Origin of the sequence: Stenotrophomonas sp. TWI809, from assembly GCF_039673205.1 — a bacterium.
Lineage (GTDB): Bacteria > Pseudomonadota > Gammaproteobacteria > Xanthomonadales > Xanthomonadaceae > Stenotrophomonas.
In genome coordinates this window covers 1-57,185 of sequence record NZ_JBDJLE010000023.1, presented here as the reverse complement: position 1 = coordinate 57,185, position 57,185 = coordinate 1, and the positions used below count along the sequence as shown (strand labels likewise).

The following is a 57,185-nucleotide window of genomic DNA, read 5'->3' as shown; positions in this document are numbered from 1 at the left end:
CCGCTGTCGTCGGCGAGGATTATCGCATCATGGCGCGCCCCGCCAGGCCTCGGAGGGCCGCCCCGCGCCCACCGGCCGTATCGCCAGCTGGGTCATCCGCTCCAGCGGAATCGGCCGTTCGATCGCATACCCCTGCAGGCCCTCCACGCCCATCTGCGCCAGCTGATCGGCGACCACCGCCGATTCCACCCATTCGGCCACCACCATCATGTGCAGCTCGCGGCCGACCTCGGTGATCGCGCGCACCGCGGCGCGGTTGACCGGATCCAGGTTCATGTCGCGCACGAACACGCCGTCGATCTTGAGCATGTCCGCCGGCAGTTGCCGCAGGTAGCCGAACGAGGACAGCCCCGAGCCGAAATCGTCCAGCGCCATGCGGCAGCCACGCGCTTTCACCGCATCGATGAAGGCGCGCGCCTGGTCCAGGTTGCTGACCGCCGCGGTCTCGGTGATTTCAAAGCACAGCTTGCGCGCCAGGCCGCGGTTGCGTTCAAGCAGATCGGTGACGAAGGCCAGGAAGCTCGGCTCGGCGATCGACTGCGCGGACACGTTGACGTTGCACAGGCCCAGCTGCTGCACATGGCTCGGGCACACCTGCAGGTGCCGGAACAGCAGCGACAGCACATGCCGGTCCAGTGCCATGCCCATGCCGTATCGCTCCACCGCGCCCATGAACTCGGCCGGCCCCTGCAACGCGCCTTCCGGGCTGCGCATGCGCACCAGCACTTCGTAATGCAGGAACTCCGGATCGCCGACCCGCTCGATACGCTGGGCATACAACAGCATGCGGTTCTCGGCCATCGCGCTGGAAACATGGGCCAACCGCTCCGCTTCGCGCCGCCGCTCATCCAGTGCCATGCGGCTCTCGTTGTAGCAGTGCACCCGGTTGCGACCGGCTTCCTTGGCCGCGTAGCAGGCACTATCGGCGGCGCTCATCAACCAGTTCACATCCGGCGCATCCGGGCTGATCTCAACGACCCCGATGCTGCAGCTCACCCGGGGTGCGCCGTCGCCCTGCTGGATGCTGACCTGGCCAAGCGTGCGCACCACCCGCTGCAGCACCTGCTTGGCTTCATCCTGCCCGGCATTGGCCAGGAACAGGGCGAACTCGTCGCCACCCAGGCGGCCGACCCAGTCGCCATCGCGCACCGCCCCCACCAGGTAATCGGCGAAGCTGCGCAGCAGCTGATCGCCAGCAGCATGGCCGAGCCCGTCGTTGACCAGCTTGAAGTAGTCCAGATCGATGTAGCACAGCGAGTGGGTGCCGCCCGCGGCCCGTACCGCCACCAGCGCCTGTTCGAGCAGCCGCTCGATCTCGCGGCGGTTGATCAGCCCGGTCAGCGGGTCGTGACTGGCGTGGTGCTCCACCTCGCGTGCCAGGGCATGGTTCTGCGAAACATCTTCCACCAGCGCGAACACCGCCGGCGCCCGCGCCCGGGTGTGCACCACGGTACCGCTCCAGCGCCCCCACATCAGGTTGCCGTCGGCACGCAGGAAGCGCAGCTCACCGGGGCGCAGCTGCCGCGGCCAGTCGATCCGGCCGTGCTCGTCCAGGACCAGCTCGCCCTCCACCAGCAGATCGGCCAGCGACAGACTGAGCAGCGCTTCGCGGCGTTGGCCGAGGATATCGGCCATTGCCTGGTTGGCCTCAATGATGCCGCCGCCCTCATCCAGCTTGAGCATGCCCACCGTGGCCTGGTAGAACGCGGCCCGGAACCGGCTCTCCTGTTCGGTCAGGTCATTGCGCACGCGTCGCGCCAGCAGCACGGCGACCAGGGTGATCGCCAGCACCGACAGCCCGCCGACGATGAAGGTCGTCATGCGCACCATCGCCGCGGTGTGCAGCAACGCGCTGGAGAACGCACGCGCCTGGTTCTGCATCCCCACATCCAGCGCCTGCACCCGGCGCAGCAGGGCCTGCTGCGCCGCCGGTGTCAGTGTGCCGGCGGCATGCCCGGCCTGGACCCGGTCGGTGATGGCCACCAGTTGCAGCAGATCGTCATCGGTGTCGCGCCACAGTCGTACCGCATCGCGGAAATACGGCTGATCGCGCAGGTAGCGATACGAGAGGATCAAACGGTTGATGTCGCCACGGGCGTTGCCGCCCTCAATGAAGCCCTGGCGTGCTGCGGCGATGTCCGGGTCGGCCTGCTCGAGGGCACGGCGGGCGGTGAGATCGCCCAGCGGCACCCGCAGCGCCTGCCGGGTTGCGCCCAGGTCAACAGCATCCCCCGAGGCGATGTACCGCGACAGCGCGTGAGTGGCCTGCTGCTGGCCACGCGACCAGTGGCTCTGGCCCATGATCCACGCCGTGGAGGCCGCCTGCAGCTCCTGGATCAACGCGGAAATCCCGACCAGGCCGATGGCCATGCCGGTCAACAACACGAAGCGCAGGGTCAGGCCCCGCATCGAACACGGTATCGCGGTCCTGCCACTCTCCCTGCGACCTCCAGACATCGCCGATCCCCCCGGGACTGCGGATGTGGAAACTCATTCCATTGGAGCATGGTCCAATCCGCAGGCTAGGGCCAGCACTGTTGAGACGGTGCGAAACCGGTCGACCGGGACGCGGAGGCCGGATACGACGACGCCAGCCCGGAGGCTGGCGTCGCGTTGATCACCCTGGGGCGATCAGAAGTTGCGCGGACCGCGCGGCTTGAAGCCGTCACGACGCGGCGGGCGGTCGTTGCCGCCCGGGCCGCTGCGCGGGCCACCCGGACCGCCCGGACCACGCGGCTTGCCACCGAACTTCGGCTTGAAGGCCGGACGCGCCGACGGGGTCAGGTCTTCACCCGGCTCGACCTTGCGCATCTGAAGCTGCTGGCCCGAGACCCACACCTTCTTCAGGTGGGTCAGCAGGTCCTGCGGCATTTCGGCCGGCAGGTCCAGCACCGAGAAGTCGTCGTGGATGTCGATGCGGCCGATGAAACGGCTTTCCAGGCCGGCTTCGTTGGCGATCGCGCCGACGATGTTGCCCGGCTTCACGCCGTGGACGTGGCCCACTTCGATACGGAAGGTTTCCATACCCGGCTCGGCGGCACCGCGCGGGGCGATGTCACGGCGCGGGGCGCGCTCGACGCCGCCTTCGCTGTTGCCGAAGTCGCCTTCCGGACGCGGCGGACGCGGGCCACGGTCGTCTTCACGACGCGGACCCCGCTCGAAGCGCGGCTCGAAACGGGCCGGACGCTCGCCACGGTCGTTGCTGCGCTCGTTGCGCTGATGCGGGGCACGCTCTTCACGGGCACCACGGACCGGCGGGGTCAGCAGGAACGGCGAATCACCCTGCAGCAGCTTGGCCAGCGCCGCGGCGATCTCGATCGCCGGCACGTTCTTCTCGCCTTCCAGGCGCTGCAGCAGGTCGCGGTAGAACTCGGTGCCACCGGCATCGAGCACATCGCTGATGCGGCTCATGAACTTGGTGATGCGGGTGTCGTTGACCGCGTCCACGCTCGGCAGCTGCATCTCTTCGATCGGCTGGCGGGTGGCGCGCTCGATGGCCCGCAGCATGCCCTTTTCGCGCGGGGTGGCGAACAGGATCGCATCACCGGTGCGGCCGGCACGGCCGGTACGGCCGATGCGGTGCACGTAGCTTTCGGTGTCGTACGGGATGTCGTAGTTCAGCACGTGGCTGATGCGCTCCACGTCCAGACCACGGGCGGCCACGTCGGTGGCGACCAGGATGTCCAGCTTGCCTTCCTTCAGCATGCCGATGGTGCGCTCGCGCTGGGCCTGCTGCATGTCGCCGTTGATGGCGGCCGCGGCCAGGCCACGTGCCTGCAGCTTCTCGGCCAGCTCTTCGGTGGCTGCCTTGGTACGCGAGAAGATGATCATCGCGTCGAACGGTTCCACTTCCAGGATGCGGGTCAGCGCGTCCAGCTTGTGCATGCCGCTCACCCACCAGTAACGCTGGCGGATGTTGGCCGAGGTCGTCGTCTTGCTGACGATGGTCACTTCGGCCGGGTTCTTCAGGTAGGTCTGCGCGATGCGGCGGATCTGCGACGGCATGGTGGCCGAGAACAGGGCGACCTGACGGGTCTCCGGCAGCTTCTTCAGCACGGCTTCAACGTCGTCGATGAAGCCCATGCGCAGCATTTCATCGGCTTCGTCCAGCACCAGCGTCTTCAGCTCGGACAGGTCCAGGGTGCCGCGCTCGAGATGATCGATCACGCGGCCCGGGGTGCCGACGATGACGTGCACGCCACGGCGAAGGGCCGACAACTGCTGGCCATAGGGCTGGCCGCCGTACACCGGCAGCACGCGGAAGCCGGGAATGCCGGAGGAATAGGTCTGGAACGCCTCGGCGACCTGGATGGCCAGTTCGCGGGTCGGCGCCAGCACCAGCACCTGCGGCTTGGTCTGGTTGAAATCGAGGTTGGACAGCACCGGCAGCGCGAAGGCGGCGGTCTTGCCGGTACCGGTCTGGGCCTGGCCGAGCACGTCACGGCCTTCCAGCATGGCCGGAATGGTGGCGGCCTGGATCGGCGACGGGGTTTCGTAACCGACAGTGGCGACGGCCTGCATCACAGCGTCGGACAGGCCGAGATCTGCGAACAGCAGCGGCGCGGGGGATTCTTGGGACATGGGAAACTCCGAAACACCGCCGTTTTGGAAGGCAGTGAGATAAAAAAGGGGGATGGTCCGCGCTTTGGGCGCCCTTTCTTATCGCGTGCCCTGGCGCTGCTCGGTCGGAGGAGAATTCACTCACTCAGGGGGCGATGATACCGCATCGTTCCTGAACAACGTATACAGATTCCGGGATGGATCCCGTTGCCCCGCCTGCTGGCGCACAATACGCGCCCTTTCACGGCCCGGTCCCACGTCCGCGCCTCTTCCCAGGATACCCGCTCCATGCAGACCCTCGAATTTGAACTGGACCGCGACTACGTCGAGCTCAAGCAGCTGCTCAAGCTGGCCGACCTGGTCACCAGCGGCGGCGAGGCCAAGACCGTGATCGGCGACGGCCAGGTCCTGGTCGACGGCGAGGTCGAGCTGCGCAAGGCATGCAAGATCCGCGCGGGCCAGCAGGTGCAGTTCGCCGACACCGTCATTCACGTGATCGCCGACAGCGACGCGCCCTGACCCTGTGTGACGACCAACGGTCATCACCTACCGGTGAGGTGGGCCGCGATCAGCTGGCGGAACGGGGCCACCCCGTGCGCCAGCCGCAGTCCGGCCCGGCGCAGCAGCCGCGCCGGCAGACGGTCATCGGTGTACAGCGAAGCGATCGCATTGGTCGCCTCGTAAAGCGGCCGCGAGGCCAGCCGGTGCCCGCGCTCGTAAGCGGCCAGCCCGGCGGGTGCGGCGATGTCGCGTCCCTGCCCGGCGGCCTTGCGCAGGCGCCCGGCCAGGCGATGCTGGCTCTGCAACCCCAGATTGAAGCCATGCGCGGTGACCGGATGCATGCCGACAGCGGCATCGCCGATCAACGCACAGCGATCGCCGGCGAACGCGTTGGCATACACCCCCACGAGGGGATAGGCCACCGGCGTGGCCACCGGCCGCATCGCGCCCAGCCGATGCTCGAAAAAGCCACTGAGGCTGCGGCCGAAATCGGCCTCGTCCTGGGCCATCAAGGCCGCGATCTGCCGCGGCGGCAGCGTGATGACGGCCGAGGCCTGGTCGCCATTGAGCGGCAGCAGGGCCATGGTGCGGCCATAGCCGAACCACTCCCAGGCGGTGTGCTGGTGCGGCACCTCGATCTGCATGCGGCAGACCAGCATCGATTTGCCGAAGTCACGCAGCTGCGCGCCGATCCCCAGCAGGCGGCGGGTGGAGGAGAAGCGGCTGTCGGCAGCCACCACCAGCCGCGCGGCCAGCTGGCGGCCATCGGCCAGGGTCACCACGCTGTGGGCCGGACCCGGGCTCACGGCCGTGACGCTGGCCTGGTCCAGGATCTCCAGACCGGACTGGCCCTGCACGCTCTGCCAGGCGGCGCGGCGGATCAGATGGTTGGGCACCAGCCAACCGAGGTCGTCACCGGTGCGCTGGTCCGCGGCGAAGGTCAGCGCGAACGGCGATCCGCCGTCCATCACCTTGGCATCGCGCAGTGGGGAAATCTCGGCGGGATCCAGCTGCGCCCACAGGCCCAGCGATACCAGGATCTGGCGGGAGGCATGGGTCAGCGCGATTTCGCGGCCGTCGAACGCGGCCTGCGCCAACGCGGCACGCGGCTGCTGTTCGATCAGGGTGACGCTCAGGCCGGTATCGGCCAGCGCGCGCGCGAAGCACAGCCCGGTCGGGCCGGCGCCCACCACCACCACATCCACTGACTGCATGATCCCATCCTGCCGTTACGTGTCCATCGCAGCTTAACGCCGCAGCGCCGGCGCCGTCCTTGATCTGGATCAGGCGCGCCAGCGCGGGTTCACAGCAGCGCCCACAGCAGCATCACGATGCCCAGCAGCGATACCAGCCACACCAGGCTGCGCACATACGGCACGCCGGCGGCGTACAGCGGCAGATAGATCAGTCGTGCCCAGAAGTACAGTTGCACGGCCACGGCCGTCATCCCGTCCTGGCGCTGGGTCAGCACCACCGCCAGCACCGCCGCGGCGAAGAAGGGGAAGGTTTCCATGAAGTTGCTCTGCGCCCGCTGCAGGCGGCCAGCCAGCGGACTCGGCGCCGGCATCGGCTGATCGCGCGCCGACGCATTCCAGCCGATCCCGCGCTCACGGGTGATCAGGGTGGAAGGCGCAAACACGTGCACGAGGCCGAGCAGCATCGACCACACCAGCATCTGGATCTCGATACTCATCTGTGCAGGCTCCGGCAATCAGGGGGTGGCGGCACGCACGCTGTAACCGGCCAGTCGCCAGATGCGGTCTTCATCGAACCGGAAGGAGACCAGTTCACGCACCGGTTGGGCACTGTTGGCAAAGCGCGTGGGGAAGCTGACGTTGATGTACAGGCCCTCCGGGACGGTCGCGCCGGCGGCGTACTTGACCCGGGTGACCACTGGCTGGCCGCGCGAGGCCAGCGCGCCAAGGCGCTGACGATCGGCGGTGAGCTGGCTGACGAAGGCCTGCTCGGTGACCGATTTCTTCGCCACGGCGGAGGCGCCTTTCCAGGCCTCGCCCGCACGGTTGGCATCGATCAGATGGGCGACCTGCAGTGCGGCCGCGCTCATCTCCGCATCCTGCTTCTGTACCTGCGCCTGCTGCGCCGGGCTGAGTGCCGGGCGTGCCGAAGGAGCGGCGGCCGGCGCGGCAGCGGGCGCGGGGCGCGCCGGGGCCGGTGCAGGCGTGGCCGGCGGCGGAGGCGTCTGGGCCAGCGCGGCGAAAGGCAGCAGAGCGGACAACAGCAGCAGCGGAACACGCATCAGGACACCGTTGGCTGGAAGGAACTGCCTGCCAGTCTACGGGATGGACGTGAGTCCTCCGTCAGTTGCGCTCGGCCGCCTCGGGCGGTGCGGGGCGAGCATCGCCGAGGGTCTGCTCCACCGTCTCCGGCCGACCCGGTGCCGTCGTGTCCGGCAGCAGCGTGGAGACATCGATCTCCGACAGCGGGCTCTCGTCCGGGCAGGTCTCATCCGGGAAGCCGAAGCGCTGCTTCAGTGCCTGGCCACAGCTGTTGACGGCCTCCAGTTCACTGCCTTCGCGCTTGCACTCCTGATCGAAAGCGACCAGGAAGGCATCCTTGCGGCGGACAAACGCATCGCCGCATTTGCGCATCTGCTTGATCCGTTCCAGGTCATCCTGCACCGCGTTGGTGCCATCCAGCCCGAACTGACGCAGCTCCTCGGCGGTGAGCAGGCGCAGGCTGCGGTTGGGCACCGTCATCATCAGATCCGCCACGCCCACGGCCACGCCGTTGCGCTGCAGGTAATCCTTGACGTTGTCGTAGACCTCATGGAGTTCGCGGTTGAGCTCGGCGCGCGAGGTGGCCTTGGAGCTGATCCGCATCATCCGGTGGATGCCGACCTTGCCCGATACCAACCGGTTGTCGCCGGCGGCCAGCACGAACACGCAGGCGCTGTGGCAGACCGAGCCTTCGCGCACCCAGATCGTCCAGTTGGATTCGCCGATGCGATCCCCCGCCACGATGGCGGCTTCGACCTGGCCACCACTGGAATCCAGATCGAGGATGCGGCGGGAAATACGCTGGGCATCGGCGACCACGGCCAGCCGCGCGACCAGCTCGGAGAAACCGGGATTGATCTTGCCCACATAGCGCACGCGCAGCAGGCCACGTTCGGCGCACGGCTGCAGGGCGGCATCGATACTGGGCCTGTCCAATGCCTCCAGCGGCGCACCATCGCCCGCGTCGCCGGCATAGTCGGTATCGCAGCTGATCCACGCCTTGCCGTTTTCCAGGGCTGCTTCCGGCCAGCTCAGGTCACCGCGCTTGGGCGCGGGCGGCGGTGGTGGCGGCGCATCGGCGGCGTTGATCGAGACCATGTGGTCGCCATCGGCGGTCTGTGCCCGCACGGCCTTGTCGGCGGCAGTGACATTGCCCGGGTTTTCCAGCTGGCTGCAACCGGCCAGACCCAGGCACAACAACGGCAACCACCACGACTTGAGCAACATGGACAACCCGGAATCCTTGCGAGGGGGAATGCGCGGCAAAACCAGCGCAGATGCACAGTCTAGTGCGCGACCGGCGCGGCGCGGCAACCTGTCCTGAACCGGGCGACCCGGGGCTGGCATTGGCGTCCGAAAATGGCGAGCCAGCGCTGCTCACCGGGCATAGACTGGCCCCCATGGAGACCGCCCTGCCCCTGGACCACGCCGCCTGCGAAAGCGCCCGCCTTGCCCGCGATGCGCGCTTTGACGGGGTGTTCTTCACTGCCGTGCGCAGTACCGGCATCTACTGCCGACCGGTCTGCCCGGCACCGGCGCCGAAGCCGTCCAACGTCACTTACTACCCCACGGCTGCCGCCGCCGCAGCGGCCGGGTTCCGCCCCTGCCTGCGCTGCCGCCCCGAGTTGGCCCCCGAGGCGCAGGACGCACTCAACAATGAAACGCTGCAGCGCGCGCTCGCCCTGATTCACGATGGCTATCTGCAGGACCAGCCGGTGGCCGATCTGGCCACGCATGTCGGCTTGAGCGCCCGCCAGCTGCAGCGCCTGTTCGTGGCCCGGCTCGGTGCGGCGCCGGCGCAGATCCACGCGACCCGCCGGCTGTTGTTGGCCAAGCAACTGCTCACCGAAACTGCATTGCCGGTCACCGATGTCGCGATGGCCTCGGGCTACAACAGCCTGCGCCGTTTCAACGCGGCCTTTGTGGACGGCTGCGGCATGCCCCCGACCGCGATCCGCCGCCAGCGCGGTGCGCTGACCGAGGGCGCGCTGACCCTGCGCCTGGGCTACCGTCCGCCACTGGATGTCACCGCGATGCTCGGTTTCCTGCGCCGCCGTGCGATTCCCGGCATCGAGCAGATCGACACGGACAGCTACCAGCGCGTGATCGGGCCGCCCGAGCGCCCCTCACTGCTGCGCGTGACCGCCGATCCACGGCGCCCGGAGCTGTTGCTGCACCTGGGCCAGATCGATCCGCGTGCGATTCCGGGCATCGTGCGCCGCGTACGCCGCATCTTCGATCTCGATGCCGACCTGCGCATGGTGCACGCCACGCTCGCGCAGGAACCATTGCTGGCGACGGGTATCGCGCAACGCCCCGGGCTGCGCGTACCCGGCGGCTGGGATGGGTTTGAAGTGGCCGTGCGCGCCGTGCTCGGCCAACAGGTCAGCGTGGCGGCCGCCGCCACACTGGCGCGCAGGGTGGTGGATCGCTTCGGCGCCACCCTCGAAGGCATGCCGGCAGGACTGGACCGTCAGTTCCCCTCGCCGGAAGCGCTGGCCCAGGCACCGCTTGAAACCATCGGGCTGCCGCGTACCCGCGCGGCCACCGTGCGTGCGGTTGCGCAGGCGGTGGTCGAGGGCCGGCTCGATTTCCGTGCCGGCCAGTCGCTGGCCGGCTTCGTGGCGCGCTGCGTCGCCTTGCCCGGCATCGGCCCATGGACCGCGCATTACATGGCACTGCGTGCGCTGGCACTGCCCGATGCGTTCCCGGCCGGCGATCTGGTGCTGCAGCAGGTGCTCGGTGGTGATACGCGACTGAGCGAACGCGCCACCGAGGCCCGCTCGCAGCCGTGGCGACCGTGGCGTGCCTACGCCGTTCTGCATCTGTGGCATCTGGCCACACCGTCTTCGGGAGTTACCTCATGACCCTGCTCTACGACACCTTCGACAGCCCGATCGGCGCGCTCACCGTGGCCGGTGACAGCCAGGGCATCCACCACATCCTGTTCGAGAACAACCGTTACGACGCGAAGGGGCGCGAGCACTGGCAGCGCGATGCCCATGCGTTGCGCGGTGCACGTGGGCAACTGCTGGAGTACCTGCGCGGTGAGCGCGTGCGCTTCGATCTCCCGCTTGCCCCTCACGGCACGCCGTTCCAGCTGCGGGTGTGGAAGGCGCTGGCCGATATTCCGTTCGGCCAGACCTGGAGTTACGTGGCACTGGCGCGGCACATCAACCACCCCACCGCCAGCCGCGCGGTCGGTGCCGCCAATGGCCGCAATCCACTGCCGATCGTGCTGCCCTGCCACCGCGTGATCGGCAGCAGTGGTGCGCTCACCGGATTCGGCGGCGGCCTGGAAACCAAGGCTGCCCTGCTGCAACTGGAAGCACGGCGCGATTCGCTGTTCGCGTAACAGGGCATGCGCCGTGGGGTGGCGTATGCCATCGGTTGTCTTCGACGCGTCACCGCCACGCACTATCATGTCGTCATGATTTCCGTCCGCCTTCCACTGGCGCTTGCCGCCGCTCTCTCGCTGGCCGCCTGCGCCACCGCACCGTCTTCCCCGCCTGTCGCGTCTGCGGCGACCGTCGCCCGGAGCGTCCCGGCGCAGCAGCAGAAGCTGCTGCTGATCTCCATCGACGGCCTGCGCGCGGACATGCTCGACCGCGGCATTACCCCGAACATCAGTCGGCTCGTCCACGAGGGCGTGCGGGCGCAATGGATGACGCCCTCCTATCCCGCGCTGACGTTCCCCAACCACTACACGATCGTGACCGGCCTGCGGCCCAACCATCACGGCATCATCCACAACAGCATGCACGAGGATGCACTGGGTAGATTCCAGCTGCACGTGCGCGAATCGGTGGCCGATTCCCGCTGGTGGGGCGGTGAGCCGATCTGGGTGGGTGCGGAAAAGGCTGGCGTGCGCACGGCCGTGTGGTCCTGGCCGGGGAGTGAGGCGGCGATCCAGGGCATCCGCCCCAGCCAGATGCATGGCTACGATGAGACCGTGACCCTGCCCGATCGCGTGGATCAGGTACTGGGCTGGCTGGACCAGCACGGCCCGCAGGCGCCGCGACTGGTGACGCTGTACATGGAGCAGGTCGACAAGGCCGGCCACAATCACGGCCCGGAATCGCACGAGTACGCCGCCGCGGTGGCCCTGGCCGACGGCGCGGTCGGTCGCCTGCTGGACGGTCTGCAGGCACGTGGCCTGGCCGAGGCCACCAACGTGATCCTGGTCTCCGACCACGGGATGGCCGGCGTGCCGGACGGCCAGGTGGTGGCCACCGAAGACATGATCGATTCCGCCATTGCCGAGGACATCTCGGTCGGCCAGTCGATCGGGTTCGCCCCGTTGCCGGGCAAGCAGGCGCAGGCCGAGCAGATCCTGCTGGGCGCGCATGCCCAGTACGACTGCTGGACGCGCCAGACCCTGCCGGCGCGCTGGAAGTACGGCAGCAACCCGCGCATCCCACCGATCGTCTGCCAGATGCACGAAGGCTGGGATGCCCTGACCCGCGAGCGCATCGCCAAACGCGGGCCGGGCGATCGCGGCTCCCACGGGTATGACAATGCGCTGCCGTCCATGCGCGCGGTGTTCGTGGCGCGTGGCCCGGCGTTCAAACAGGGTGAGCGCCTGCCCCCGTTCGACAACGTGGATGTTTACCCGCTGCTGACCCGCCTGCTGGGGATTCCAGCGGCGCCCAACGACGGCGACGCCGAGCGACTGCTGCCTGCCCTGCGCTGAGCGCGCAGCGGTTTCGGCCGGAACGCAGGCAAAAAAAACGCGGCGCAAGCGCCGCGTTTTTCATGACCCGCCTGGCTGGATCAGCCGGCCTTGGCCACCGCTTTCTTGGCAACGGCCTTCTTGGCCGGCGCCTTCGTCACGGTCTTCTTGGCAACCGGCGCAGCTGCGCCCACGGCCGCCTTGCTCACGACGTGCGAACGCGAATTGCCGTAGCTGGCATTGAAGCGCTTGCCCTTGGCGGTCTTGCGGTCACCCTTACCCATGTCGTAACTCCTTAGTCTGAATGCTGCGAAATCTGATTACCCCGTACTGACACGGGTTCGGCGGGGCCGCCCTCTCAGGCGCCCCCGCGCACGATCGGAAAGCCTACCATGCGCGCTCTCAATGAGCACAGCTGGCGTCATGGACGTGGCCGTGGTTCAGGCGCAGATTCACCAGATGGGCCACGCCAACCAGCACGCCGCCCAGGGTCATCACCACCGCATGCGGCACCGCCGAGTGGTGCAGCGGGCCGTACAACAGGCCCGCCCACAACGCGGTCAGGCCCGGGATCAGGAAGCCCAGCGCGCGCAGCGCGCCATGCCGGCGCCAGCCCCAGACCAGGCTGAACAGGCCCAGCAGGGTGACGAAACTCACCAGCGCCAGCTCAACGCCGTCACTCATCCAGACCGACAGGCCCAGCGATGGCGCAGCGGCCAGCAGCACCGGGAGCACAGCGCAATGCACGGCGCACAGCAGCGAGCCGGTGGCACCGAAACGATCCAGCAGATGGCGAACACGAGCGAACAGGGGCATGACTTCCAGCAGGGTCGGCGAAGCGTTATGGAATAATATAACATCAATCCTGACGCGCACCCTTGCCTCCCCCTGACTTCCCTTCCCCCGTCCCGTTACGGGATTCGCGCGCCCCACCATTGATATATTGTAACAATTGACCGAAGGCCCCTGCCCTATGCGCTCCAGCTCCCTCCTGTTCAAACACCACACCCTGTCGCTGGCCCTTGCCGCCGCGATGCTGCCCTCGCTGGCCATGGCCGCCGAGGATGCCGGCAACAACCGCGACCGCCACCTGACCGAGCTCTCCACCGTGAAGGTCACCGCCTCGCCGCTGCAGGGCGATGCCGAATCGTTGGCCCGCCCGGTTGATGTGCTGGCCGGTGAGCGCCTGGACGAGCAGAAGGCCGGCACCCTCGGCGACACCGTGGCCAAGCTGCCCGGCGTGCAGAGCACCTTCTTCGGCCCCGGCGTGGGCCGCCCGATCATCCGTGGGCAGGAAGGTCCGCGCGTGGCGGTGCTGTCCAACGGCATGGGCAACATGGATGCCTCCACCGTCAGCGCCGACCATGCCACCAGCATCGAGCCGTTCCTGGCCGATCAGATCGAGGTCCTGAAGGGCCCGGCCACCCTGCTGTTCGGCAGCGGCGCGATCGGCGGCGCGGTCAACGTGGTCGACGGCCGCATCGCCCGCGAACTGCCGGACCGTCCGCTCAGCGGCCGCGCCGAACTGCGCGGCAATTCGGTCAACGACGAGCGCAGCGGCATGTTCCGCCTGGACGGTGTCAGCGGCAACGTCGTGCTGCATGTGGACGGCCTGGTCCGCAACGGCGATGACTACCGCATTCCCGGCTACGCGGTGATCGATGGCCTGGAAGATCACAGCGGCCACGACCATGAGGAAGGCGACACCGACGAACCACGCCGCGGCCGTCTGGACAACAGTTCGGTCCGCACCCGCGCCGGCGGCGTCGGTGCCACCTGGCTGGGCGATGACGGCTACTTCGGTGTGTCCGCCAGCACCTACCGCACCAACTACGGCATTCCCAACGGCGCGCACGTGCATGCCGACGACGACCATGATCATGACCACGATCACGACCATGGCGATGAGGAAGAAGGTGACGAGCATGACGTCCGCATCGACATGGTGCAGAACCGCTTCGAAGCCAAGGGCGGCATCTACCAGCCGACCTCGTTCCTGAAGAACATCACCCTGCGTACCGCCTACACCGACTACGAGCACACCGAACTCGAAGCCGGCACGCCGGCCACGCGCTTCACCAACCGCGGCATCGAAGGCCGCCTGGAAGCCGTGCAGGAACAGATCGGCGGCTGGGACGGCGCGTTCGGCCTACAGTTCGGCAACAGCGACTTCGGCGCCAAGGGCGAAGAAGCTTTCGTGCCGGATACCGCGACGAAGAACATCGGCCTGTTCGTGCTGCAGGAAAAGCAGTTCGGCGCGTTCAAGCTGGAGCTCGGCGGCCGCCATGACCAGGTCAAGCTGGACCCGACCGGTGATTACCGCGCCCGCACGTTCGACGCCACCAATCTCTCCGCCGCCGGCATCTGGACCCTCAACGACGCCGTCGACCTGCGCTTCGGCATCGACAGCTCCGAGCGCGCCCCGACCAACGAAGAGCTCTACGCCGCCGGCGCGCACATCGCCACCCGCTCGCTGGAAATCGGCGATGCGAACCTGAAGACCGAACGCGGCCAGCGCGTCGAACTGGGCATCCACACCCACAGCGACCGTGTCGACTTCTCCGCCTCCATCTACCAGACCAAGTTCAAGGACTTCATCTACCTGGCCGACACCGGCGTGGTCGAATCGCTGCCGGTCCGCCTGTGGACGCAGCAGGACGCCACCTTCAAGGGGGCTGAAGCCGAAGCGCTGTTCCATCTCTTCGAAGGCAACACTGGCGATTGGGACCTGCGCGTGTTCGGCGACTACGTCAAAGCAGAACTGGATGGCAGCGGCAGCCGCAGCGTCGACATCGCCGTGCCGCACGGTGATCACAACCACAACTACACCGTGGATCTGGCCAACACCGGCTACCTCCCGCGCATCGCCCCGGGCCGTGTCGGCGCGGACCTGCGCTGGGCCAAGGATGGCTGGCGCGCCTCGGTCGGTGCCGTGCGCTACAGCAGCCAGAAGGACGTCGCCCAGAATGAAGAGCCGAGCAACGGCTACACCCTGGTCGATGCCCACTTCGCCTACCGTTGGGACCGTACCGACAGCAACAGCTACGAAGTCTTCCTGGACGGCAGCAACCTGACCAACCGCGAGGTCCGTCCGCACACCTCCCTGCTGCGCGACTACTCCCCGCTGCCGGGCCGCGGCGTGGCATTCGGGATCCGCGCTTACTTCTGATCGATTCACTGGGTGGTTGCTTGACCCGAGGGGGCCGAAAGGCCCCCTTTTTTGGTGCTTGACCAACTACGTGCATATGCACGTATCATCCAGCACCCACCCCGGCGCACGCCCATGGACCCGCTGACCCAGAGCCCCTGTACCTGCTTCCGCCTGCGCCGCGCCGCACGCCGGCTCTCGCAGATCTATGACGCCCACCTCGCCCCCGCCGGACTCAGCCTCAACGCGTACTCCATCCTGCGTCGCGCCCCCACACCGCGCCAGCTGGGCGACCTGGCCGAGGCGCTTGGCATGGACCGCACCACGCTCACCCGCAACCTCAAACCGCTGCTCACCGCCGGCTGGCTTGAACAACGCCGCGGTGATGACGCCCGGCAACGCCTGATCGTCATCACCCCTGCCGGCAAGGCCTGCCTGCGCCGCGCGCGTCCCCTGTGGCAACAGGCGCAACACGACGTGGAAACCACCTTCGGCCCCACCCCGACCGCCCGGCTCAACGCCCTGCTTGACCAACTCGACCACGCCCTGCCCACCGGAGCCGACGCATGAGCACGTCAACCCCTGCGACCCGCGCACCCTCCATGCATTGGGGCCTGCTGGTCGCGGCCTCCGCCATCCTCATGGTCACCATGGGCGTGCGCCAGACCTCCGGCCTCTACGTCGACCCCATCCACCGCGGCACCGGCGTCAGCATCGTCGAAATCAGCTTTGCACTGGCCATCGGCCAGTTCGTCTGGGGCGCGGTGCAACCCGTGTTCGGGGCCATCGCCGACCAGCGCGGCGCATTGCCTGTGCTTATCTTCGGTGCCCTGCTGCTGGCGGCCGGGCTGCTGCTGGCACCGCTGCTGACCAGCCCGCTGGGCATGACCTTCACCCTCGGCCTGCTGATGGCCGCCGGTGCCGGCGCCGGTAGCTTCTCGGTCCTGATCGGCGCCACCGCCCATCGCCTGCCAGCGGAAAAGCGGTCGTTCGCCGCCGGCCTCATCAATGCCGGCGGCTCGCTGGGCCAGTTCGTGTTCGCGCCGCTGGTCCAATGGATCATCGGCACCGCCGGCTGGGCGCGGGCCATGATCACCATGGCGGTGATCACCCTGCTCTCGGTGCCCTTGGCCTGGCCACTGCGACGTCGTGCCGGCGACCATGCGCCTGTCGCGGGTGCCACCGATGACGGCGGTCTGCCCGCACAGCTGCGCATCGCCGCACGTGATCGCAGCTACTGGTACCTGCACCTGGGCTTCTTCACCTGCGGCCTGCACATCGCCTTCCTGGTCACCCATCTCCCCGGCGAGATCGCGCTGTGTGGCCTCTCGCCCACCGTCGCCTCATCCTCCATCGCGCTGATCGGGCTGTTCAACGTCGCCGGCAGCCTGATCGTCGGCGCCCTCGGCCAGCGCTACCGCATGAAGTACCTGCTGTTCTGGATGTACGCCAGCCGCGCCGTGATGATCGGGGTCTACCTCGTTGCGCCGCCCACCCCACTCACCTTCTACGTCTTCTCCGCCGCGCTCGGCTTCACCTGGTTGGCGACCGTTCCGCCCACCGCCGGCCTGGTCGGCAAGCTGTTCGGCCCGCGCTACCTCGGCACCCTGTTCGGCCTGACCCTGCTCTCGCACCAGTTGGGCGGTTTCTTTGGTGCATGGCTCGGCGGCCTGGCGCTGGCGCACACCGGCAACTACCTGTGGATGTGGTACGCCGACATGGGCCTGGCCGTGCTCGCCGCGTTGATCAATCTACCCATCCGCGAAGCCCGCATGGGCGGCTGTCACGGCGTGCCCGCGCCGCGCTGAGCTCACCCGCCCTCGACATTGCCCAGCGCGCGCCAACCCGCGCGTGCCAAAACCGACGCCCCCCCTTCCGCGCCGGACAGTTGTGTCCGATGATGCGCGCATGCCTACCCAACGTGCCGACGCGGCCGCCCGCCGTGCCCAGATCCTCGACGCTGCCGATGCCGTGTTCGGCCAACACGGCGTGACCGCCCCGTTGGACCTGGTGGTCGAGCGTGCCCAGGTCGGCCGGGCCACGCTGTACCGCAACTTCCCTGACCGTGCCGCCCTGGTGGAGGCGCTGCTGCAGCGCACCGTCAACCGCATCGCGCGCCAGGTGCAGACCCTCGGCGACCGCGACGATGCACTGTTCGAAGTGCTGGAAGGGATGGCGAACCGGATCGTCCAATCGCCGGCATTATCGGACTACTGGCGCGCGGTGGATCCGGATCAGATCCCGATCCGGGCCGCGCGCGAAACGATCTTCGAACTGCTGCGCGAACCGATTGCCCGTGCGGTGGCCGCAGGTCTGTGCCGCCCCGATCTGGAAACGACGGACATTTCACTCATCTCAGGCATGCTGGGAGCCGCGCTGCGTGGCAAGACGCGTGACGAACGCGCCCGGCTGGCCACGCGCGCCCTGCAATTGCTGCGTGGCGGATTGCGGGGGCCTGCCGACGGGGAGGGATGATGCCGCAGTACCTCAAGCCGGTTCCGGACTGGGAGGAGCACGAAAAACCGACCCTGCCGGGCTCGGCTTCGATGCCGTGGCATCCGCCGCACCGCCGCCTCGCCTATGCGCTGGTGGCGCTGCTGGTCGGGATCACCGGCGGCCTGGGCAATGCGCTGGTCAGTGCCAACCTGCCGTTCCTGCAGGGCCAGCTCGGGCTCACCCCGGCGCAGGGCAGCTGGCTGGTGGCCGCGTATGCCATGGTCAACGTCACCGCCAACCTGCTCGCCTTCAAGTTCCGCCAGCAATACGGCATCCGCCTGTTCGCCGAGATCGGGCTGGGCCTGTATGCCGCGCTGGCGGTACTGCATCTGTTCGTCGGCACCTTCGAAACCACCGTGCTGATGCGCGCGGCCAGCGGCTTCGCCGGTGCGGCCTGCAGCACCTTGGGCACGCTGTACATGCTGCAATCGCTGCCGCGCAAATACACCGGCAATCTGCTGGTGATCGGCGTGGGCATCTCACAGCTTGCGGTGCCGATCGCGTGGCTGGTCTCGCCCGGCCTGGTGGACACCGGGCAGTGGCACAACCTGTATCTGTTCGAGGCCGGGCTGGCACTGTGCGCGTTCGCCGCCGTGGTGGTGCTCAAGCTCCCGCCGGGTGCACAGATCAAGGCGTTTGAACCGCTCGACTTCCTCACCTTCGCGCTGCTCGCTCCCGCCGTCGGCCTGCTGGTTGTCGTGCTGGCGCAGGGCTACACCCGCTGGTGGCTGGATACGCCGTGGCTGGGCTGGGCACTGGTCGCCTCGATCGCGCTGTCCACCACCGCCTTCATCATCGAGCACTACCGCCGCAACCCGTTGCTGCAGACGCGCTGGCTGGCCAGCCTGCCGGTGATGCACTTCATCATCGGTGCGTTCCTGATCCGCTTCCTGACCACCGAGCAGTCCTATGGCGTGGTCGGCCTGATGCGCACGCTCGGCATGGGCCCGGACCAGATGCGCCCGTTGTTCGCGGTGATCCTGGCCGGCGTGATCACCGGCATGGCCGCCAGCTCGCTCACCTTCGGCCCGAAGCGACTCATTCCGCAGTTGTTGATGGCCATCCTGCTGCTGGGCAGCGCGGCCCTGCTCGACCAGAGCCGTACCAGCCTGGATCGCCCGCACGACTTCTTCGCCAGCCAGTTCCTGGCGTCCGTCGGCGCCGGCATGTTCATGGGGCCGCTGATCATGCTTGGCATCACCCAGGCGTTGAAGCAGGGCGTTGACCACATGATCACCTTCCTGGTCACGCTCTCCATCACCCAGACCCTGGGTGGCCTGGCCGGCTCGGCCGTGCTGGGCACCTACCAGCTGCACCGCGAGCAGGTGTATTCCGGTGCGCTGGTCAGCCAACTGGATCCGGCCGACAACGTGGTTGCCCAGCGCTTGAAACAGCAACAGCAGCTCTACGCCAGGCTGATCACCGACCCGGTGCAGCGCAGCGCGCAGGGCACCGCGCAACTGGCGCAGATCACCCGCCGCGAAGCCAACGTGCGCGCGTTCAATGACGTGTTCGCGCTCAGCGGCCGCGTCGCGCTGGTCTTCCTTGGCTGGTTGCTGGTGCTGGCGGTGCGCACCGCCGTGCTCAAGCAATGGCGCAAACGCCACGCGCCGACACCTCCCCTTTCCGCGCCGACGCCTGGCAGCGTCGCGCCCCGATGAGCCCGCCCATGTCGACCCAACCCCCGCACGACGATACCGCCCCGGAGAACGTCAACCCACCGCCGCCGACCGATGCTGCGCCCGCCCCTGCGCCGCCGCCCGCGGCGGCCCCCTCGGGCGTGCCCAAGTACCTCAAGCCGAGCCTGCGTGCTGTGATCATCATGATCGTGATCGCCCTGATCGGCATCGCGCTGATCCTGCGCGCCTGGTCACTGTGGCCGTTCGAGACGTCCCGGGTGACCACCGACAACGCCTACGTGCGCGGCCAGATCACCGTGCTCGCGCCGCAGGTCAACGGCTATGTGACCGAGGTGCTGGTCAAGGACTTCCAGCACGTCAAACAAGGCGAACCGCTGCTGCGCATCGACGACCGCATCTACCGCGAGAAAGTCGTCCAGGCCGAAGCCGATCTGGACAGCGCCAAGGCCGCGCTGGCCAACTCCGATCAATCCCAGGCACAGAACCGCGCGCAGATCCAGGCCGCGCAGGCCAACCTGTCTGCCGGCCAGGCCGAGCTCTCGCGCTCGCGTACCGAACTCAAGCGCTACGAAGAACTCGCCGACCAGCAACTGGTCGCCCTCAACGACCGTGACAAGTTCCGCACCACCACGCAATCGGCGCAGGCCAGCGTGCTGCAGTCGCAGGCCCAGATCCGCATCGCCGAGGAAACCCTGACCTCCACCCAGGTTGCCCGCAAAGGCCTGGAAGCCCGCGTCGAGACGGCCCAGGCCCAGCTGGAACTGGCGAAGATCGATCTCGCCAACACGGTGATCCAGGCGCCGCGCGACGGTCAGGTCAGCGAAGCCTCGGTGCGCCTGGGCCAATACGTCACCGCCGGCTCGCAGCTGCTGTTCCTGGTGCCCGACGCCTTGTGGGTGGTCGCCAATTTCAAGGAAGGCCAGACCTGGAAGATGCGCATCGGCCAACCGGCCACCTTCTCCGTGGATGCCTTCGATGGCCAGAAGCTGCACGGCCACATCGAACAGATCGCCCCGGCCACCGGCTCGGAGTTCAGTGTCCTGCGTCCGGACAACGCCAGCGGCAACTTCACCAAGGTCGTCCAGCGCCTGCCGATCCGCATTTCCATCGACCCCGATCAGCCGCTGGCACCGCGCCTGCGTCCGGGCATGTCGGTGATCGTCAAAGTGGATACCGCTGCGGAAGGGCGCGAGCCGACCGATGCGACGCCTTGAAACGAAAAAGCCGCGCAGATGCGCGGCTTTTCAACATCAACAGCGTACCGACCAACGGTCGGTACCTACCCCGCACAGCGCGCGCACAGGCCATGCACTTCCAGCGTCTGCGCCTGCGGCTGGAAACCGAGCTCCTTCGCCCGCTTCTCCAGCTGGCTGACAATCTCCTTGTCCTCCAGCTCCACCGCACTGTGGCAACTGTTGCAGATCAGGAACGGCACCGAATGCTGCGCACTGCTCGGATGGTGGCACGCCACGAACGCATTCACCGATTCCAGCTTGTGCACGAAGCCATTGGCCATCAGGAAATCCAGCGCGCGGTACACCGTCGGCGGGGCGTCGGCACCGACGCCCTTGCCGTTGCGCACCCACTCCAGCAATTCGTACGCCTTCACCGGCTTGCCGGCCTCGGCAATCAGGCGCAGCACGTTCGCGCGGATCGGCGTCAGCCGCAGCCCGCGTTCCGAGCACACGCGCTCGACCACCTTCACGAAGTCGGAGGCGTCGTGAACGTGATGGTGCGGAGCGGTACAAGCGGTTTTTGCGGACATGCGCGGTCTCCTGTGGTCAGGCCGTCGGTACTTTAGTGAGTGCGACCTCGATGCGTTTCAAGGCCTCTTCACGCCCGGCCAGGAACACCGTCTGTGAAATGTCCGGGCTGACCTGGGTGCCGGTGATGGCCACGCGCAGCGGCTGGGCCACCTTGCCCATGCCGATCTCAAGCGCCGTCGCCACGTCATGCAGTGCCGCCGAAACGCTCTCCACCGTCCACTCCCCGGCCGCGCCCAACAGCTCGCGGGCCTTGCCCAGCGCCAGTTCCGCGCCCGGCTTGAAGTGCTTGGCCACCGCGGCCTCGTCGTATTCGGTCAGCGGCTGATACCAGACCACCGCCTTCTCGGCCATTTCCTTCAGCGTCTGCACGCGGTCGCGCAGTGCGACCACCACGTCGGCCGGCGCCGGACCGGCGTTCAGATCCAGGCCCAGCTTGTTCAGCTGGTAGACCAGGTGCGGAGCGATGTCGGCCGGTTGTTCGGTCTTCAGGAAGTGCTGGTTGACCCAGCCCAGCTTGGCCATGTCCAGGCGCGCGGCCTTGGAATTGCAGTTGGTCACATCGAACAGATCGATCAGTTCCTGGCGGCTGAACAGCTCCTGGTCGCCATGCGACCAGCCCAGGCGGGCCAGGTAGCTGAGCAGTGCGTCCGGCAGGTAGCCGGCGTCCTTGTACTGCATCACGTCGGCCGCACCGGTGCGCTTGGACAGCTTCGCGCCCTGCTCGTCCAGGATCATCGGCATATGGCCGAACTTCGGCACGGGGGCGCCGATGCCCTCGTACAGATTGATCTGGCGCGGGGTGTTGTTGATGTGGTCGTCGCCGCGGATGACCTCGCTGATGCGCATGTCCCAATCGTCCACCACCACCGCGAAGTTGTAGGTGGGGAAACCATCCGGACGGAAGATCACCATGTCATCGAGTTCGCTGTTGGCGATCTCGATGCGGCCCTTGATCAGGTCGTCGAACACCACCGTGCCCTCGAGCGGATTCTTGAAGCGGATCACGCGGTTCGGGTCGTCCTTGTACGGCAGGCCCAGCTCACGCGCGGCGCCGTTGTAACGCGGCTTTTCCTGCTTGGCCATGGCGGCCTCGCGCATCGCGTCCAGCTCTTCCCTGGTCTCGTAGGCGTAGTAGGCCTTGCCATCGGCGACCAGCTGCTCGGCCACTTCCAGATAGCGGGCCACGCGCTGGGTCTGGTAGATCGGGCCTTCGTCATAGCCCAGGCCCAGCCACTCCATCGCCTCCAGGATCGCGTCGATCGCGCCCTGGGTGCTGCGCTCGCGGTCGGTGTCTTCGATGCGCAGCACGAATTCGCCGCCACGGTGACGGGCCTCCAGCCAGCAGTACAGCGCCGTGCGGGCGCCACCAATGTGCAGGTAGCCGGTGGGACTGGGGGCAAAACGGGTGCGGCAGGTCATGGAGGGCTCAGGGCGGGAAACGGAATCCCGGCAATTTTACCTGTCCGGGCCGGACCCTGCCTAAATCGGAGAATCCCTACTGTCTGCTGCGTGCGAGCGTGGTCTGATGACGGAATCCCCGCTTTCCTCAGGCATGCCATGACAGCGTCGCGCTTTGCCCCTCCCGGACCGCCTCGCCCGCTGGCTGGCGCGATCACCGCCGTAGTGGTGCTCGCCGCGCTGAGCGGCTGTTCGGCACCCGGCACGGGCGGTAACGAGCTGCCCGCGCAGCACCAGGCACGTCCATCGGCCCAGGTGGCCCAGGCTTCGCCCCTCCGGCCAGCTCCGCCGGCCGTGACTACTGCAGCGACCGGCGCGCAACCGGACGGTCTGGTCACCCGACCTCATCCGGCGCCCGGGCATCTGGACGCGGCGCTGGTCTTGAACGAGGCGCTGAGCTCGGATCGGCTCTGGGGACTGCTCAATGATTCCGCCGCGTTTGAGCAGACCATGGCAGCGCTGGACCGGGCCTACGCTGCCGATGCGGATGCGCAGGACGTGCGCAGCAGCTATGAGCACGCGCTGCAGCAACGCTTGGGCACAGAGTCGGATGCACCGAAACTGAGCCGCTTGGAATGCAGCATCTCCCATTGCCTGGGCGAGATCACCGGCACGCTGGAAAATCCGTCCGCACTGTTCGGTGAGCCACGTGATGCCGCGGGCCACCAGTTGCCGGTCAATGCGGCGATGGTGACCAGCATTCTGCCCACAGACGGCGCACCAGACGGCTACCGCCTGGTCTTCTCGCTCGATCTCACGCCCCGCACCGGGCCGTCGCCGGCCCGGTAACCCGCTCCTCAGGGCGTCAGCAACGGCTTGCGCGGCAGCTTTTCATCGCGCATCGCCGCGTTGTAGACGAACGAGGCCACGATGGCGGCGGCCTGCTTCAGGTCCTCCGGCTCGGCGTGGTCCCAGGTGTCCAGGTTGCTGTGGTGGACGTTGGTGAAGTAGTCCAGGCGGTCCTGAATGAACTGGAACCCGGGCAGGCCAACGCGATCGAACGCGATGTGGTCGGTGCTGCCGGTGTTGCGGGTGGCCACGGTGGTCGCGCCCACATCATGGAACGGGGCCAGCCACGCTTCGAAGATCGGCACCGCGGCCAGGTTCTCCTGCGCGTAGATGCCGCGGAAGCGGCCCGAGCCGTTGTCCATGTTGAAGTACGCCGAGAACTTGTCGTAATCGCGCTGGCGCTGCAGGGCGCCGGTGGGTTCACGCATCGAGGCCGGCAGCTTGAGCTGCGCCGGGTCGGTCGGCTCGGGGTAGCGCGCGAAGTGCTTGGACACGTAATCCTGGGAGCCGATCAGGCCCTGCTCCTCGCCACTCCACAGCGCCACGCGGATCGTGCGCTTGGGCTTGGCGCCAACCGCCTTGAGGATGCGCATGGCTTCCATCATCACCGCCACGCCGGCAGCGTTGTCGGCTGCACCGGTGCCGGTGTGCCAGGAATCCATGTGCGCGCCGAGCATCACGATCTCATCGGCCTTGCCGCTGCCGCGGATCTCGGCCAGCGTGTTGTAGCCCGGCTGGTCCTGCGTATCGGTGAAACGGGCCTCGACATTCACGCGCAGCTTGACCGCCTGCTTCTGGTCGACCGCCCGCACCAGCTGGTTGTAGTGCTCGGCCATCATCGCCAGCTCGGGCACGCCGACCGGTTCGCCCGCCTTGCGTGAGCCACCGCCGCCGACGCGGATGATGCCGTTGTCCCAGCCGCTGATGCTGATCGTGGCCAGCACGCCCTGCTCGGCGAAGAAGGCGTTGGTGGCACGGGTCAGTTCCTGCTTCTCCAGGAACTCCTTGGCCTTCCTGGCACGGTCGGCCTTGGCATCGGCGACGTCCTTGGGCACCGCGAACACCTGCAGCTCGGCCAGGCCGGCGTCATCGTGGCGGTGCGAATCGGACTTGGTGGCCCGTTCGTAGTCGCGTGCATCATTGAGCAGCAGGATCTTGCCGGCGATCTTGCCCTTGTACTGATCCAGATCGGCGAGCTTCTTGATCTCGACCTTGATCACCTCGCCCTCGACCGGGCCGTTGGTGCCCGGGGTCCAGGCCTTCGGCAGCGCATACAGCGGCGCCACGCGCGGGCTCAGCAGTTCCACGCTGGCGTTGCTGAACTCCCAGCCGCGGCCGAACGCATCGAAGGCCTCGTCATGGACGTTGACCAGGCCCCACTCGTTGAACTTGCTGCGGGTCCAGGTATTGGCCTCGCCCATCGCGGGCGAATTGGTCAGGCGCGGGCCGATCTGCTCGGTCAGATGGCTGAAGGTCGCCATCACCTGCGACCGGTGGAAGGCTTCCTGGCGGATGCGGCTGACCATGTCCAGGTCCACCGTTTCCTTCGTCTGTGCATCGGCGACGCCACTCAATGCCAATGCCACGCTCAACATGCCCCACTTGAACACGATTACCCCCGCCTCTCGGCCAGACCACGAACAATCCCCGAGTCTATCGGGCGTGGTCCCGGTGCCCCCGGGCCAAGAGTCATGGTCACGCCATCCAGCCGTACCAGAGCTGGCCACGGGCAGGCAGTACCAGCAACCAGCGGCTGCGGTCTTCCGAGGCGCTGGCGTAGACCGCCGCATGCACCGGCCAGTCCGCGGGCAACCCGCGGATGCCGACCTCACGCAACGCCTGTGCACCCTCACGCCACGGCCGATAGTCGCCACACCAGTGCGGCAGCGGCAGGCGTCCGCGCGCCTGCCGTGCCTGTTCCAGAAAGCGTAGCCCGTGCACGGTGATCGCCTCGCAGGTAGCCGGGGCCAAGCCGAAACGCAGCAGCCCCGGCGCTGCCGGCGTACCGGGCAGCGCCCTCAGCGGTGACGGCCATCCCGAGGCCTCGCCCTCCAGCAGCGAAGCCACCTCCAGCCGGGCGGGCAGCGCCCGGCGCACTCGTTCCTGCAGACAGCGGCGCAAGCTCATGTCCGTTCCTCAGCTCAGGCGTGCGCCGAGTTCGTACCAATCGACCCGGCGGGTCACCCACATCACCGCGGCCAGCACGCCGAACAGCAGCAGCGAGCCCATCAGCAGCGCGTTGTTCTCCGAGATCAGCAGCCCGTACAGCGCGCCATACAGGGCACTGAGCATCAGCGCGAAGCCCAGGCCGCGTTTCCAGCTCTTCAATACGCCGGACAGATACACGGTCTGGATGCCGATACAGGCGAGCGCCGAGAGTGCATAGGCCTGCCAGAACGCGATGTGCTCGGAGAGGCTGAGCAGCAGCAGGAAGAAGATCGCCAGCGCCAGGCCGACCATCAGGTACTGCAGCGGGTGGATGCGCAGCTGCTTGATCAGCTCGAACAGGATGAAGCCGACGAAGGTGAGCAGGATGAAGAGGATGCCGTACTTGCTGGCGCGGTCGGCCTGGGTATAGACATCGACCGGATTGACCAGCTCCACGCTTACCGCCTCGGCGTCGATGTCCGGGCGGTTGCGCAGTTGGTGCTGGGCACGCGAGGCCAGCGAGGACACCGCCCACTGGGCGTCGAAGCCCTGCGCGTCGACCTTGCGCTCGTTGGGCAGGAAGCTGCCACCGAACAGCGGGTGCGGCCAGGGCGAGCGCAGCGCGATGCGGCTGTCATCGCCCACCGGCACCACCGACAGCGACCGGGTGCCATCCAGCACCAGCTCCAGCTCGACCTTGCTGCCCTTGAGCACGCCACCCCGTTCATCCGCCAGGCCCGGCAAGCCGACATGCAGGCCCGTGCCGATGCCACTGACGCCGCCGGCATCGGGCAACAGCGTCACGGCGTTGCCATCCACGCGCAGGTTCGGCGAACCGACCAGGCCACGCACATCGGCGATGCCCACGGTCAGGAAGGGCGTGCCATACACGCGGCCGGCTTTCACCGGGTAGTCGTCATCGGCGAACGCGGCGCTGATCGTGGCCTTCCAGCTATAGACCGGGACGCGGAACAGGCCGACGCGGCGCTCGTCCGGCTGCATCACGCCGTCCACCGTGAGCGTGGCCGGCATCTGCAGCCACTGGCCCTGCTCAACCTGCTTTTCCTTCTTTTTGGTGCCGGCCGCATCCACGACCTCGACTTCGCGGGTTTCGGTCCACGGCACCACCCGGATCGGGCCGGTCAGAATCTGCGCGCCGGCGCGGCTCTGCGCGACGCGTTGGTACGCCTCGTCGCGGTAGGCCTCACGCTCGCGGATCACCCCCTTGATCAGGCTCAGCGGAATCAGCAGCAACAGGATCAGCCCGCCGACAATGGCGAACCGCAACAGCATCTTCAGGGATTTCATGACCCGTCCTCGGTTGGGAGGGGGCCAGCTTCCCGCGCGCCGGTGTGCGGGGTTTGTGCCGAGTTTGAAGTCAGTGTGAAGTGCAGCGGCGGTCAGCGCCGCGGCGGGACCGAAGGCAGCCGCGACGGCAGCCACAACACCGCCTGCGCGCCGCCGTCATCGCGGTTGCGCAGGCTGACCCGGCCGCCGTGCAGGCGGGCCACTTCCTGCACGAACGACAGGCCGAGGCCGGAGCTGCGCTGGCCGGTACCCGGGCGCGCCAGGGAATAGAAGCGCTCGAACACGCGGTCGAGCGCGTACTCGGGCACGCCACTGCCGCGGTCGGCCACGGTCAGCGCGATGCCCTCGCCTTCTGCACGCGCACCGAGCGTGATGCTGCTGCCGGCGGGTGAGAACGCCACGGCATTCTCCAGCAGATTGTTGAGCGCCTGGCGCAGCAGATAGCCGTCGCCCTGCACGCTCTCGGCCAGCACCTCCACATGGAGTGCTACGCCCGCCGCCTGCGCACGCACCGCCACCGCATCGGTCGCGGCCTGCAGCAAGGGTGCCAAGGCAAGCCGCTCGTGCTTGTGCAGCCAGCCGTACTGTTCCACCTCGGCCAACGCCAGCAGCTTGTCGATGGTTTCGGTGAGCCGCTGCGCCTGGCCTTCAATGCTGCGTGCAAAATGCGCACGGTCGGCATCCGGCAACGGCTCCTGCAACAGTTCGGCGGCACCGCGGATCGCGGCCAGCGGGCTCTTCATTTCATGCGTCAGCGATTGAACGTACTGCTCGACGTAGGCCTTGCCTTCCAGCTTGCGACGCATGGTTTCCAGCGCCTGGCCCAGATCGCCGATCTCGTCGCGGCGCGGCTTCGGCGGCGGCACCGGCTCACCGGCGCTGACCGCCTTGGCGTAGCGATTGAGCCGGCTCACGCCGTGCATCAGCCACGCGGTCATCAGCAGGCCGATCAGCGCCGAGAGACCGATCAGCCAGGCACCGCGCTTCATGATGGCGCGCTGGCTGGCGGCGATGAACGGATCGATGCTGCGGTTGGGTTGGGCCAGGCTGAGCACACCGATCAAGCGGCGCCCATCGGCCGGATCGAAGATCGGCGCGGCCACGTGCATCACCGAGTGGGTATCGTCGCCCGGGGTTTCCGGGCTGGAACGCGCGCCGTATTCGCCACGCAGGGTGCGATAGACATCGTTCCAGCGCGAGTTGTCGCGCCCCACATCGCGCCCGGTCGAGTCGTACACCACGATGCCCTTGGCATCGGTGATGGTGACCTGGTAATCCAGCGTGCGCTTGGGAAAACGCCACACCATCGCCTTCGGGTCACGCCGCTGCGCACGCGCCAGATCGGCGACAAAGCGGCCGTCGCGGATGTGCCCGGCCTTGAGATCGGCGGCGGCCATTTCAGCCAGCACGTTGGCTGCATCGACCAACGTGGACTCCATCGCCTGGCGCACGCCAGGCTTCACTTCGTTGACGAAAATACGCATCACGAAGAACGCGGCGATACCCACGATCAGGAAGAAGCCTAGGAACAGTTTCAGGCCCAGCCGCATGCCTACACCTCCAGTGCGTAGCCCAGGCCACGGTGGGTGCGGATCGGGTCGGTCTCGGCACCGGCGGCACGCAGCTTGGCACGCAGGGTTTTGACGTGGGTATCGACGGTGCGGTCGGCGCTGTCGGCGTCGCTGTCCCAGCCGCGGTCCATCAGCTGGGCGCGGCTGAGGATCGCGCCGGGGCGCTGCAGCAGGGCCGCCATCAGCGCGTACTCGTAGCGGGTCAGGTCCAGCGGCTGGTCACCGAAACGGATCCGGCTGCCCTCGCGGTCGATCGAGAAGCGTCCAAGCTGCTGCCAGCCGGTGGTGTCGGCCGGGGCTGCGGACCGGCGCAGGCGCGCGCGCACCCGCGCCACCAGCTCGCGCGGCGAGAAGGGCTTGGCCATATAGTCATCCGCCCCCAGCTCCAGGCCGAGCACCCGGTCGAACTCGTCATTGCGGGCGGTCAGGAAGATCACCGGCACCTCGCTGAAGGTGCGCAACGTGCGGCAGACCTCGAAACCGCTCATGTCCGGCAGGCCGACATCCAGCACCACCACATCGAAGGCGTGCTGGCGCAGCTGGGCCAGCGCCTCCCCGCCGAGCAGGCAATGCTGGGCGCCGTAGCCTTCACTGCGCAGTGCATACAGAACGGTATCGGCGATGGCGGTTTCGTCCTCGACCACCAGGACGTTGTGCAGGGGGTGGCTCATGCGCGCAGCATAGCCGCTGGGCCCGCCGCCCCGTACACTGCGCCGATGAATTACCGCCACGCCTTCCATGCCGGCAACCATGCCGATGTGCTCAAGCACATCGTGCAGCTTGCCCTGCTCGACACTTTCAAGCGCAAGGACAGCCCGTTCTTCGTGCTGGACACCCACGGCGGCGCAGGCCGCTACCTGCTGGCCAGCGAGGAAAGCCGCAAGACGCTGGAGGCCGAAGACGGCGTGATGCGCCTGATGGCCCAGCCGCAGCTGCCCGCGGTGGTGGAGCGCTATCTCAAGGCAGTCCAGGCCGACAACCCGGTCGGGGCGATGATCAGCTATCCCGGCTCGCCCCTGCTGACCGCCCAGACCCTGCGCGAGCAGGACCGCATGGCCGTCTGTGAAGTGCAGGATGCCGAAGCCACCGCGCTGAAGGCACTGTTCGCCCATGACAGCCGGGTGGCCGTGTATCACGCCGATGGCTATGCCCAGAACAAGAAGCTGCTGCCGCCCAAGGCCAACGGCGTGAAGATCGGCCGGGGGCTGGTCCTGATCGACCCGCCCTACGAGGGGCAGGACGCCGAGTACCAGGCCATCCTGGCCTCGGTGACCGAGATCCTGGGCCGTTGGCCGCAGGCCAGCTTTGCGATCTGGTTCCCGATCAAGCAGCGCCGCACCATCCTGCATTTCCTGCGCAAGGCCTGTGCGCTGCCGGTGAAATCGGTGCTGACCGCCGAGCTGCTGATCCGCCCGGACGACTCCCCGCTGCGGCTCAATGGCAGCGGCATGCTGCTGCTCAACCCGCCGTGGCAGTTCGACCAGGTCCTGGCCCCGGCCATGCCGGCGCTCAAGCAGCACCTGGGCGAGGCCGGCGCCTCGACCCGCCTGCAGTGGCTCAAGCAGGCCGAATGACCCCCTGAATCCAGGCCGGAACCCCGGCCTGGCCGGCGCCTCCCGTCCGGCGCGGCGTGAGTGATCCGTTCACGGAACGCTGCCCCCGGGATGCGAGAATCCGAAGACCACCAAGGAATCACCGGTATGGCTACCCGTAACCGCATGCCGCCCTGGCACGAGATTTTCAAGGCACCCAGTGGCCACGAGCTGCTGATCCGCCCCATCCGGCCGGAAGACGGCCCGCCGCTGCATGCCGCTTTCAGTCTGTTCGGTCCCGAAGAGATCCGCGACCGCTTCCTGCAGTCGGTAACCGAACTGTCGCCGGAAACGACGCAGCGCCTGACCCATCCCAATCCCAAGAGCGAAATCACCCTGGTCGCGGCCGAGTCGCTGCCCGCCGGTGAAGCCGTGGTGGGTGCGGTCGCGCGTGCCTCGATCATCCCCGGTACCCGCGAGGCCGAGTACGCCATCCTGGTCAGCCGCTTCCTGGTCGGCCAGGGCCTGGGCAGGCAGTTGATGCGCAAGCTGGTCAAGTGGGCGCGCGGCAAGTACCTGGATCGTCTGTACGGTGATGTTGCCGAAGAGAACGAGCCGATGAAGCAGCTGGCCGCCTCGCTGGGCTTCCAGCCGATCCCGCACCCGAACGGTACGCCGGGCCTGGTGCGCATGGTGCTGGAACTCGACAGCTGACGCGGGGGCGTCTTTCCGCGCCCTCATCGGCAGAGCCGGCGGCTGGCCGGCTGCCCGCACATCACGCATCGCCTGGAGCCGGCCAGCGGCCGGCACTACCGGTAACGTGGATCGGCCGTACGCTTGCCGCCGCCGGATGACACGGCCGCCACGCTGCGGTCTGCTAAAATCGACGGTTCATGTCACGCACCTCCTATCCCGTTCCGCCGCTGCCACGTCCTGGACAGCTCCGCGCCTGGTGGCGCGCCCCCGCTTCGGCCACGGCGCTGGCGTGGTACATCGCCCGCGCGGCGCAGTCGCACGACGGGCCGTTGCTGGTGGTCGCGCGCGACAACCATGGCGCGAACCAGATCGAAGCCGATCTGCACACCCTGCTCGGCACTGCCGGCGACGTGCCGATCGTGGCCTTCCCGGATTGGGAAACCCTGCCCTACGACGCCTTCAGCCCGCACCCGGACATCATTTCCCAGCGCCTGGCCGCGCTGCACGCCCTGCCTGCGCTCAAGCGCGGCATCGTGGTGGTGCCGGTGCAGACGCTGCTGCAGCAGTTGGCACCGCTCAAGTACGTCATCGGCGGCAGCTTCGACCTGACGGTCGGCCAGCGCCTGGATCTGGACGCGGAAAAGCGCCGCCTGGAATCGGCCGGCTACCGCAACGTGCCGCAGGTGATGGACCCGGGTGATTTCGCCGTGCGTGGCGGCCTGCTCGATGTCTACCCGATGGGGGCCGAGGCGCCGCTGCGGGTGGAACTGCTCGATGAAGACATCGATTCGATCCGCGCCTTCGATCCGGAGTCGCAGCGCTCGCTGGACAAGGTCGAGGCGGTGCACATGCTGCCCGGCCGTGAAGTACCGCTGGATGATCTCAGCGTCTCGCGGGTGCTCAACACGCTGCGCGAGCGCTTCGATGTGGATACCCGGCGCAGCGCGCTGTACCAGGATCTCAAGGCCGGTATCGCGCCGGCCGGCATCGAGTACTACCTGCCGCTGTTCTTCGACAAGACCGCAACCTTGCTCGATTACCTGCAGCCCAACGTGCTGCCGGTGCTGGCGCCGAATGTGTTCGATGCTGCGGCCGCCTTCTGGGCGCAGACGCAGAACCGCTACGAGCAGCGCCGCCACGATGTCGAGCGCCCGCTGCTGGCGCCGGAAGAGCTGTATGCCAGCCCCGAGCAACTGCGCGCCACGCTCAACGGCCTGGCCCGCGTCGAAGTCTGGCCGCTGGATCACGACCGCATCGGCGATGCACAGCCGCTGGGCGACCAGCCCCTGCCGCCGCTGCCGGTGGCCGCACGCGATGCCCCGGCTGCCGAGGCACTGAAATCCTTCATCGGTCATTATCCGGGCCGGGTGTTGATCGCCGCCGATTCCGCCGGCCGCCGCGAAGCCCTGCTGGAAGTGCTGCTCGCCGCCGAGCTGAAGCCGCCGGTGGTCGCCGATCTGCCCGGCTTCCTGGCCGACGACAGCGTGCGCTTCGGCATCACCGTGGCGCCGCTGGAAGACGGTTTCGCGCTGGAAAGCCCGCCGATCGCGGTGCTGACCGAACGTCAGCTGTTTCCCGAACGCGCCGGCCAGCAGCGCCGCAGCCGCCGGGCCGGGCGCGAGCCCGAAGCGATCATCCGCGACCTCGGCGAGCTCAGCGAAGGCTCGCCGATCGTGCATGAAGACCACGGTGTCGGCCGCTACCGCGGCCTGATCGTGCTCGATGCCGGTGGCATGCCCGGCGAGTTCCTGGAAATCGAGTACGCCAAGGGCGACCGCCTGTATGTGCCGGTCGCCCAGCTGCACCTGATCAGCCGCTATTCCGGTGCCTCGCCGGAAACCGCGCCGCTGCATTCGCTCGGTGGCGAGCAGTGGACCAAGGCCAAGCGCAAGGCCGCCGAAAAGGTCCGCGACGTCGCCGCCGAACTGCTGGAAATCCAGGCGCGTCGGCGTGCCCGTGCCGGCCTGGCGCTGCACGTGGACCGCGCGATGTACGAGCCGTTCGCGGCCGGCTTCCCGTTCGAGGAAACACCGGATCAGCTGGCCGCGATCGACGCGACGCTGCGCGATCTGGCCAGCAGCCAGCCGATGGACCGCGTGGTCTGCGGCGACGTCGGCTTCGGCAAGACCGAGGTCGCGGTGCGCGCCGCGTTCGCCGCTGCCAGTGCCGGCAAGCAGGTCGCGGTGCTGGTGCCGACCACCCTGCTGGCCGAACAGCACTACCGCAACTTCCGCGATCGGTTCGCCGATTGGCCGCTCAAGGTGGAGGTGCTGTCGCGCTTCAAATCCACCAAAGAGATCAAGGCCGAACTGGAGAAGGTCGCCGCCGGCACCATCGACGTCATCATCGGTACCCATCGCCTGCTGCAGCCGGACGTGAAGTTCAAGGACCTCGGTCTGGTCGTGGTGGATGAAGAGCAGCGCTTCGGTGTGCGCCAGAAGGAAGCGCTCAAAGCGATGCGCGCCAACGTGCATCTGCTGACGCTGACCGCCACGCCGATTCCCCGCACGCTCAACATGGCCATGGCCGGGCTGCGGGATCTGTCGATCATCGCCACCCCGCCGCCGAACCGGCTGGCGGTCAAGACGTTCATCACCGCCTGGGACAACGCGCTGCTGCGCGAAGCCTTCCAGCGCGAACTGGCCCGTGGTGGCCAGCTGTACTTCCTGCACAACGACGTGGAGAGCATCGGCCGCATGCAGCGCGAGCTGGCCGAGCTGGTGCCCGAAGCACGCATCGGCATCGCTCATGGGCAGATGCCCGAGCGCGAGCTGGAGCGGGTGATGCTGGACTTCCAGAAGCAGCGCTTCAACGTGCTGCTGTCGACCACGATCATCGAATCGGGCATCGACATTCCCAACGCCAATACCATCATCATCAACCGCGCCGACCGCTTCGGCCTGGCCCAGCTGCACCAGCTGCGTGGCCGCGTGGGTCGCTCGCACCACCGGGCGTACGCCTACCTGGTGGTGCCGGACAAGCGCGCGATGACGCCCGATGCCGAGAAGCGTCTGGAGGCGATCGCCTCGATGGACGAACTTGGTGCCGGCTTCACCCTGGCCACCCACGATCTGGAAATCCGCGGTGCCGGCGAGCTGCTCGGCGAGGACCAGAGCGGCCAGATGGCCGAGGTCGGCTTCAGCCTGTACACCGAGCTGCTGGAACGCGCGGTGCGCAGCATCCGCCTGGGCAAGCTGCCGGACCTGGATGCGGGCGAAGAAGCGCGCGGTGCCGAGGTCGAACTGCATGTGCCGGCCTTGATCCCGGATGACTACCTGCCCGACGTGCATACCCGCCTGACCCTGTACAAGCGCATCAGCTCAGCGCGTGACAGTGCTGAGCTGCGCGAACTGCAGGTGGAGATGATCGACCGCTTCGGCCTGCTGCCGGACCCGGCCAAGCATCTGTTCGCGATCGCCGAACTCAAGCTGCAGGCCAACGTGCTGGGCATCCGCAAGCTGGAACTGGGCGAGAACGGCGGCCGCATCGTGTTCAATCCCAAGCCGGAGATCGACCCGATGGCGGTGATCCAGCTGATCCAGAAGCAGCCCAAGCTGTACACGATGGACGGGCCGGACAAGCTGCGCATCAAGCACCCGTTGCCGCTGCCGGAAGACCGCTTCAGCGCCGCCAAGGCCCTGTTGCTGACCCTCTCCCCGCGCTGATTTCACGCCTGGCGTCGGTCGCCAGGCGCTATCTTTCCACCGGCACGGGCGGCATGCCGTCCTGCCAGGATGGCGGTCTTCCGGCCGCCCACCACCGGACGCCCCCATGTTCGACTCCCCCCGGTTCGACGCTGCCCATCCGCAGGCGTGTTCCATCGATGCCCTGTCGATGTCACTGCAGATGCGCGACCAGTACACCCGATTCCATTGCGACCGCGTCGGCCTGCTGGGCGAGCAGCTCGGCCGCCTGTGCGATCTGGATGAGGTCCAGCGCGCGCATCTGGCGCTGGCCGCACGTTTCCATGACATCGGCAAGATCGGTATTCCGGACAACGTGCTGCTGCACCCGGCCCGGCTGGATGACGAACAGCGCGCGATCATGCGCACCCATCCCGAGCGCGGAGAACGCATCTTCGCCGCGACCGGGCGCGCCGATGCGGCCGAGGTAGCGCGTCTGATCCGCGCCCATCACGAGGCCTTCGATGGCGGCGGCTATCCGGACGGGCTGAAGGGCAGCGAGATTCCGCTGGGCGCACGCGTGCTGACCATCGTGGATGGCTACGACGCGATGACCAGCACCCGTCCGTATCGCGGCCCGATGCCGCATGCCAAGGCGATGGGCATCCTTGCCGACCAGCAGGGCGGCCTGATCGACCCGGAGGTGTTCGGGCTGTTCACCCGGATGATGGCCGCCACTACGTAGTCTCGGCCTGGTTTGCCGCGAGCGTGCTGGAAAAGAAAAACCCGGCTTTCGCCGGGTTTTTGATGTCACTCAACCGCGTGCGATCACCAAATCACAACGCGCTTGTCGTCGGCCCGCACCATCGCATCGCCGGCCTTGCACTCGAACGCCTGCGCGTACGCCGGCATGTTCGACGGCGCACCGTTGGCGCGGAAGTTGGCCGGGGCGTGCGGGTCGGTGTTCAGGCGCACGCGCAGCTCGCCTTCATTGAAGTTGCGGCGCCACACGGTGGCCCAGTTCATGAAGAAGCGCTGGTCCTGCGAATAGCCGTCGACCTCGACGTTGGCCTTCGGGTCTTCTTTCAGCGCCATCTGCAGCGCGTCGTACGCCACGGTCAGGCCACCCAGGTCGCCGATGTTCTCGCCCAGGGTCAGCTTGCCCTTCACGTTCACGCCCGGCAGCGACTCATAGCCGTCGAACTGCGCCACCAGCTGGTCGGTGCGCTGGGTGAAGGCCGCACGGTCGCTGTCGGTCCACCAGTTGTCGAAGTTGCCGTTGGCGGCGAACTGGCTGCCCGAATCGTCGTAGCCGTGCATCATTTCGTGGCCGATGACCGCACCGATGCCGCCGTAGTTCAGCGCCGGATCGGCCTTGGCGTCGAAGAACGGCGCCTGCAGGATCGCCGCCGGGAACACGATCTCGTTCTTGGTGGCGTTGTAGTAGGCGTTGACGGTCTGCGGGGTCATGCCCCACTCGGTCTTGTCCACCGGCTTGCCGATCTTGTTGAGCATGTAGCGGTAGTTGAACGTGCGCGCGGCCTGCATGTTGCCCAGGTAGCTGTCGCCGTTGGTTTCCAGGCCCGACCAGTCACGCCACTTGTCCGGATAGCCGATCTTCGGGGTGAAGCTGGCCCACTTCTCCAGCGCCTTCTTGCGGGTGTCTTCGCTCATCCACTCCAGCTTCTCCAGGCGTGCCTTCAGCGCCACCGAGAGGTTCTCCACCAGGTGCTGCATCTGCACCTTGGAGTCGGCCGGGAACACGGCGTCGACATACATCTGGCCCAGGCCTTCGCCGATGGCGCCGTTGACCGACTCCAGCACGCGCTTCCAGCGCGGCTGCATTTCCTTCTGGCCACGCAGGGTGGTGCTGTAGAAATCGAAGTTGGCCTTTTCGAAGGCGCTGCTCAGGTACGGCGCAGCGTCATCGATGGTGTGGAAGCGCAGGTAGGCCTGCCAGGTGGCCGCCGGCACGTCGGCCAGCATCTTGTCCACTTCCCCGAAGAAGCCCGGCTGGGCCATCGAGAACTTCTGCGCGGCCGGCACCTTCAGGGTGTCGAACAGGGCGGTCCAGCTGAAGTTCGGAGTGAGCTTGTCCGCGTCCGCGGCGCTGACCGGGTTGTAGCGCTTGGCGGGGTCACGCATTTCGATGCGCGACATCGAGGCCTTGGCCAGGCGCGTCTCGAAGTCCATCACGGCCTTGGCCTGGGTCTTGGCCTGCTCGGCATCGACGCCGGACAGGGTCAGCACCTGGGCGATGTAGGCAACGTACGCATCGCGGATCTTGGCCTGCGAATCGTCGAAGTAATAGCCCTTCTCCGGCAGGCCGAGGCCGCCCTGGCCGACATAGGCGATGACGTTGGCCGAGTCCTTGTAATCGGCGTTGGCGAACAGCGAGAACAGCACGCCCTGGCCCACCGCCTGGCTGTCGCGCAGGTACTGGGTGATGGCGGCGGTGTCGTTCAGCGCGGCGATCTTGTCCAGCTGCGGCTGCAACGGGGTGATGCCGGCGGCCTCGATCTTGGCTTCGTCCGAACCGGTCTTCCAGATGTCACCGATCTTGGCTTCCACCGTGCCGGCCTTGGCCTGGCTGGCGGCGGCCTGCTGGACCAGCGCGTGCTGCACTTCCAGCGAGCGCTCGCGCAGGATTTCGAAGCTGCCCCAGGTGGTCTGGTCGTTCGGGACCGGGTTGGCCTTGAGCCACTTGCTGTTCACGAACCCGTTGAGGTCGGTACAGGCGGCGATGGCGGTGTCCAGATCGGCATTGTTGAGCGAGATCAGCGCGGTCTTGATCTGCGACTGATCGAATGCCGGCTTGGCATCGGCAGTGGCGGCAGGCGCGGTATCGGTCTTGCCACAGGACGCCAGCGACACGGCGATGGCGGCGGTCAGGCCCAGCGGGACCAGCTTGCGGATGTTCATGGAGGCTCTCTTGGACGGCTAATTTTCCATCCTAGACGTCGCAGTCGACGAAAGAATCGCCCAAAGGTCATGAACGGAAGACACCTGCACTAACACGTCGACCAGCGCTGAGATAACATCAACGCCTCGCACTCACATACACTTAACCCGGCCCACCCAGGATTGCTAATGCAACTAAATTTCTTGCTCTGGAACACGGGTCGCCGGTCGCTTCCAATCGAAATCTCTGAACTCGCCCAAAAGTGCGACGCACATATTATTGTACTTTGCGAGCATACGGGTGATGGTCTAGACGTACAGCGAGCTCTAATCAATATAAACAATGATTATGAGCTAGTGCCTTCCATCGCCTGCGATAGGATAAGGCTTTACACCACATTCCCGCAAAGCACGATTGACCATGGCCCTGAAACCGATCGCCACACAATCAAGCAACTATCGCTACCTGGCCTACCCCCACTAATACTCGGACTAGCGCACCTCCCAAGCAAGCTACACTCAGATGATTTCGACCAACTTCACAACGCAATGTACTTCAGATCATCAATTGAAGAAGGCGAAGAGAGCTTTAGGCATCAGAACACAATCGCAATGGGGGATTTCAACATGAACCCCTTCGATCCCGGCATGATCTCGGCGGGAGGCCTCAATGCAGTTCCCTGCGCGGAAATTGCCAAAAAGATAAACAGAACCGTGAACGGAAAGGTTCATGATTTTTTCTACAATCCCACATGGAACTTACTGGGCGATTTTAATCAGCCTACGGGAAGCTACTACCACGCGTCACCTAGCCACCTCTCTCACTACTGGAACATGCTTGACCAAGTGGTATTGCGCCCGAGCATTGCATCCATGCTCATTAAGAATTCACTACAACTGATTACAAACACCGGGACAACTCCCCTAATAGACCCGAAAGGGCGGCCACTTGTGAGCGACCACCTACCCCTCTCATTCTCCTTAAACTACAATTAATCTTATATGAAAACCCTTTGGCCAACCAATTTCCAGACGAAGTCAATATCTGACACGAAGAGTATTCTTGAAAAGCAAGCTAGGGCACTACCCGATCTGACCAACAATTTAGTTTGGGCAGAGGTTTCCGAAGTTTCACCTCAACTCATCTCGAACGAAATGAGGAATGATTTCGTCTACAGGTTCGACATCTACGGAAAAGAGCTGAAAAACTATCGCTACACGATGCTCACTTTTTCGCATGACATCGGCCTTTTTCCTGTCAAATTCTCATTGGACAACATCCTTGCCGAAGAAATTGGCCTGGAGACAAGCCCCTTTGCACCCCCTCTTGCAATCACTACAGAGAGTGATCTCGATGAATTCATCGCTATGGCGCTTCAATCCAAAAGAGTCTCGAACGTAATTGGATCAATCATGCACCTTTCGAAGCAAAGCATAGCTGCACGCGACCGCATTTCATGAGATGCAGAAGCGCTCGCATAAGCATCACAAAATCGAATGGTGCGCGAGCGCCCTTAAATGTGGGAATTGGGACAAAAGTGGAAAGGCCGGCTTGCGCCGGCCTTTCGTTGTTATTTCGCCTTGCCCTGGTTCGCCACGGCCTCAGCCGCCTTGCGCGCCGCTTCCGGGTCGCCCAGGTAGCGGAACGACTGCACGGTCAGGTCGTCGTTGAGCTCGAACAGCAACGGGATGCCGGTCGGGATGTTGAGCTCCAGGATGGCTTCCTGCGAGACGTTGTTGAGGTACTTGTACAGCGCGCGCAGCGAGTTGCCGTGGGCGGTGACCAGTACGGTCTTGCCGTCCTTGAGCTGGGGGGCGATCGCATCGAACCAGTACGGCAGCACGCGGTCCAGCGTGGTGGCCAGCGATTCGGTGCCCGGCAGCGCGTTGCGGTCCAGGCCGGCATAACGACGGTCGTGGATCGGGTGGCCCGGGTCCTCGATGTCCATCGCCGGCGGCGGGATGTCGTAGGAACGGCGCCAGATCTTGACCTGGTCCTCGCCGTGCTTGGCGGCGGTCTCGGCTTTGTCCAGGCCCTGCAGGCCGCCGTAATGACGCTCGTTCAAGCGCCAGCTCTTGCTGACCGGCAGCCAGTCCTGGTCCAGTTCGGCCAGGGCACCCTGCAGGGTGTGGATGGCGCGCTTGAGCACCGAGGTGTGCGCGACATCGAACTGCAGCCCTTCTTCACGCATCAGGCGGCCGGCGGCGGCGGCCTCGCGGCGGCCCTGTTCGGTCAGTTCCACGTCCACCCAGCCGGTGAAGCGGTTGTCCAGGTTCCACTGGCTCTGGCCGTGGCGCAACAGTACGAGTTTCCGGGTCACTGCAGTATCTCCGACAGATGGCAAGGCAGACCCGCATTGTAGCGGCAACCCTGCCCTGCCCGTCCGCCGCGGCCGGCCCCTGACCCTCAGGGATGCGGATGCCCGTGGTGGCCCTGCGCGTCCGGTGCAGGGCGGCGGCTGTCGTGGCTGTCGTGGCTGCCGTGCGCGTGAGCGGCGTGGTCGTGCCCGGCATGGTCATCGGCGTGCCGGTCGCGGGGGCTGCCGACGCTGCAGGGATCGCCGCAGTGGTCGGCCTCGATCTGCAGGGTCACATGGTCGATGCCGTACTGCTCGTGCAACCGGGTGCCCAGTTCGCGACGCAGGCGGTCCGCATCCACGCCGGTGCCCATCACCACGTGCGCGGTCAGTGCGGGTGTGCTGGAAGCCAGCGCCCATACGTGCAGGTCATGTACGTCCACCACGCCATCGTGTGCGCACAGGGTGCCGCGTACCGCCGCGACATCCATGCCCTTGGGCACGCCCTCCAGCAGCACGTTGATCGCCTCGCGCATCAACACCCAGGTGCGCGGCAGCACCCACAGGCCGATCAGCACGGCCAGGATCGGATCGATCGGCTTCCAGCCCGTCCAGCGGATCAGCAACGCGCCGAGGATCACCGCGACCGAGCCAAGCATGTCCGCCCAGACTTCCAGGTACGCGCCTTTGACGTTGAGGCTCTCGCCGCTGCCGGCGCGCAGCAGCCGCATCGAGATGAGATTGATCACCAGTCCGAACACCGCGATCACCAGCATGCCGGTGGAGGCGATCTCCTGCGGCGCGCGGAAGCGCTGCACCGCTTCCCAGAGAATGTAACCGGCGACCACGAACAGCATGCCGCCGTTGATCATCGCGCCCAGAGCCTCCAGCCGCGCGTAGCCGTAGGTGCGCTTGGCATCGGGCGGGCGCCGGCTGAGCCGGACCGCAACCAGTGCGATCATCAGCGCGAGGGTATCGGTGGCCATGTGCGCGGCATCGGACAACAGTGCCAGGCTGTTGGTCCAGAATGCGCCGGCCACCTCCACCAGCAGGAAGGTGGTGGTCAGCCCCAGCGCCCACCACAGCGGTTTTTCGTGGCGGATCTCGCTGGGCAGATGGTCGTGGTCGTGACCCATGAAAGCTCTCCTGGACAATGCCGGCAGGTTAAGCAGCGCCTCGCGCGGAGACTATTACACTTACCGCAGCGTTCAGTTTGCCATTCAATAACAACAGCGTCCGGCCGCTACCTCTCGACGGCCTGTGTGGCGGGAAGACAATCGTGCATAACGTTCCAAATCTTGATGAGGCCAGCCAACCGCTGGCGCTGGCCTGGGCACAGACACTGGCGCAGACGCCGGCCGCGGCGGCGACACTGCTGGCGAGCCTGTCGGCCGAGAGCCCGCCCGGGCTGGCCCACCACTTCTACGATGTGCTGCTCGAAGACCCGCGCGCGAGCCGGTTCCTCTCGCACGACCAGGTGCGGCTGCGCCTGAAACCGGCGATGCAGCGGTGGCTGCAGCAGATCCTCACCGCCACGCCGGACAGCATCAACGCGCTGGTCGCCGCGCAGCGCGTGATCGGCGACGTGCATGCGCGCGTGGGGATTCCGGTGGATCTGGTGGCGCGCGGCGCGCGCGTGCTCAAGCACCGCCTGTTCGACCGCATCATCGCGCAGGCCGACGAAAGCACGACGGCGTTTGCGGCGATCCACTGCCTGAGCGCTTCGATGGATATCGCCCTGGAAGGCATGACGCTGGCCTACACGCATGCACGCGAGCGCTCTTCGCGCACCGATGCGGCGTATCGCCTGTTCTCGCTGGTGCAGAACGTCAGCACCGAGCGCGAACGCCAACGCGCCCTGCTGCTGGATTGGGAAAACGCACTGCTCTATGCGATGGCGAGCCAGAATGCCGAGGCCGAGCTCACCGGGCTGGCGCAATCGGAGTTCGGCCTGTGGTTCACCCACAAGGGCATCCCGAGTTTCGGCGAAAGCAGCGAGACCGGCCAGGTCGGTGCACTGGTCGCCGCGGTCGATACGCAGTTGCAGGAAGCGCTGGCGCATGCCGATTTCGCGGCGCGCTTCGGGGCATTGCAGGGCATCCGCGAGCGGCTGGCGCAGATCCGCACACTGATGGGCATGTTGTTCGAACGGATCGGCGAGCTCGATGCCGGCAGCGATGCACTGACCAACCTGCTCAACCGTCGCTTCCTGCCGACCGTGCTGCGCCGGGAAATCGAACTGGCCAATTCCACGCAGACGCCGTTCTCGGTGTTGCTGCTGGATCTGGACCATTTCAAGGCGATCAACGATGCGCACGGCCATGACGGCGGCGACCGCGCCCTGCAGCACGTGGCCGCCCTGCTCGGCCAGCTCACCCGCGGCAGCGACTACCTGTTCCGTTATGGCGGTGAAGAATTCGTGGTGGTGCTGGTGGCCGCCACCGCCGCCCAGGCCGAGGTGATCGCCGAGAACCTGCGCAAGCACATCGCGCAGAGCCCGGTGCAACTGGGCAGTGGCCAGAGCCTGTCGCTGACCACCAGCATCGGCGTGGCCGCGCATGATGGCCATCCCGACTACGAGCGGCTGATGGCGCGCGCCGATGCGGCGATGTACCAGGCCAAGAAGCGGGGCCGCGACCGGGTGGTGCTGGCCAGCGATGACCTGCCCGATGCGCCCGGGCGAAAGGCGCTGCAGCGCGGGTGACCCTGTGTGGCCGACGGCAGCGCCGGCCCATCCGCCCGTTGCGGCACGCATGGCTGACCAATGGCGCATGCCCCGCGCGCCCCGTGCGGCGTAGCATCGCGGCATTGCCGTCCGCCACAGGAATCCCCCGATGTCGATCCGCCGCGCCCTGACCCGCCCTGCCCTGCTGCTGCTCCAGTCAGCGCTGCTGATGACACCGCTGCTGGCCACTGCACGCGAGGTGGCGACGCCGGCCGAGCATGTGGATGCCGATGGACCGTACGTGTTCCGTACCGCCAAGGGGCTGGAAGCGGCCTGGGTGTGCAAGGACCACGTGATCCGCCGCGAGCTGCCGGCACGCGGCGAGGCCACCGTGGTCGCCCCCGAGTGCGGCTATCCGCACCCGCTGACCGTGCTGCCGCCGCGCACGGCGGAGATCGCCCGGTTCCCTGCCACGCCGCGGATCGTCGCGCTGTCGGACATCCACGGCCAGTACGGCCTGCTCGTGACGCTGCTGCGCGCCCACCACGTGATCGACAGCGAAGACCGCTGGTCGCTGGGCGACGCCACGCTGGTGGTGGCGGGCGATGTGTTCGACCGCGGTCCGCAGGTCACCGAAGCATTCTGGCTGCTGTACAGCCTGCAGCAACAGGCCGCGGCAGCCGGCGGTGCGGTGCACTTCGTGCTCGGCAACCACGAGACGATGGTCCTCTACAACGACCTGCGCTACGTCAACCCGAAGTACCTCAAGACCGCGCAGCTGCTCGGCCGTTCCTACCCCGCGCTGTACGGTCCGGATTCGACGATCGGCCAGTGGCTGCGCACCCGTCCGGTGCTGCTGCGCGTCGGGGACACCCTGTTCCTGCACGGCGGCATCGCACCGGAGAACCTGGACCTGGTGCGCAACATGGCGACCACCAACGCCGGCTACCAGGCCGCAGTCGGGCTGCCCAAGGAGCAGGTCAAGGCCGCACCGGATACTGCCCGCCTGTTCGATGGCAAGACCAGCCCGATCTGGTACCGCGGCTACTTCGATGGACGCATGGATACCGCCCAGGTCGAGACGCTGCTCAAACAGCTCGACCTCGCCCGCATCGTGGTCGGCCACACCTCGATGCCGCACGTCAGCAGCTTCCATGGCGACCGCATCATCGCCATCGACAGCAGCATCAAGAACGGTGAAAACGGCGAGCTGCTGTTCATCGAGAACGGCGCGCTCAGCCGCGGCCTGCTGGATGGCTCGCGGGTGCCGCTGGCCGAAGGCCGGCTCGGCGAAAGCGACTGACCAGGCCGTTCCCGCCGGTCAACCCGCCGCAGCTCACCGTGGCTTGTAGATGCGCGAGACCATCCAGCCGCCGTGACTGCGGAAGCGGCCGCTGTCGCCAGTCAGGGCAAAGCGCAGCGCGACCACCGCGGCGCGCCCGCGGGAGCAATGCCAGTCACGCGCTTTGCGGTAGGCCTTCCGGAAGGCACGGAACGGGCCGCGGGCCTGCGTGGTGTCCAGTTCGGCCTCACGTGCTTCCATCGCCTCAGGTGGGTCCATGGCCTCGGCGGAGGCGGCTGGCGGATGCGCTGCAGCGCGGGTGGCATCTGGATGGAGAGGGTTTGACATGGCGTTCCTTCGATCAACGAGGCCCGGAATCGGCCTCCTGATCGATAAACCGAGAAAACCATCACAAAACTATCGCCCCCGGGACAGACCCGCGTCGTGATCCGCCATGCGCTGCTCCAACCCCTTGATGCGACTCAGAAATTCCGACGTCGGCGCCAGTTCCTGCAGGTGCGGCCGGGCCCGGGCGATCTGGGCGCGGGCGCCAGCGCCATCGCCGTTGGCGAACAATGCCTCCGCCAGCGGGATACGCCACTTGGCGGTGGCCGTGGAATCCGCCCCGTAGAAACCAGCGAATGTCTCCACCAGCTGGGCCGACAGCGGCACTGCCGCGGGATCGCCACGGCGCTGGGCAAGCAGTGCCTGCTGCATCTGCAGGCGCAGCCCCAGCCACGGGGGCAGGCTCGGGTGGGCCTGGCCGAACGCGGCCAGGGCCCGGGCGGCCTCGGCATGCTGTCCGTCCCGGATCAGCCATTCAATCTCGACCAGGCGCAACACCAGCAGCTGCGGCGACTCGGGCGGGAGTTCGCGCCGCCACAGGGCGGCCACCTGCTGCAGCGGTGCCTGCGCCTCGGCCGTGCGGCCGGTACGCAGCAGCAACCGGGCCAGCACCATGTCCACGTCGAGTGTGTCGGCATGCTCAGGCCCGAGCAGCGCCCGATAGCGCGCCAGCGCAGCGCGGTAGTTCTGCTCGGCCTGCACATAGTCGCCGCGGGCTTCCTCCATCAGGCCATGGGCATACTGTTTGACCGCGTAGGCGCGGCTGTCCACGCCATCCACCGCGGCGCTGGTCTGCAGGCTGTTGCGGAAGTGCTGATCGGCCGCCTGGTAGCGGCCAAGATCGAGATACTGTCCGGCCAGCGCGGCTTCGGCCGAGGCGGTGTAGCTGCTGCCTGCGCCGAACATCTGCCGGGTCAGCGCGAAGCTGCGCTCGGCCAGCGCCAGCGCTTCATCGATACGGCCCTGGTTGAGCAGCGTCGAGGACAGCGCGCGCAGGACCCGCTGGTACTCGGCCCCCTGGACACCATGCTCCCGCGATGCCTCTGCCAGACCCTCGCGCAGGATCGCTTCGGCCTTGTCCAGCTCGCCCTGGCTCCGGTACAGATCGCCGAGGTTGGCCATCGCCGCCAGGCCGCCGCGCTGAAGCGGTGCACCGTTTCCCCGCCGGCTCAACGCCAGCGCGGAGCGGAAGGAGTGTTCCGCCGCCGCCGGCTGCTCCAGCTGCGCCTGGGCCAGGCCCCGGGCGTTCAAGGCCTTCACCCGCACCGCCGGGGCATCGTCCTGCTCAAGCAGGCCCAACGCGTCCTCTGCACTGCCCAGCGCCTCCTTCTCACGCCCGGCGCTGAGCAGCTGCACCGCCAGACTGGCGCGGGCGTCGGCGATCTCATGCGGCGCGGCGCGCGTGTGCACCAGCCCCTCCACGCTGTCCCGCAGCAGGGCCTGCGCATCCTGCGGTTGACCCAGGTTCTGGTAGGCGCGCCCCAATGCAGCCTGCATCCGCGCGCGCACCGCGGGCGACACGGTGCGGTCCTGCTCAAGCCGGCGTGCGCCCAGATCGAGCACCTCACGCGCGGTCATCGGCGTGCCGTGGCGCAGCCCCGGATCGGCTGCATCGAAGGCGGCCACCAGTACATCGGCGATGCCGGCGGCAGCCACCGCATTCTGCTCGGCCTGCCGACGCGCCTCGCTCAAGCGCAGCACGAAGGCCAGCACGATCACCGCCACCAGCGCGACGATCACACTGGCGCGCCATTGCCGCCGCAGCAGCAGGCGCGCACGATGCCAGCGGCTGGGCCGACGCGCGCGCACCGGGCGATGTGCCAGATACCGTTCAATATCCTCGGCCAGTGCGTCGGCAGAGGCATAACGTTCGGCCGGATCCGCGGCAGCGGCCTTGGCCGCGACCGCCAGCAGGTCGGCGGGCACGCCGCGCGCCGGCGGCGGCGTGGCCTGCAGCAGCGCCTCCAGCATCACGCCCAGACTGTAGACATCGCCCACCACACTGGCCGGGCGCCCTGCCAGGCGCTCGGGGCTGGCATAGGCCGGGGTGAGGAAGGCCGCGGCATCGTTGGCGTCACCGAGCAGATGCGCGATGCCGAAATCCAGCAGGACCGGCTGGCCGTCGGGGCGGACCAGTACGTTGCCGGGCTTGAGGTCGCAGTGCACCACGGATTGGGAATGTGCGGCCTGGACCGCGCCGCAGATCTGCACGAACAGGCGCAGGCGTGCGGCCAGATCCAGCGCCAGGGTGCGACAGGCGTCGTCCAGCGGTTCACCCTGTACGTATTCCATCACCAGGTAGGGCTGACCGCCCTCGGCCACGCCCACGTCATACAGCCGGGCGATATGCGGGTGCTGCAGGTCGGCCAGGATCTGGCTTTCACTGGCCAGCCGCGTGGCCAGTACCGGGTCGTAGGCGCGGCGGATCAGCTTGATCGCCACTTCGCGCCGGTACAACGCATCGGCGCGCTCGGCCAGGAACACCACCCCCATCCCGCCGACGGCCAGCAACCGGCTCAGGCGCCACGGGCCAAGCCGCTGCCCGACCAGCGTGGCCGGATCATCCATCGCGGCCATCACGGCGGCGAGCGCGTGCTCGACCCGGCCCAGGTCGGCGGTCTGCGCGCGCAGCAGCTGCAGCGTTTCGTCGATCGCGGCCGGGTCATCGCACAGCTCACCCAGCGCCGGGCGCCAGCGCGCCTCGGGCAGATCGCAGACCGCGTCGAACAGCCCGCGCACCGTCTGCCAGCGGTCTGGGCCGGTCATGCGCGCGTGGCCGGCCCAGCCAGATGCCGGTTCAACCACGCCTTGGCAAACCGCAGATCGCGATCGACCGTGGGCACCGACACATCCAGCGCCAGGGCAATCTCTTCGCGGCTCATGCCACCGAAGTACATCCATTCCACCGTGCGTGCGGCGCGCTCATCCAGGGCGGCCAGTTCCTCCAGCGCGCGGTTCAGGGCCAGCACTTCGAAGGCATCGTGATCAGGGCTGGCTTCCAGGTCGGCATACGACAGGGTCAGGTTGATCGCACCTCCGCCCCGCTTGGAAGCCGCCATCGCGCGTGCGTGGTCCACCAGCACGCTGCGCATCTTCAGCGCCGCCAATGAAAGGAAATGCACGCGATCGCGGTAGCCGATCTCCCCACCGATCATCCGCATCAGGGCCTCGTGCACGAGCACGGTCGGCTGCAGCACGCCATCCTGGGGGGTGCCCAGCCGCGCCACGGCCATGCTACGCAGCTGCGCATACAGAAGCGCCAGCAGTTGATCGCGGGCGGCGATGTCCTGCTGCTCGCTCCAACGGCGCAGCAAACGGGTGACATCCTGGCGCTCGGCCGCTGGAGGTGTCGCGTCAAAAGACATGTGGGGCGGGTCCGTGCATCACAGCAGGCGATCAGCCTGCAGTATCGCCGATCCCCATCCCCATGGGGCGGCGGTGCCGCGGCGATCTCCATCACCGCGGCACCGCAACCGGGCTACTTCCCGCGCTTGGCCAGATTCTCGCGTAGCGTTTCCAGCCGCGTGGAGAGATCCTTCAACGCGCTGCCGCCCTTGCCGACCAGCCAGGACACCTCCTCTTCCATGAAGCCGGTACGGCTGTGTTCGGTGTCCGGCAGCGGCGGCAGGATGTGCGCGAAGTAGGTCTTGTCGAGCACCCGCCGCAGCAGTCGCTCGCCCGGGAAGGGTGCGTTGTTGTTGAGCGCACGCGCCGCCTTGATCAGGTTGCGGATGTCGTACTGGGTCGGGCTCAGGTCCGGCACCTGCTTGGGCAGGTCCAGCAGCGTATACACCGCCACGCGGGCGGTGCGCACCGAACTTTCCATGGTGAACACCACATCGTTGTGGGTCTCCACGAACTGCCCCAACAGGCCCAGGTTGGTGCAGCCCCCGGGCACGACGTGCGGGCGGTCGCCGGCCGCGCGTGGCATGAACTGCGCCGTGATGTAGGGCATCAGCGCGGTGCGCACCTTGGTGTTGGCGACGATCTCATCAAGCTGATCGACGATGCCCAGGTGGTAGCTCAGCTCGGCCAGGATCTCGCGGCCGGTACAGGCTGGCATCGGCTTGGCCACGTGGTTGCCGTTCTGGTCCATCAGCAGCGCATACACCCACACCACCAGCACATCCTTTGGCTGGTCGACGAAGTGCGGCTGGCGGTTGACGGTGAAGCTCAGCACCCAGGTGGAGTCGGTGAAGGTGATCACGCCGCCGGTCACGGTCCTGCCCGAGTACGGGTCGTTGACCGAGAGTTCCCTGATCTTGTCCACCAGTGGCGAGGGGCGGCAGGTCAGCGTGGCCGACTCCCACATCGAGCGGTTGATGTCACCGTGGAATTTCTCCGGTTTGCCGAAGATCGGCGACTGTGCAGCGAGGTTGCGCCACAGTGCCCAGTCACTGTCCTGCCCCGGTGTTTCGCGCGGACGCTGCAGCACCGGCACCGTGTCCATGTCGCCATAGACGGTGCCCTCGGTCATCGAGCCGGTCAGCGCGAACACCAGGTCGCCCTCGGCCACCGGCAGCAGCGTATCGTTGCCCGCCACACGGCAGCGCAGCCCGGTGACGGTGCGGGTATCGCCTGTCACGCGCATGTCCAGATCGTACACGCGGGTACCGAAGGTGACCTGCACCCCCTGGTCGCGCAGCATCTTCACCAGCGGTTTGACGAAACTCTCGTACTGGTTGTATTTCGGGAACACCAGCGCGGACATGTCGTTCAAGCCGTCGATGGCATCCAGGAAACGGTGCATGTACAGCTTCATTTCCAGCAGGCTCTGCCAGTTCTCGAAGGCGAACATCGAGCGCCAGAAGAACCAGAAATTACTCTGCAGGAAGCCTTCGCTGAAGTAGTCCTCGATGGTCACATCGTCGAGGTCTTCCTTGCGCTTGAGCAGCAGCTTGACCAGTTCCCACTGCTGCGGCTTGCTCAGCCCGAACGTGGCGAAGTCCTGGATCTTCCCCTGCTGATGCATCAGCCGGGCCTTGGAGTAGTTCGGGTCGTTGTCGTTCACCGCCCGGTACTCGTCCAGCACGCTGTAGCCGGCGGGCAGTTCCAGTGCCGGCACGTCCTGGAACATGTCCCAGAAATTGTCGTAGTTCCAGTTCATCTCGCGGCCGCCGCGAACCAGGTAGCCCTGCTCGGGGTCGCCGGCCCCATCGAGCGAACCGCCTTCGATGTCCAGGCTGTCGATCAGGGTGATGTTCGCCGCCGGCATGCCGCCATCGCGGATCAGATAGAACGCCGCGGCCAGGCCGGCAATACCGGTGCCGATGATCCACGCCTTGCGGTTCGCCACGCCGGCCGGTGCGACCGGGCGATTGCGCATGTAGGCACCCATCATGTCCGGCGGCGGCAGTGTGTTCTCGGGCCGGTTGGACCAGTAGGCCCCCGTGGCATCGGGTTCTTTATCGATCACCGGTGCCCGGTGCACGCCCTGTTGCTCGACAGCCATATCACCACTCCTTTTTCGATGGACCTACAGGAGGCACCGGTCGCCCGGTGCCTGGCAGCACGGTTTCCTTACCGCACGGCCCCCTCCCGGCACCGCGCTGCACATCTGGATGGTACGCACGCCACCTGTGACGGCATTGATCCGCATCAATGACACCCCTGTTGCATTCCATGCGACACGTGTCGCACACTTGCGACACCTCGCCACACCGGGATTGCCATGTCTGCGCTGCCTACCCCTTCCAATGCCGAACTGGAACTGCTCAAAGCGCTGTGGCGCCAGGGCGCCTGCAGTGCGCGCGAAGTCCACAACGGCGCCGCCGCGGCGCTGGACTGGTCCTACTCGTCCACCCGCAAGACGCTCGAACGCATGGTCGACAAAGGGCTGGTGGAAGAAACCGTCGAGCACGGGCTGAACATGTACCGCGCCAAGGTCGGCAAGGTGGCCACACTGGCCGCACTCAGCACGGACTTCGCGCGCCGGGTGCTCGAGATCGATGGCGCATTGCCGGCGCAGGCCTTCGCCGACAGCCGCCTGCTCAGCGAACAGGAACTGCAGCAGCTCGATGCGCTGCTGCGTGCCCCCGCCAAGGACGATCCGGCATGAGTGGGCTGACGCTGGGCTTCTGGGGCGTGCATGCCGTTGGCGCCTTGGCGGGCGGCTGGGTAGCGTGGTCTGCCGGGCAACGTGTCCACCGGCGTCTGGGTCTCTCCCACGCCGCGTATGGCTATTGGATGGGGGTGTGGTTGCTGGCGGTGATGCCGGTCCTGCTGTCGGTGGGTATGGCGCTGTGGGCCCCCGCACCGCTCATCTCGTTGCCACCGGCACTGATGATGCCGCTGCCGGTCGCGCTGGACCTCGGGGCTGCCGGTGCGGCGGAAGGGGGCCTGGTGAGTTCCCCTTGGGCGGGGGTGGCCACTACCACGTGGCTGGCCGCGCTCTATGTCACCGGCCTGGGTATCGCATTGCTGCGCGTGCTGGTTGGCACGCGGGCGACCGGCCGGCTGTGCCGGGCGACCCTGCCGATCGCAGCGGAGGACTGGCCGGGCCCGCGCAGCCGTGCGTCGGCGCAGCGGCTGCGCTCGGCCGGCATCGTCTGCCGGGTCAGCGCGCTGCCGGTGAGTCCGTTCGCGGTGCGCTGGCCGCGCCCGCTGATCGTGCTGCCCCTCTCGGCCGTGGAGCAGCTGGAGGATCGTGCACTGAACCTGATCCTGGGCCATGAGGCGGCGCACCTGACGCGCCGCGATCCGCAGCGCGCCGGCCTGATGGCGATACTCAACGCCCTGCTGTGGTTCAACCCGTTCCTGCGCCGCCTCACCGCGCGCGTGCAGCTGGCGGCCGAGCTGCGATGTGATGCGCAGGCCCTCGCGGGGGATGCACAGGGCGGGCGTGACTTCGCCACGGCGTATGTGCGCACGCTGCGCCTTTCCGCAGCGGCTCACGCACCCACCACCGCCCTGACCCACCGCGATCTGGCCGGGCATGAAATCCGCATCCGGCACATGCTGCATGGCGATGCCGCGCGGCCGCTGTCGGGATCGCGACGCGCGCTGCTGCTGGGCAGCGCACTGCTGATCGGCGCCCTGTTGCTGGTCATGCAGGCCAGTGCCGCGCGCCCCGTGCCGGGCCCCGCCGTCACTGGCACCCCAAACGAGCTCTCGGCGACGGAGGCGGCACTGCCGCTGCCGCCGTTGAGCGAGGCCCCCATCGAGGTGCAGTTCCAGGCACCGCTGGCCGCACCGAGGATCACCGGACATTTCGGCGATACCGGCAGCATCCGCCAGCGACCGCATCGCGGCACCGATTTCGGCGCGCGCCCGGGCACGCCGGTCCTCGCGCCGGCAGACGGCCGCATCGTGGCGGCAACCACCGCCTACCCCGACGGTCCGCAGTACGGCACGGTGGTGGTCATCGACCACGGTCAGGGCTGGCAGACGTTGTACGCGCACCTGCAGGGCGCCGATGTGGTGGTCGGCCAGCAGGTCCACGCCGGCGAGCAGATCGCACGGGTCGGCAGCACCGGGCGCGTGACCGGACCGCACCTGCATCTGGAGATGCTCCGCAACGGTGAGCGCGTCGATCCGCAGGCGCACCTGCCATGACCGGCTAACCCGCTCCACATCCCCACCCCACTGCTGCATTTCGTTTTCCTGGCCACAGGAGGGGCGCGTGTTGCCCCGCGAAATGCCCCCTGCCCTCCTGCACGGACCGCCCCATGTCACCGACGTTCCGCATCGTACTTGCCCTGACCCCGCTGTGTGCCGCGTTCTCCAGCGCTGGACAGTCACTGCCCGCAAAGCAGGCGCCGCCGCCCACCGAACTGGAGACCGTGCAGGTGCAGGGCACCGTGTACGACGCACGCCGCGAGGACACCGCCACCCGGATCGTGGTCGACGCTGAAGCGCTGCGCCAGTACGGCGACATCGGTCTGGTGGACGCGCTCAAACGCCTGCCCGGCATTACCGTCGGCACGGGTGCGCCCGGCCGCAGCGGCACGCTGTCATTGCGGGGGTTGGGTGCGGGCTATACCCAGATCCTGCTCAACGGCCAGAAAGCGCCCGCCGGGTTCGACCTGGACTCGCTCACGCCGGAGATGGTCGAGCGCGTGGAGATCATCCGCGCACCCACCGCCGACCAGCGCGCCGAAGCGATCGCCGGCTCGATCAACATCGTGCTGGCCGCAGGCGCGCGAAAGGACAGCGGGCAGCTGTCGGTGGCCTGGGGCAACAGCAACGGCCGGAACACGCCCTCGGTCAGCTGGCAGCGCAACCGGCGCGACGACCACCGCAGCAGCGCGATCACGGCGACCGCATCGCGCCGCGAGTTCCTGGTCGAGGAAACCGGTACCGAGCGTGCATGGAATCGGCAGGGAACACCGACCACCCTGCGTGACACCTCCCTGCGCGCCAGCGGAAACCGCGATGTGCTCTCACTGGCCCCCAGCCTCGAAGCGACGCTGGAGAACGGCGATATCTTCGCGCTGCAGGGCTTCGCCGATGCGAGCCGGTTCAACCGCATCACCGACATCGACTGGGCCACCACGCTCGGCGCCCCACTACAGACTACCCGCTATCAACAACGCACGCGCATCGACGTGGCGCAGGCCAATGGCAGCATGACGTGGACGCGGGCGTTCGAACGGGGCGGCACGTTCACCACCAAGCTGCGCCTGGGCGGCAACCGCGAGCGCTACACCTATCGCGAACAGGGCCAGGCAGCGGATGGGCGACAGAACCTGGAGGACCACACCGACGCGCGGTTGACCGTGGGCGATCTGAACAGCAGTGGCAAGTACACGCTGCCCGCCCGCGGGCGGCATGCGCTGCAGCTCGGCTGGGAGGGCAGCGAGGATCGCCGCGATGAAACACGCGTGCAGCAGCTGTTGCCTGTTCACGAGGGCGGCGTGGTGGCGATCAGCGACCTGGCTTTCGACGCGCGCATCCGTCGCCTGGCGCTGTACGTGCAGGATGACATCTCGCTGAGCGAGCGCTGGTCCCTCTATGCCGGCGCACGCTGGGAACAGATCGATACCCGCAGTGACGGCAGCAGCTTCAGCGGCATTCAGCGCCGTGACCAGGTGCTCTCACCGGTGTTGCAGTCACTCTGGAAAATGCCCGGCACCCGGGGCGACCAGCTGCGCGTCGCGCTGACCCGGACCTATCGCTCGCCTACGCTGGCTTCGCTGATCCCGCGCCCGTACACCTCCACCAACAACCGCCCGCTCAACCCCGACGAACGCGGCAACCCGGCGCTGCGGCCCGAACTGGCGACCGGCGTGGACCTGTCCTACGAAACCTACGGCAAGGACGGCGCGCAGCTCAGCATCGGCGGTTATGCGCGCCGGATCAGTGAGGTGATCCGCACCGAAACACATCTGCAGGACGGTCGCTGGGTGGCCACGCCGGTCAACGGCGGCACTGCGATGACCTGGGGGCTGGAGATGGATACGGCATTCCGTCTGCCGCAGCTGATCGCAGGCGCGCCGGCCGTGGCGGTGCGTTTCAATGCGACCGCCAACGATTCGCGCGTGGATGATGTGCCCGGTCCGGACAACCGGCTTGATGAGCAGGTGCGCTTCAGCGGCACCTTGGGCGCGGATTACGAGATCCGCACCGGCTGGACGGTCGGCGGCAGTTACACCTACCGCACCGGCGGCACGGTGCAGGTCAGCCCCGGCCAGTTCGAGATCAGTGCGTACGGGCGCGAGTTGGACCTGTACTCGCTGTGGTCGCTGCGCGCAGGCAGCAAGCTGCGGCTGAGCCTCAACAACGCGCTGCACCGGGCGCTGCACACGGGGCAGGAGCGGGTCAGCGAAGACGGTACCGAGCAGCTGCGGCGCCAGCGCAGGGCATCCCCGCTGCTGCGCCTGCAGCTGGAACTGCCGCTCTAGCCCGGCTCAGCCCGGCTGGCGGCTGGCCTCACCTACCGCCGGCAGCGCACGCGCGCGGCCCGGCTTGCTCGGGAAGGCATGGCGCACGATCCGCCACATCACCTGGCCGAACTGCCGCGGCAGCGAACCGGTGTTGTAGTGCTGGCCGTAGCGCGCGCAGATGTCCTTCACTTCGACCGCGATCGCCGCGTAGCGGTTGGCCGGGATGTCGGGGTAGAAGTGATGCTCGATCTGGTGGCTGAGGTTGCCCGACATGACGTTCATCAGCTTGCCGCCGGTCAGGTTGGATGAGCCGCGCAGCTGGCGCAGGTACCAGTGGCCACGGGTCTCATCACGCACGCATTCCTTCGGGAAGGTTTCGGCCTCGGCGGTGAAGTGGCCGCAGAAGATGATCACGTAGGTCCACACGTTGCGGATGAGGTTGGCGACCACGTTGCCCAGCAGCACCGGCAGGAAGAAGGGGCCGGCCAGCGCCGGGAACAGCAGGTAGTCCTTGAACATCTGCTTGCCCATCTTGCGGCCGACCGGGCGGAACTGCCTGCCCAGCTGCTTGAGCGTCATTTTGCCGGCAAACACGCGGCCCAGGCGCAGGTCCTGGATCGCGATGCCCCATTCGAACAGCAGCGCGAACACCACCGCGACCACCGGCTGCATCAGGTAGAACGGGCGCCAGCGCTGCTCGGGGAAAATGCGCAGCAGCCCGTAACCGATATCGTCGTCCAACCCGCGCACATTGGTGTAGGTGTGGTGGCGGAAGTTGTGGGTCTTGCGCCAGGCGTCGGCGGTGCCGACGATATCCCACTCGTAGGTGCTGCCCTGCAGCTGCGGATCCCCCATCCAGTCGTACTGGCCATGGATGACGTTGTGCGCCAGCTCCATGTTTTCCAGGATCTTGGACAGCGCCAGCATCACCACGCCGGCAATCCACGCCGGGATCAGCACGCTGTGCACGAAGGCACCGAGGAACAGCAACGCGCGGCCGGCCACGCCGGTCCAGCGGACGGCGGCCACGACGCGGCGGATGTAACGCGCATCGCGCGCACCGAGCGTGGCCAGCTGGCGCGCGCGCAGTGCATCGAGTTCAGCGCCGAAGGCCTGCAGTTCGGCCGGGGACAGCGCGCGGTTGTGCACGGAAGACATGGTCACAGCTCCAGGATCAGGTCGGTGCTGGCGCTGTTCACGCACAGCTTTACTTGCGTGGCCGGTTCGGCCGCGTGCTCGCCGGTCAGGGTGTGGCGGGTGACGCCGGATACCTTCCCGCAGACACAGGTATTGCAGATGCCCATGCGGCAGCCGCTGGCCGGGCGCAGCCCTTCGGCTTCCAGCGCCTGCAGCAGCGACGTGCCGCGTGGCAGGGCAAGCGTGCGGCCGCTGCGGCGCAGTTCGACCTGCACCGTGCCCGCTTCGGCATCCGGCAGCACTGGCGGTGTGAACGCCTCGGACTGCAGCGACGCGACCTGGCCCTGCAGCCGCGCCTGCGCTGCATCGACGAAGCCACCCGGGCCGCACACCAGAGTGCGGGCGGTGCTCAGATCGCCCAGCGCCGCGAAGGCGAATGCATCCACACGCGACGCCGGTGCCGCCGGGTCGCGGGTCAGCGCGATGTGCAGCGTGAACGAGGGATGGCGCGCCGCCAGCGCGGCCAGCTCTTCGGCGAAACAGACTTCCTCACGCCGGCGTGCCCAGTACACCAGGTCCACCTGGCCCGGCATGCCGGCACCATCGAGCTGACGCAGCAGCGCGCGCATCGGGGTGATGCCGCTGCCAGCGGCCAGCAGCAACAGCCGCGCGCCAGAGGCCTTGGGCAAGGTCATTTCACCGAACGCCTGGCCCAGCTCAAAGACCTCACCGATCGCCGCGGCATGGGCCAGATGCTGGCTGACGGCACCGCCGGCGATGGCCTTGACGGTGATCGCCAAGCGACCGTCGGCCAGCACGGTCGGGCTGTAACTGCGCGACAGGCGGCGGCCATCGACTTCGACGCCGAGGGTGACGTGCTGGCCCGGCAGCAGACCACGGAAATGGCGGTTGGGCTTCAGCACCAGGGTGACCGCATCCGCGCTCTCGGCGGTGCGCGACAGCAGCCGGGCCAAGGGGCGGCGCAGCGTCCACAGCGGGTGCAGACGGGTGCCCCAGAAGTCGAACAGCGCTTCGGGGACCCAGCGGCGGGGGCTGGCGGCGTGACGGCGGGCGGCAATGCGCGGGACGGTGCTCATGCTTCGCACTATACGGCCGAGCATACGACTGTGTATACAGTTGTATATTGCCGGGACGGGCTATGATTCAGGGACTTGACCCCGCTGCCCCTGATGACCTCCCCAGACCTGCCCCTGCCCGCCTCCGACGACGCCCATCCCGCGCGCAAAGCCTCCATCTCCCGCGAGGATCTGCTGGCCGCGGCATTGGCCCTGATCGGCCCGCACCGCAGCGTCTCCACGTTGAGCCTGCGCGAGGTCGCGCGTGAAGCCGGGATCGCCCCGAACTCGTTCTACCGGCAGTTCCGCGACATGGACGAGCTGACCGTGGCCCTGATCGACCTGGCCGGGCGCTCGCTGCGCACGATCATCGGCGAGGCGCGCCAGCGCGCCGCCTCCTCCGACCGCAGCGTGATCCGGCTGTCGGTGGAGACCTTCATGGAGCAGCTGCGCGCCGATGACCGCCTGCTCCATGTCCTGCTGCGCGAAGGCACGGCCGGCTCGGATGCGTTCAAGCATGCGGTGGATCGCGAACTGAATTACTTCGAAGACGAACTGCGGGTCGACCTGATCCGCCTGGCGGCCGCCGACGGCGCGCGGCTGCATGAACCGGCCCTGGCCTCCAAGGCGATTACCCGGCTGGTGTTTGCGATGGGTGCGACGGCGGTTGACCTGCCGCCGGAGAAGGATCCGGAACTGATCGAGCAGCTGACCCAGATGCTGCGGATGATCATCACCGGGGCACGCACGTTGGCAGGCAGTCCGCCGCTGCGCTGATCCGGCCTGCGGGCCGCGCACAAAAAAAATGACGACCCACCGGGCCGTCATTTTTGATCCTGTTGCACGCCGGAACTGCAGGGCAGTGGGCGGCGCTTGATCAGCGGTACTGACGTTCGCAGCGACGCTCAACCACGCGATCACCATTCTTGGACTGCTGGTTGCCCTGGATCTGGCGGCCTGCGGCACCACCGGCCACGGCACCGGCAACCGTCGCCAGCTTCTTGCCGTTGCCGCCACCCACCTGGTTGCCCAGCAGACCACCCACGACCGCGCCGGTCGCGGTGCCGGTGATGCGGTTGGGATCCTTGGAATTACGCTGGACCTCGACGTTGTGGCACACCACCTTGCTGCCGTCGTTGAAGCGGCGTCCCTCGTCCTTGGGGCCATAGGTCTGGGCGCCGGCAACGGCCGATACGGCGAGCAGACTGCCCAGGCACAACACGCGGAAGCTCGTCTTCATGGTCGATCCCTGTTTATGGAACATGGCCCGAGTGTCTGCCTGCCGGCGGCAAGCCCGGGTGAAGTTGCGTCCACGCCACGTCAACGCCAGCGGCGGCGTTCAGGCCGCAGCCATCCAGCCATGCGCGCTTACAGCCGCTCGCGGATCGTCTGCCGCAACGCGTCCAGATCCTTGGCGAACGCATCGATGCCGCTGGCCAGCTTCTCCGTCGCCATCGGGTCGGCCGCCAGATCCGCCGCAAAGCGCGCCGCATCGATCGGCGTCACCTGCACC

At 67.3% G+C, this 57,185-nt stretch carries 48 protein-coding genes and 1 pseudogene; 23 read left to right on the top strand and 26 right to left on the bottom strand.

Going from position 1 to position 57,185, the window contains the following annotated elements; translation table 11 throughout:
• Positions 1-27 precede the first annotated feature (27 nt).
• Both ABE472_RS15735 and ABE472_RS15730 read right to left on the bottom strand, forming a co-directional pair.
• Positions 28-2,409 (bottom strand): EAL domain-containing protein, encoded by a 2,382-nt coding sequence (locus ABE472_RS15735; RefSeq protein WP_346466584.1) that lies wholly within the window; start codon positions 2,407-2,409, stop codon positions 28-30.
• Between the two features lie 222 nt (positions 2,410-2,631).
• The gene (locus ABE472_RS15730) at positions 2,632-4,581 is read right to left on the bottom strand and encodes a DEAD/DEAH box helicase (protein WP_346464416.1); all 1,950 of its coding nucleotides are present in this window, start codon (positions 4,579-4,581) and stop codon (positions 2,632-2,634) included.
• A gap of 267 nt (positions 4,582-4,848) precedes the next feature.
• Here ABE472_RS15730 and ABE472_RS15725 point away from each other — a divergent pair, with 267 nt between their 5' ends.
• Positions 4,849-5,079 (top strand): RNA-binding S4 domain-containing protein, encoded by a 231-nt coding sequence (locus tag ABE472_RS15725; RefSeq protein ID WP_019184435.1) that lies wholly within the window; start codon positions 4,849-4,851, stop codon positions 5,077-5,079.
• Between the two features lie 23 nt (positions 5,080-5,102).
• Here the strand turns inward: ABE472_RS15725 and ubiM are convergent, their stop codons facing one another.
• The 4 genes from ubiM to ABE472_RS15705 form a co-directional block, all read right to left on the bottom strand.
• Positions 5,103-6,275, bottom strand: coding sequence for a 5-demethoxyubiquinol-8 5-hydroxylase UbiM (gene ubiM / locus ABE472_RS15720; protein ID WP_346466583.1), 1,173 nt, complete (start codon positions 6,273-6,275; stop codon positions 5,103-5,105).
• Positions 6,276-6,364: 89 nt separating this feature from the next.
• Positions 6,365-6,754: an MAPEG family protein gene (locus ABE472_RS15715; protein ID WP_313210793.1), complete on the bottom strand. Its 390-nt coding sequence runs from the start codon at positions 6,752-6,754 to the stop codon at positions 6,365-6,367.
• Positions 6,755-6,772: 18 nt separating this feature from the next.
• The gene (locus ABE472_RS15710; protein WP_313217691.1) at positions 6,773-7,318 is read right to left on the bottom strand and encodes a DUF4019 domain-containing protein; all 546 of its coding nucleotides are present in this window, start codon (positions 7,316-7,318) and stop codon (positions 6,773-6,775) included.
• Between the two features lie 61 nt (positions 7,319-7,379).
• Positions 7,380-8,522: a hypothetical protein gene (locus ABE472_RS15705; RefSeq protein WP_346466592.1), complete on the bottom strand. Its 1,143-nt coding sequence runs from the start codon at positions 8,520-8,522 to the stop codon at positions 7,380-7,382.
• Between the two features lie 176 nt (positions 8,523-8,698).
• Here ABE472_RS15705 and ABE472_RS15700 point away from each other — a divergent pair, with 176 nt between their 5' ends.
• The 3 genes from ABE472_RS15700 to ABE472_RS15690 all read left to right on the top strand — a co-directional run bounded on the left by ABE472_RS15700 (position 8,699) and on the right by ABE472_RS15690 (position 11,991).
• On the top strand, positions 8,699-10,165 hold the full coding sequence (locus ABE472_RS15700; RefSeq protein ID WP_346466582.1) for an AlkA N-terminal domain-containing protein: 1,467 nt from the start codon (positions 8,699-8,701) through the stop codon (positions 10,163-10,165).
• Positions 10,162-10,653 (top strand): methylated-DNA--[protein]-cysteine S-methyltransferase, encoded by a 492-nt coding sequence (locus tag ABE472_RS15695; RefSeq protein WP_313210785.1) that lies wholly within the window; start codon positions 10,162-10,164, stop codon positions 10,651-10,653. Before ABE472_RS15700 ends, ABE472_RS15695 begins: the two co-directional genes overlap by 4 nt.
• Before the next feature lie 75 nt (positions 10,654-10,728).
• On the top strand, positions 10,729-11,991 hold the full coding sequence (locus ABE472_RS15690) for an ectonucleotide pyrophosphatase/phosphodiesterase (protein ID WP_346466581.1): 1,263 nt from the start codon (positions 10,729-10,731) through the stop codon (positions 11,989-11,991).
• An 80-nt stretch (positions 11,992-12,071) separates the two neighbouring features.
• On the opposite strand, the gene ABE472_RS15685 is transcribed toward ABE472_RS15690, so the two are convergent.
• Complete coding sequence (locus ABE472_RS15685) at positions 12,072-12,254, bottom strand: 30S ribosomal protein THX (protein ID WP_019184443.1); 183 nt, start codon at positions 12,252-12,254, stop codon at positions 12,072-12,074.
• A gap of 118 nt (positions 12,255-12,372) precedes the next feature.
• Positions 12,373-12,786 (bottom strand): MerC domain-containing protein, encoded by a 414-nt coding sequence (locus tag ABE472_RS15680; RefSeq protein ID WP_121041406.1) that lies wholly within the window; start codon positions 12,784-12,786, stop codon positions 12,373-12,375.
• 157 nt (positions 12,787-12,943) lie between these two features.
• Here ABE472_RS15680 and ABE472_RS15675 point away from each other — a divergent pair, with 157 nt between their 5' ends.
• The 6 genes from ABE472_RS15675 to ABE472_RS15650 all read left to right on the top strand — a co-directional run bounded on the left by ABE472_RS15675 (position 12,944) and on the right by ABE472_RS15650 (position 20,468).
• Positions 12,944-15,139 (top strand): TonB-dependent receptor, encoded by a 2,196-nt coding sequence (locus tag ABE472_RS15675; protein WP_346466580.1) that lies wholly within the window; start codon positions 12,944-12,946, stop codon positions 15,137-15,139.
• A gap of 114 nt (positions 15,140-15,253) precedes the next feature.
• Positions 15,254-15,688: a MarR family winged helix-turn-helix transcriptional regulator gene (locus ABE472_RS15670; protein ID WP_346466579.1), complete on the top strand. Its 435-nt coding sequence runs from the start codon at positions 15,254-15,256 to the stop codon at positions 15,686-15,688.
• Positions 15,685-16,926, top strand: coding sequence for an MFS transporter (locus ABE472_RS15665; RefSeq protein ID WP_313210775.1), 1,242 nt, complete (start codon positions 15,685-15,687; stop codon positions 16,924-16,926). Before ABE472_RS15670 ends, ABE472_RS15665 begins: the two co-directional genes overlap by 4 nt.
• Before the next feature lie 100 nt (positions 16,927-17,026).
• Positions 17,027-17,593 (top strand): TetR/AcrR family transcriptional regulator, encoded by a 567-nt coding sequence (locus ABE472_RS15660; protein ID WP_313210773.1) that lies wholly within the window; start codon positions 17,027-17,029, stop codon positions 17,591-17,593.
• Positions 17,590-19,275: an MFS transporter gene (locus ABE472_RS15655; RefSeq protein ID WP_346466578.1), complete on the top strand. Its 1,686-nt coding sequence runs from the start codon at positions 17,590-17,592 to the stop codon at positions 19,273-19,275. The genes ABE472_RS15660 and ABE472_RS15655 overlap by 4 nt, the downstream gene beginning before the upstream one ends.
• Positions 19,276-19,283: 8 nt before the next feature.
• On the top strand, positions 19,284-20,468 hold the full coding sequence (locus ABE472_RS15650; protein WP_313217679.1) for an HlyD family secretion protein: 1,185 nt from the start codon (positions 19,284-19,286) through the stop codon (positions 20,466-20,468).
• A 65-nt stretch (positions 20,469-20,533) separates the two neighbouring features.
• Here the strand turns inward: ABE472_RS15650 and ABE472_RS15645 are convergent, their stop codons facing one another.
• Together ABE472_RS15645 and gltX are read right to left on the bottom strand one after the other, a co-directional pair.
• Positions 20,534-21,019, bottom strand: a complete 486-nt coding sequence (locus ABE472_RS15645) for a Fur family transcriptional regulator (protein ID WP_019184450.1) — start codon at positions 21,017-21,019, stop codon at positions 20,534-20,536.
• 16 nt (positions 21,020-21,035) lie between these two features.
• Positions 21,036-22,439, bottom strand: a complete 1,404-nt coding sequence (gene gltX, locus ABE472_RS15640) for a glutamate--tRNA ligase (protein ID WP_346464400.1) — start codon at positions 22,437-22,439, stop codon at positions 21,036-21,038.
• 420 nt (positions 22,440-22,859) lie between these two features.
• Here gltX and ABE472_RS15635 point away from each other — a divergent pair, with 420 nt between their 5' ends.
• Positions 22,860-23,267, top strand: a complete 408-nt coding sequence (locus ABE472_RS15635) for a hypothetical protein (protein ID WP_346466577.1) — start codon at positions 22,860-22,862, stop codon at positions 23,265-23,267.
• A gap of 8 nt (positions 23,268-23,275) precedes the next feature.
• Here ABE472_RS15635 and ABE472_RS15630 read toward each other — a convergent pair whose 3' ends face one another.
• The 5 genes from ABE472_RS15630 to creB all read right to left on the bottom strand — a co-directional run bounded on the left by ABE472_RS15630 (position 23,276) and on the right by creB (position 28,965).
• The gene (locus tag ABE472_RS15630; RefSeq protein ID WP_346466591.1) at positions 23,276-24,862 is read right to left on the bottom strand and encodes a M20/M25/M40 family metallo-hydrolase; all 1,587 of its coding nucleotides are present in this window, start codon (positions 24,860-24,862) and stop codon (positions 23,276-23,278) included.
• A gap of 100 nt (positions 24,863-24,962) precedes the next feature.
• Positions 24,963-25,394, bottom strand: a complete 432-nt coding sequence (locus ABE472_RS15625) for a hypothetical protein (RefSeq protein ID WP_313212851.1) — start codon at positions 25,392-25,394, stop codon at positions 24,963-24,965.
• Between the two features lie 9 nt (positions 25,395-25,403).
• Positions 25,404-26,723, bottom strand: a complete 1,320-nt coding sequence (creD, locus tag ABE472_RS15620; protein ID WP_313217675.1) for a cell envelope integrity protein CreD — start codon at positions 26,721-26,723, stop codon at positions 25,404-25,406.
• Positions 26,724-26,815: 92 nt separating this feature from the next.
• Positions 26,816-28,273, bottom strand: coding sequence for a two-component system sensor histidine kinase CreC (gene creC / locus ABE472_RS15615; RefSeq protein WP_313212855.1), 1,458 nt, complete (start codon positions 28,271-28,273; stop codon positions 26,816-26,818).
• A gap of 2 nt (positions 28,274-28,275) precedes the next feature.
• Entirely contained in the window at positions 28,276-28,965 is a 690-nt protein-coding gene (creB, locus tag ABE472_RS15610; protein ID WP_313212857.1) for a two-component system response regulator CreB, read from the bottom strand.
• Between the two features lie 45 nt (positions 28,966-29,010).
• On the opposite strand from creB, the gene rlmJ reads away from it, so the two are divergent.
• The 4 genes from rlmJ (at position 29,011) to ABE472_RS15590 (ending at position 34,890) form a co-directional block, all read left to right on the top strand.
• Positions 29,011-29,868 carry a 23S rRNA (adenine(2030)-N(6))-methyltransferase RlmJ gene (gene rlmJ / locus ABE472_RS15605; protein ID WP_282263631.1) on the top strand — a complete coding sequence of 286 codons (858 nt, stop codon included), beginning with the start codon at positions 29,011-29,013 and terminating at the stop codon, positions 29,866-29,868.
• Between the two features lie 126 nt (positions 29,869-29,994).
• Entirely contained in the window at positions 29,995-30,540 is a 546-nt protein-coding gene (locus ABE472_RS15600; RefSeq protein ID WP_019184458.1) for a GNAT family N-acetyltransferase, read from the top strand.
• A 179-nt stretch (positions 30,541-30,719) separates the two neighbouring features.
• Positions 30,720-34,187, top strand: a complete 3,468-nt coding sequence (mfd, locus tag ABE472_RS15595; protein ID WP_313212860.1) for a transcription-repair coupling factor — start codon at positions 30,720-30,722, stop codon at positions 34,185-34,187.
• A gap of 106 nt (positions 34,188-34,293) precedes the next feature.
• Complete coding sequence (locus tag ABE472_RS15590; RefSeq protein WP_346466576.1) at positions 34,294-34,890, top strand: HD domain-containing phosphohydrolase; 597 nt, start codon at positions 34,294-34,296, stop codon at positions 34,888-34,890.
• An 83-nt stretch (positions 34,891-34,973) separates the two neighbouring features.
• Here ABE472_RS15590 and ABE472_RS15585 read toward each other — a convergent pair whose 3' ends face one another.
• Positions 34,974-37,067, bottom strand: coding sequence for a M13 family metallopeptidase (locus tag ABE472_RS15585; protein ID WP_346466575.1), 2,094 nt, complete (start codon positions 37,065-37,067; stop codon positions 34,974-34,976).
• Between the two features lie 336 nt (positions 37,068-37,403).
• Between ABE472_RS15585 and ABE472_RS15580 the strand changes: the two genes are divergently transcribed.
• The gene (locus tag ABE472_RS15580; RefSeq protein ID WP_346466574.1) at positions 37,404-38,042 is read left to right on the top strand and encodes a hypothetical protein; all 639 of its coding nucleotides are present in this window, start codon (positions 37,404-37,406) and stop codon (positions 38,040-38,042) included.
• A gap of 6 nt (positions 38,043-38,048) precedes the next feature.
• A complete protein-coding gene (locus tag ABE472_RS15575) occupies positions 38,049-38,507 on the top strand; it encodes a hypothetical protein (RefSeq protein WP_346466573.1) in 459 nt (152 codons plus the stop codon).
• Positions 38,508-38,617: 110 nt separating this feature from the next.
• On the opposite strand, the gene gpmA is transcribed toward ABE472_RS15575, so the two are convergent.
• Together gpmA and ABE472_RS15565 are read right to left on the bottom strand one after the other, a co-directional pair.
• Positions 38,618-39,367, bottom strand: a complete 750-nt coding sequence (gene gpmA / locus ABE472_RS15570) for a 2,3-diphosphoglycerate-dependent phosphoglycerate mutase (protein WP_038689579.1) — start codon at positions 39,365-39,367, stop codon at positions 38,618-38,620.
• Positions 39,368-39,453: 86 nt separating this feature from the next.
• Positions 39,454-40,479, bottom strand: a complete 1,026-nt coding sequence (locus tag ABE472_RS15565) for a cation diffusion facilitator family transporter (RefSeq protein ID WP_346464391.1) — start codon at positions 40,477-40,479, stop codon at positions 39,454-39,456.
• A 143-nt stretch (positions 40,480-40,622) separates the two neighbouring features.
• On the opposite strand from ABE472_RS15565, the gene ABE472_RS15560 reads away from it, so the two are divergent.
• Positions 40,623-42,047: a diguanylate cyclase gene (locus tag ABE472_RS15560; RefSeq protein ID WP_313217666.1), complete on the top strand. Its 1,425-nt coding sequence runs from the start codon at positions 40,623-40,625 to the stop codon at positions 42,045-42,047.
• A 130-nt stretch (positions 42,048-42,177) separates the two neighbouring features.
• Positions 42,178-43,311 carry a metallophosphoesterase gene (locus tag ABE472_RS15555; protein ID WP_346466572.1) on the top strand — a complete coding sequence of 378 codons (1,134 nt, stop codon included), beginning with the start codon at positions 42,178-42,180 and terminating at the stop codon, positions 43,309-43,311.
• Positions 43,312-43,344: 33 nt separating this feature from the next.
• Here ABE472_RS15555 and ABE472_RS15550 read toward each other — a convergent pair whose 3' ends face one another.
• The 4 genes from ABE472_RS15550 to ABE472_RS15535 form a co-directional block, all read right to left on the bottom strand.
• Complete coding sequence (locus tag ABE472_RS15550; protein ID WP_346464387.1) at positions 43,345-43,638, bottom strand: hypothetical protein; 294 nt, start codon at positions 43,636-43,638, stop codon at positions 43,345-43,347.
• A gap of 69 nt (positions 43,639-43,707) precedes the next feature.
• Entirely contained in the window at positions 43,708-46,401 is a 2,694-nt protein-coding gene (locus ABE472_RS15545; RefSeq protein WP_346466571.1) for a tetratricopeptide repeat protein, read from the bottom strand.
• Positions 46,398-47,000 carry an ECF-type sigma factor gene (locus tag ABE472_RS15540; protein WP_313213033.1) on the bottom strand — a complete coding sequence of 201 codons (603 nt, stop codon included), beginning with the start codon at positions 46,998-47,000 and terminating at the stop codon, positions 46,398-46,400. Before ABE472_RS15540 ends, ABE472_RS15545 begins: the two co-directional genes overlap by 4 nt.
• Positions 47,001-47,113: 113 nt before the next feature.
• Entirely contained in the window at positions 47,114-49,087 is a 1,974-nt protein-coding gene (locus ABE472_RS15535) for an oleate hydratase (RefSeq protein WP_346466570.1), read from the bottom strand.
• 219 nt (positions 49,088-49,306) lie between these two features.
• Here ABE472_RS15535 and ABE472_RS15530 point away from each other — a divergent pair, with 219 nt between their 5' ends.
• The 3 genes from ABE472_RS15530 (at position 49,307) to ABE472_RS15520 (ending at position 53,477) form a co-directional block, all read left to right on the top strand.
• The gene (locus ABE472_RS15530) at positions 49,307-49,693 is read left to right on the top strand and encodes a BlaI/MecI/CopY family transcriptional regulator (protein ID WP_313213037.1); all 387 of its coding nucleotides are present in this window, start codon (positions 49,307-49,309) and stop codon (positions 49,691-49,693) included.
• Positions 49,690-51,189 carry a M23/M56 family metallopeptidase gene (locus ABE472_RS15525; protein WP_346466569.1) on the top strand — a complete coding sequence of 500 codons (1,500 nt, stop codon included), beginning with the start codon at positions 49,690-49,692 and terminating at the stop codon, positions 51,187-51,189. Before ABE472_RS15530 ends, ABE472_RS15525 begins: the two co-directional genes overlap by 4 nt.
• Positions 51,190-51,302: 113 nt before the next feature.
• The gene (locus ABE472_RS15520) at positions 51,303-53,477 is read left to right on the top strand and encodes a TonB-dependent receptor (protein ID WP_346466568.1); all 2,175 of its coding nucleotides are present in this window, start codon (positions 51,303-51,305) and stop codon (positions 53,475-53,477) included.
• A 6-nt stretch (positions 53,478-53,483) separates the two neighbouring features.
• Here the strand turns inward: ABE472_RS15520 and ABE472_RS15515 are convergent, their stop codons facing one another.
• Positions 53,484-54,617, bottom strand: coding sequence for an acyl-CoA desaturase (locus ABE472_RS15515; protein WP_313213059.1), 1,134 nt, complete (start codon positions 54,615-54,617; stop codon positions 53,484-53,486).
• A gap of 2 nt (positions 54,618-54,619) precedes the next feature.
• A complete protein-coding gene (locus tag ABE472_RS15510; RefSeq protein WP_346466567.1) occupies positions 54,620-55,693 on the bottom strand; it encodes a ferredoxin reductase in 1,074 nt (357 codons plus the stop codon).
• A 93-nt stretch (positions 55,694-55,786) separates the two neighbouring features.
• Here ABE472_RS15510 and fabR point away from each other — a divergent pair, with 93 nt between their 5' ends.
• On the top strand, positions 55,787-56,449 hold the full coding sequence (gene fabR, locus ABE472_RS15505) for an HTH-type transcriptional repressor FabR (RefSeq protein WP_026069985.1): 663 nt from the start codon (positions 55,787-55,789) through the stop codon (positions 56,447-56,449).
• Positions 56,450-56,549: 100 nt separating this feature from the next.
• Here fabR and ABE472_RS15500 read toward each other — a convergent pair whose 3' ends face one another.
• Both ABE472_RS15500 and ABE472_RS15495 read right to left on the bottom strand, forming a co-directional pair.
• Positions 56,550-56,912, bottom strand: a complete 363-nt coding sequence (locus tag ABE472_RS15500) for a glycine zipper 2TM domain-containing protein (protein ID WP_102789149.1) — start codon at positions 56,910-56,912, stop codon at positions 56,550-56,552.
• A gap of 128 nt (positions 56,913-57,040) precedes the next feature.
• Positions 57,041-57,185 (bottom strand): annotated as a pseudogene (locus ABE472_RS15495) (transaldolase); the annotation flags it as partial.

Coding starts and splice junctions, on each gene's coding strand:
- ABE472_RS15735 (WP_346466584.1), bottom strand. CDS start 2,409: ATGCGGGGCCTGACCCTGCGCTTCGTGTTGTTGACCGGCATGGCCATC.
- ABE472_RS15730 (WP_346464416.1), bottom strand. CDS start 4,581: ATGTCCCAAGAATCCCCCGCGCCGCTGCTGTTCGCAGATCTCGGCCTG.
- ABE472_RS15725 (WP_019184435.1), top strand. CDS start 4,849: ATGCAGACCCTCGAATTTGAACTGGACCGCGACTACGTCGAGCTCAAG.
- ubiM (WP_346466583.1), bottom strand. CDS start 6,275: ATGCAGTCAGTGGATGTGGTGGTGGTGGGCGCCGGCCCGACCGGGCTG.
- ABE472_RS15715 (WP_313210793.1), bottom strand. CDS start 6,754: ATGAGTATCGAGATCCAGATGCTGGTGTGGTCGATGCTGCTCGGCCTC.
- ABE472_RS15710 (WP_313217691.1), bottom strand. CDS start 7,318: ATGCGTGTTCCGCTGCTGCTGTTGTCCGCTCTGCTGCCTTTCGCCGCG.
- ABE472_RS15700 (WP_346466582.1), top strand. CDS start 8,699: ATGGAGACCGCCCTGCCCCTGGACCACGCCGCCTGCGAAAGCGCCCGC.
- ABE472_RS15695 (WP_313210785.1), top strand. CDS start 10,162: ATGACCCTGCTCTACGACACCTTCGACAGCCCGATCGGCGCGCTCACC.
- ABE472_RS15690 (WP_346466581.1), top strand. CDS start 10,729: ATGATTTCCGTCCGCCTTCCACTGGCGCTTGCCGCCGCTCTCTCGCTG.
- ABE472_RS15685 (WP_019184443.1), bottom strand. CDS start 12,254: ATGGGTAAGGGTGACCGCAAGACCGCCAAGGGCAAGCGCTTCAATGCC.
- ABE472_RS15680 (WP_121041406.1), bottom strand. CDS start 12,786: ATGCCCCTGTTCGCTCGTGTTCGCCATCTGCTGGATCGTTTCGGTGCC.
- ABE472_RS15675 (WP_346466580.1), top strand. CDS start 12,944: ATGCGCTCCAGCTCCCTCCTGTTCAAACACCACACCCTGTCGCTGGCC.
- ABE472_RS15670 (WP_346466579.1), top strand. CDS start 15,254: ATGGACCCGCTGACCCAGAGCCCCTGTACCTGCTTCCGCCTGCGCCGC.
- ABE472_RS15665 (WP_313210775.1), top strand. CDS start 15,685: ATGAGCACGTCAACCCCTGCGACCCGCGCACCCTCCATGCATTGGGGC.
- ABE472_RS15660 (WP_313210773.1), top strand. CDS start 17,027: ATGCCTACCCAACGTGCCGACGCGGCCGCCCGCCGTGCCCAGATCCTC.
- ABE472_RS15655 (WP_346466578.1), top strand. CDS start 17,590: ATGATGCCGCAGTACCTCAAGCCGGTTCCGGACTGGGAGGAGCACGAA.
- ABE472_RS15650 (WP_313217679.1), top strand. CDS start 19,284: ATGTCGACCCAACCCCCGCACGACGATACCGCCCCGGAGAACGTCAAC.
- ABE472_RS15645 (WP_019184450.1), bottom strand. CDS start 21,019: ATGTCCGCAAAAACCGCTTGTACCGCTCCGCACCATCACGTTCACGAC.
- gltX (WP_346464400.1), bottom strand. CDS start 22,439: ATGACCTGCCGCACCCGTTTTGCCCCCAGTCCCACCGGCTACCTGCAC.
- ABE472_RS15630 (WP_346466591.1), bottom strand. CDS start 24,862: ATGTTGAGCGTGGCATTGGCATTGAGTGGCGTCGCCGATGCACAGACG.
- ABE472_RS15625 (WP_313212851.1), bottom strand. CDS start 25,394: ATGAGCTTGCGCCGCTGTCTGCAGGAACGAGTGCGCCGGGCGCTGCCC.
- creD (WP_313217675.1), bottom strand. CDS start 26,723: ATGAAATCCCTGAAGATGCTGTTGCGGTTCGCCATTGTCGGCGGGCTG.
- creC (WP_313212855.1), bottom strand. CDS start 28,273: ATGCGGCTGGGCCTGAAACTGTTCCTAGGCTTCTTCCTGATCGTGGGT.
- creB (WP_313212857.1), bottom strand. CDS start 28,965: ATGAGCCACCCCCTGCACAACGTCCTGGTGGTCGAGGACGAAACCGCC.
- rlmJ (WP_282263631.1), top strand. CDS start 29,011: ATGAATTACCGCCACGCCTTCCATGCCGGCAACCATGCCGATGTGCTC.
- ABE472_RS15600 (WP_019184458.1), top strand. CDS start 29,995: ATGGCTACCCGTAACCGCATGCCGCCCTGGCACGAGATTTTCAAGGCA.
- mfd (WP_313212860.1), top strand. CDS start 30,720: ATGTCACGCACCTCCTATCCCGTTCCGCCGCTGCCACGTCCTGGACAG.
- ABE472_RS15590 (WP_346466576.1), top strand. CDS start 34,294: ATGTTCGACTCCCCCCGGTTCGACGCTGCCCATCCGCAGGCGTGTTCC.
- ABE472_RS15585 (WP_346466575.1), bottom strand. CDS start 37,067: ATGAACATCCGCAAGCTGGTCCCGCTGGGCCTGACCGCCGCCATCGCC.
- ABE472_RS15575 (WP_346466573.1), top strand. CDS start 38,049: ATGAAAACCCTTTGGCCAACCAATTTCCAGACGAAGTCAATATCTGAC.
- ABE472_RS15565 (WP_346464391.1), bottom strand. CDS start 40,479: ATGGGTCACGACCACGACCATCTGCCCAGCGAGATCCGCCACGAAAAA.
- ABE472_RS15555 (WP_346466572.1), top strand. CDS start 42,178: ATGTCGATCCGCCGCGCCCTGACCCGCCCTGCCCTGCTGCTGCTCCAG.
- ABE472_RS15550 (WP_346464387.1), bottom strand. CDS start 43,638: ATGTCAAACCCTCTCCATCCAGATGCCACCCGCGCTGCAGCGCATCCG.
- ABE472_RS15545 (WP_346466571.1), bottom strand. CDS start 46,401: ATGACCGGCCCAGACCGCTGGCAGACGGTGCGCGGGCTGTTCGACGCG.
- ABE472_RS15540 (WP_313213033.1), bottom strand. CDS start 47,000: ATGTCTTTTGACGCGACACCTCCAGCGGCCGAGCGCCAGGATGTCACC.
- ABE472_RS15535 (WP_346466570.1), bottom strand. CDS start 49,087: ATGGCTGTCGAGCAACAGGGCGTGCACCGGGCACCGGTGATCGATAAA.
- ABE472_RS15530 (WP_313213037.1), top strand. CDS start 49,307: ATGTCTGCGCTGCCTACCCCTTCCAATGCCGAACTGGAACTGCTCAAA.
- ABE472_RS15525 (WP_346466569.1), top strand. CDS start 49,690: ATGAGTGGGCTGACGCTGGGCTTCTGGGGCGTGCATGCCGTTGGCGCC.
- ABE472_RS15520 (WP_346466568.1), top strand. CDS start 51,303: ATGTCACCGACGTTCCGCATCGTACTTGCCCTGACCCCGCTGTGTGCC.
- ABE472_RS15515 (WP_313213059.1), bottom strand. CDS start 54,617: ATGTCTTCCGTGCACAACCGCGCGCTGTCCCCGGCCGAACTGCAGGCC.
- ABE472_RS15510 (WP_346466567.1), bottom strand. CDS start 55,693: ATGAGCACCGTCCCGCGCATTGCCGCCCGCCGTCACGCCGCCAGCCCC.
- fabR (WP_026069985.1), top strand. CDS start 55,787: ATGACCTCCCCAGACCTGCCCCTGCCCGCCTCCGACGACGCCCATCCC.
- ABE472_RS15500 (WP_102789149.1), bottom strand. CDS start 56,912: ATGAAGACGAGCTTCCGCGTGTTGTGCCTGGGCAGTCTGCTCGCCGTA.